Annotated in this window: 53 protein-coding genes (1 of these 53 only partly in view); 30 read left to right on the forward strand and 23 right to left on the reverse strand. The window is 61.9% G+C overall.

What is annotated here, in order from left to right; all coding sequences use genetic code 11:
* Window positions 1–16 precede the first annotated feature (16 nt).
* Window positions 17–1,078, reverse strand: a complete 1,062-nt coding sequence (locus tag J5J10_RS19360) for an Ldh family oxidoreductase (RefSeq protein WP_211931341.1) — start codon at window positions 1,076–1,078, stop codon at window positions 17–19.
* Between the two features lie 81 nt (window positions 1,079–1,159).
* On the opposite strand from J5J10_RS19360, the gene J5J10_RS19365 reads away from it, so the two are divergent.
* The 3 genes from J5J10_RS19365 to J5J10_RS19375 all read left to right on the forward strand — a co-directional run bounded on the left by J5J10_RS19365 (window position 1,160) and on the right by J5J10_RS19375 (window position 5,102).
* Entirely contained in the window at window positions 1,160–2,152 is a 993-nt protein-coding gene (locus tag J5J10_RS19365) for a GntR family transcriptional regulator (protein WP_211931342.1), read from the forward strand.
* A gap of 91 nt (window positions 2,153–2,243) precedes the next feature.
* Complete coding sequence (locus J5J10_RS19370; protein WP_211931343.1) at window positions 2,244–3,362, forward strand: mandelate racemase/muconate lactonizing enzyme family protein; 1,119 nt, start codon at window positions 2,244–2,246, stop codon at window positions 3,360–3,362.
* A 225-nt stretch (window positions 3,363–3,587) separates the two neighbouring features.
* Window positions 3,588–5,102 (forward strand): aldehyde dehydrogenase (NADP(+)), encoded by a 1,515-nt coding sequence (locus tag J5J10_RS19375; RefSeq protein ID WP_211931344.1) that lies wholly within the window; start codon window positions 3,588–3,590, stop codon window positions 5,100–5,102.
* A 53-nt stretch (window positions 5,103–5,155) separates the two neighbouring features.
* Here the strand turns inward: J5J10_RS19375 and J5J10_RS19380 are convergent, their stop codons facing one another.
* From J5J10_RS19380 to hutI, 5 genes are read right to left on the reverse strand one after another with little or no spacing between them, the layout of a single operon-like run.
* A complete protein-coding gene (locus tag J5J10_RS19380; RefSeq protein WP_211931345.1) occupies window positions 5,156–5,734 on the reverse strand; it encodes a HutD family protein in 579 nt (192 codons plus the stop codon).
* A gap of 8 nt (window positions 5,735–5,742) precedes the next feature.
* Window positions 5,743–7,428 carry a urocanate hydratase gene (hutU, locus tag J5J10_RS19385; RefSeq protein ID WP_211931346.1) on the reverse strand — a complete coding sequence of 562 codons (1,686 nt, stop codon included), beginning with the start codon at window positions 7,426–7,428 and terminating at the stop codon, window positions 5,743–5,745.
* A 1-nt stretch (window position 7,429) separates the two neighbouring features.
* On the reverse strand, window positions 7,430–8,239 hold the full coding sequence (gene hutG / locus J5J10_RS19390; RefSeq protein ID WP_211931347.1) for an N-formylglutamate deformylase: 810 nt from the start codon (window positions 8,237–8,239) through the stop codon (window positions 7,430–7,432).
* Window position 8,240: 1 nt separating this feature from the next.
* On the reverse strand, window positions 8,241–9,776 hold the full coding sequence (gene hutH / locus J5J10_RS19395) for a histidine ammonia-lyase (RefSeq protein ID WP_211931348.1): 1,536 nt from the start codon (window positions 9,774–9,776) through the stop codon (window positions 8,241–8,243).
* Window positions 9,773–11,035 (reverse strand): imidazolonepropionase, encoded by a 1,263-nt coding sequence (gene hutI, locus J5J10_RS19400; protein ID WP_211931349.1) that lies wholly within the window; start codon window positions 11,033–11,035, stop codon window positions 9,773–9,775. The genes hutH and hutI overlap by 4 nt, the downstream gene beginning before the upstream one ends.
* A gap of 121 nt (window positions 11,036–11,156) precedes the next feature.
* On the opposite strand from hutI, the gene J5J10_RS19405 reads away from it, so the two are divergent.
* On the forward strand, window positions 11,157–12,503 hold the full coding sequence (locus tag J5J10_RS19405) for a formimidoylglutamate deiminase (protein ID WP_211931350.1): 1,347 nt from the start codon (window positions 11,157–11,159) through the stop codon (window positions 12,501–12,503).
* Window positions 12,504–12,593: 90 nt separating this feature from the next.
* Complete coding sequence (hutC, locus tag J5J10_RS19410; protein ID WP_211931792.1) at window positions 12,594–13,313, forward strand: histidine utilization repressor; 720 nt, start codon at window positions 12,594–12,596, stop codon at window positions 13,311–13,313.
* A 6-nt stretch (window positions 13,314–13,319) separates the two neighbouring features.
* Here the strand turns inward: hutC (J5J10_RS19410) and J5J10_RS19415 are convergent, their stop codons facing one another.
* Window positions 13,320–14,432, reverse strand: a complete 1,113-nt coding sequence (locus tag J5J10_RS19415; RefSeq protein WP_211931351.1) for a histidinol-phosphate transaminase — start codon at window positions 14,430–14,432, stop codon at window positions 13,320–13,322.
* A gap of 132 nt (window positions 14,433–14,564) precedes the next feature.
* Between J5J10_RS19415 and J5J10_RS19420 the strand changes: the two genes are divergently transcribed.
* The 10 genes from J5J10_RS19420 (at window position 14,565) to J5J10_RS19465 (ending at window position 25,435) form a co-directional block, all read left to right on the forward strand.
* A complete protein-coding gene (locus J5J10_RS19420) occupies window positions 14,565–15,332 on the forward strand; it encodes a glucose 1-dehydrogenase (protein WP_211931352.1) in 768 nt (255 codons plus the stop codon).
* Between the two features lie 302 nt (window positions 15,333–15,634).
* Window positions 15,635–16,768, forward strand: a complete 1,134-nt coding sequence (locus tag J5J10_RS19425) for an ABC transporter ATP-binding protein (RefSeq protein WP_211931353.1) — start codon at window positions 15,635–15,637, stop codon at window positions 16,766–16,768.
* A 34-nt stretch (window positions 16,769–16,802) separates the two neighbouring features.
* Window positions 16,803–17,918 (forward strand): PotD/PotF family extracellular solute-binding protein, encoded by a 1,116-nt coding sequence (locus J5J10_RS19430; protein ID WP_208554209.1) that lies wholly within the window; start codon window positions 16,803–16,805, stop codon window positions 17,916–17,918.
* A 120-nt stretch (window positions 17,919–18,038) separates the two neighbouring features.
* The gene (locus J5J10_RS19435) at window positions 18,039–18,983 is read left to right on the forward strand and encodes an ABC transporter permease (RefSeq protein WP_208554208.1); all 945 of its coding nucleotides are present in this window, start codon (window positions 18,039–18,041) and stop codon (window positions 18,981–18,983) included.
* A complete protein-coding gene (locus J5J10_RS19440; protein WP_211931354.1) occupies window positions 18,980–19,780 on the forward strand; it encodes an ABC transporter permease in 801 nt (266 codons plus the stop codon). The genes J5J10_RS19435 and J5J10_RS19440 overlap by 4 nt, the downstream gene beginning before the upstream one ends.
* A gap of 39 nt (window positions 19,781–19,819) precedes the next feature.
* Window positions 19,820–21,148 (forward strand): histidinol dehydrogenase, encoded by a 1,329-nt coding sequence (gene hisD, locus J5J10_RS19445; RefSeq protein WP_211931355.1) that lies wholly within the window; start codon window positions 19,820–19,822, stop codon window positions 21,146–21,148.
* A 3-nt stretch (window positions 21,149–21,151) separates the two neighbouring features.
* Window positions 21,152–22,165 (forward strand): zinc-binding dehydrogenase, encoded by a 1,014-nt coding sequence (locus J5J10_RS19450; RefSeq protein ID WP_211931356.1) that lies wholly within the window; start codon window positions 21,152–21,154, stop codon window positions 22,163–22,165.
* Window positions 22,166–22,225: 60 nt separating this feature from the next.
* Window positions 22,226–22,957, forward strand: a complete 732-nt coding sequence (hutC, locus tag J5J10_RS19455; RefSeq protein ID WP_211931357.1) for a histidine utilization repressor — start codon at window positions 22,226–22,228, stop codon at window positions 22,955–22,957.
* Between the two features lie 38 nt (window positions 22,958–22,995).
* On the forward strand, window positions 22,996–24,288 hold the full coding sequence (locus J5J10_RS19460) for a hypothetical protein (RefSeq protein WP_249116964.1): 1,293 nt from the start codon (window positions 22,996–22,998) through the stop codon (window positions 24,286–24,288).
* Between the two features lies 1 nt (window position 24,289).
* Window positions 24,290–25,435 (forward strand): alpha-hydroxy acid oxidase, encoded by a 1,146-nt coding sequence (locus J5J10_RS19465; RefSeq protein WP_211931358.1) that lies wholly within the window; start codon window positions 24,290–24,292, stop codon window positions 25,433–25,435.
* A gap of 34 nt (window positions 25,436–25,469) precedes the next feature.
* Here J5J10_RS19465 and J5J10_RS19470 read toward each other — a convergent pair whose 3' ends face one another.
* On the reverse strand, window positions 25,470–26,453 hold the full coding sequence (locus J5J10_RS19470) for a LysR family transcriptional regulator (protein ID WP_211931359.1): 984 nt from the start codon (window positions 26,451–26,453) through the stop codon (window positions 25,470–25,472).
* 183 nt (window positions 26,454–26,636) lie between these two features.
* On the opposite strand from J5J10_RS19470, the gene J5J10_RS19475 reads away from it, so the two are divergent.
* From J5J10_RS19475 to J5J10_RS19485, 3 genes are read left to right on the forward strand one after another with little or no spacing between them, the layout of a single operon-like run.
* Window positions 26,637–27,593, forward strand: coding sequence for a VOC family protein (locus tag J5J10_RS19475; protein WP_211931360.1), 957 nt, complete (start codon window positions 26,637–26,639; stop codon window positions 27,591–27,593).
* Between the two features lie 13 nt (window positions 27,594–27,606).
* Window positions 27,607–28,269 (forward strand): phospholipase, encoded by a 663-nt coding sequence (locus J5J10_RS19480; protein ID WP_249116965.1) that lies wholly within the window; start codon window positions 27,607–27,609, stop codon window positions 28,267–28,269.
* 29 nt (window positions 28,270–28,298) lie between these two features.
* Window positions 28,299–29,573: an ABC transporter substrate-binding protein gene (locus tag J5J10_RS19485; RefSeq protein WP_211931361.1), complete on the forward strand. Its 1,275-nt coding sequence runs from the start codon at window positions 28,299–28,301 to the stop codon at window positions 29,571–29,573.
* Window positions 29,574–29,718: 145 nt separating this feature from the next.
* Here the strand turns inward: J5J10_RS19485 and J5J10_RS19490 are convergent, their stop codons facing one another.
* From J5J10_RS19490 to J5J10_RS19530, 9 genes are all read right to left on the reverse strand, one after another.
* Window positions 29,719–30,600, reverse strand: coding sequence for an intradiol ring-cleavage dioxygenase (locus tag J5J10_RS19490; RefSeq protein ID WP_211931362.1), 882 nt, complete (start codon window positions 30,598–30,600; stop codon window positions 29,719–29,721).
* 9 nt (window positions 30,601–30,609) lie between these two features.
* Complete coding sequence (locus J5J10_RS19495; RefSeq protein WP_211931363.1) at window positions 30,610–32,364, reverse strand: FAD-dependent monooxygenase; 1,755 nt, start codon at window positions 32,362–32,364, stop codon at window positions 30,610–30,612.
* Window positions 32,357–33,472 carry a branched-chain amino acid ABC transporter permease gene (locus J5J10_RS19500; protein ID WP_211931364.1) on the reverse strand — a complete coding sequence of 372 codons (1,116 nt, stop codon included), beginning with the start codon at window positions 33,470–33,472 and terminating at the stop codon, window positions 32,357–32,359. The genes J5J10_RS19495 and J5J10_RS19500 overlap by 8 nt, the downstream gene beginning before the upstream one ends.
* 7 nt (window positions 33,473–33,479) lie before the next feature.
* Window positions 33,480–34,343, reverse strand: coding sequence for a branched-chain amino acid ABC transporter permease (locus J5J10_RS19505; RefSeq protein ID WP_102018749.1), 864 nt, complete (start codon window positions 34,341–34,343; stop codon window positions 33,480–33,482).
* Complete coding sequence (locus J5J10_RS19510; RefSeq protein WP_211931365.1) at window positions 34,330–35,049, reverse strand: ABC transporter ATP-binding protein; 720 nt, start codon at window positions 35,047–35,049, stop codon at window positions 34,330–34,332. The genes J5J10_RS19505 and J5J10_RS19510 overlap by 14 nt, the downstream gene beginning before the upstream one ends.
* A 3-nt stretch (window positions 35,050–35,052) precedes the next feature.
* Window positions 35,053–35,772 carry an ABC transporter ATP-binding protein gene (locus J5J10_RS19515; RefSeq protein ID WP_211931366.1) on the reverse strand — a complete coding sequence of 240 codons (720 nt, stop codon included), beginning with the start codon at window positions 35,770–35,772 and terminating at the stop codon, window positions 35,053–35,055.
* 69 nt (window positions 35,773–35,841) lie between these two features.
* Window positions 35,842–37,122 (reverse strand): ABC transporter substrate-binding protein, encoded by a 1,281-nt coding sequence (locus tag J5J10_RS19520; RefSeq protein WP_211931367.1) that lies wholly within the window; start codon window positions 37,120–37,122, stop codon window positions 35,842–35,844.
* A 61-nt stretch (window positions 37,123–37,183) separates the two neighbouring features.
* Entirely contained in the window at window positions 37,184–38,239 is a 1,056-nt protein-coding gene (locus J5J10_RS19525) for a maleylacetate reductase (protein ID WP_211931368.1), read from the reverse strand.
* Entirely contained in the window at window positions 38,236–39,108 is an 873-nt protein-coding gene (locus tag J5J10_RS19530) for a dioxygenase (RefSeq protein WP_211931369.1), read from the reverse strand. The genes J5J10_RS19525 and J5J10_RS19530 overlap by 4 nt, the downstream gene beginning before the upstream one ends.
* Window positions 39,109–39,206: 98 nt before the next feature.
* Here J5J10_RS19530 and J5J10_RS19535 point away from each other — a divergent pair, with 98 nt between their 5' ends.
* Both J5J10_RS19535 and solA read left to right on the forward strand, forming a co-directional pair.
* A complete protein-coding gene (locus J5J10_RS19535) occupies window positions 39,207–40,157 on the forward strand; it encodes a LysR family transcriptional regulator (protein WP_211931370.1) in 951 nt (316 codons plus the stop codon).
* A gap of 99 nt (window positions 40,158–40,256) precedes the next feature.
* The gene (solA, locus tag J5J10_RS19540; RefSeq protein WP_211931371.1) at window positions 40,257–41,393 is read left to right on the forward strand and encodes an N-methyl-L-tryptophan oxidase; all 1,137 of its coding nucleotides are present in this window, start codon (window positions 40,257–40,259) and stop codon (window positions 41,391–41,393) included.
* A 61-nt stretch (window positions 41,394–41,454) separates the two neighbouring features.
* On the opposite strand, the gene J5J10_RS19545 is transcribed toward solA, so the two are convergent.
* The 5 genes from J5J10_RS19545 to J5J10_RS19565 all read right to left on the reverse strand — a co-directional run bounded on the left by J5J10_RS19545 (window position 41,455) and on the right by J5J10_RS19565 (window position 46,517).
* Window positions 41,455–42,393: a dihydrodipicolinate synthase family protein gene (locus J5J10_RS19545; protein WP_211931372.1), complete on the reverse strand. Its 939-nt coding sequence runs from the start codon at window positions 42,391–42,393 to the stop codon at window positions 41,455–41,457.
* Window positions 42,394–42,543: 150 nt separating this feature from the next.
* Window positions 42,544–43,239, reverse strand: a complete 696-nt coding sequence (locus tag J5J10_RS19550) for a GntR family transcriptional regulator (protein WP_211931373.1) — start codon at window positions 43,237–43,239, stop codon at window positions 42,544–42,546.
* Window positions 43,240–43,352: 113 nt separating this feature from the next.
* Window positions 43,353–44,591, reverse strand: coding sequence for a glycosyltransferase (locus tag J5J10_RS19555; protein WP_211931374.1), 1,239 nt, complete (start codon window positions 44,589–44,591; stop codon window positions 43,353–43,355).
* Window positions 44,588–45,664 carry a radical SAM protein gene (locus tag J5J10_RS19560; RefSeq protein ID WP_211931375.1) on the reverse strand — a complete coding sequence of 359 codons (1,077 nt, stop codon included), beginning with the start codon at window positions 45,662–45,664 and terminating at the stop codon, window positions 44,588–44,590. Before J5J10_RS19560 ends, J5J10_RS19555 begins: the two co-directional genes overlap by 4 nt.
* Window positions 45,636–46,517, reverse strand: coding sequence for an NAD(P)-dependent oxidoreductase (locus J5J10_RS19565; RefSeq protein WP_211931376.1), 882 nt, complete (start codon window positions 46,515–46,517; stop codon window positions 45,636–45,638). Before J5J10_RS19565 ends, J5J10_RS19560 begins: the two co-directional genes overlap by 29 nt.
* A 114-nt stretch (window positions 46,518–46,631) precedes the next feature.
* Here J5J10_RS19565 and J5J10_RS19570 point away from each other — a divergent pair, with 114 nt between their 5' ends.
* From J5J10_RS19570 to J5J10_RS19615, 10 genes are all read left to right on the forward strand, one after another.
* Complete coding sequence (locus J5J10_RS19570; protein ID WP_211931377.1) at window positions 46,632–47,867, forward strand: FkbM family methyltransferase; 1,236 nt, start codon at window positions 46,632–46,634, stop codon at window positions 47,865–47,867.
* On the forward strand, window positions 47,864–48,949 hold the full coding sequence (locus J5J10_RS22715; protein ID WP_211931378.1) for an FkbM family methyltransferase: 1,086 nt from the start codon (window positions 47,864–47,866) through the stop codon (window positions 48,947–48,949). The genes J5J10_RS19570 and J5J10_RS22715 overlap by 4 nt, the downstream gene beginning before the upstream one ends.
* Before the next feature lie 23 nt (window positions 48,950–48,972).
* Window positions 48,973–49,785 (forward strand): cephalosporin hydroxylase family protein, encoded by an 813-nt coding sequence (locus J5J10_RS19580; protein ID WP_211931379.1) that lies wholly within the window; start codon window positions 48,973–48,975, stop codon window positions 49,783–49,785.
* 36 nt (window positions 49,786–49,821) lie between these two features.
* Window positions 49,822–50,580 (forward strand): TylF/MycF/NovP-related O-methyltransferase, encoded by a 759-nt coding sequence (locus tag J5J10_RS19585; RefSeq protein WP_211931380.1) that lies wholly within the window; start codon window positions 49,822–49,824, stop codon window positions 50,578–50,580.
* A 95-nt stretch (window positions 50,581–50,675) separates the two neighbouring features.
* Window positions 50,676–51,449: a glucose-1-phosphate cytidylyltransferase gene (gene rfbF / locus J5J10_RS19590; protein ID WP_211931381.1), complete on the forward strand. Its 774-nt coding sequence runs from the start codon at window positions 50,676–50,678 to the stop codon at window positions 51,447–51,449.
* On the forward strand, window positions 51,440–52,501 hold the full coding sequence (rfbG, locus tag J5J10_RS19595) for a CDP-glucose 4,6-dehydratase (protein WP_211931795.1): 1,062 nt from the start codon (window positions 51,440–51,442) through the stop codon (window positions 52,499–52,501). Before rfbF ends, rfbG begins: the two co-directional genes overlap by 10 nt.
* Complete coding sequence (locus J5J10_RS19600) at window positions 52,498–53,733, forward strand: class I SAM-dependent methyltransferase (protein ID WP_211931382.1); 1,236 nt, start codon at window positions 52,498–52,500, stop codon at window positions 53,731–53,733. The genes rfbG and J5J10_RS19600 overlap by 4 nt, the downstream gene beginning before the upstream one ends.
* On the forward strand, window positions 53,730–54,269 hold the full coding sequence (gene rfbC / locus J5J10_RS19605; RefSeq protein ID WP_211931383.1) for a dTDP-4-dehydrorhamnose 3,5-epimerase: 540 nt from the start codon (window positions 53,730–53,732) through the stop codon (window positions 54,267–54,269). Before J5J10_RS19600 ends, rfbC begins: the two co-directional genes overlap by 4 nt.
* Window positions 54,266–55,510: a glycosyltransferase family 2 protein gene (locus tag J5J10_RS19610; protein ID WP_211931384.1), complete on the forward strand. Its 1,245-nt coding sequence runs from the start codon at window positions 54,266–54,268 to the stop codon at window positions 55,508–55,510. Before rfbC ends, J5J10_RS19610 begins: the two co-directional genes overlap by 4 nt.
* A 240-nt stretch (window positions 55,511–55,750) precedes the next feature.
* A complete protein-coding gene (locus J5J10_RS19615; protein ID WP_208554176.1) occupies window positions 55,751–56,950 on the forward strand; it encodes an aromatic ring-hydroxylating dioxygenase subunit alpha in 1,200 nt (399 codons plus the stop codon).
* Window positions 56,951–57,008: 58 nt separating this feature from the next.
* On the opposite strand, the gene J5J10_RS19620 is transcribed toward J5J10_RS19615, so the two are convergent.
* On the reverse strand, window positions 57,009–57,149 hold the final stretch of the coding sequence (locus J5J10_RS19620) for an aminotransferase (protein WP_249116995.1). It continues 1,248 nt past the right edge of the window; 141 of the gene's 1,389 nt are visible here — the last part of the coding sequence; its start codon lies beyond the right edge, outside the window; its stop codon occupies window positions 57,009–57,011.

Consider the following 57,149-nt stretch of genomic DNA (forward strand, 5'->3'; position numbering starts at 1 on the left):
AGGCTTCCCGTTGTCGTCATGGCATCGCAACCCGGTATTGGTTCGCCAGAACCGCGAAAGACTCCAGGGTCTGCGGGTCGAGTTCGACGCCTTCGGCATCACGTCTGGCCGCCTCCGTCCATTCCCTGTCCCCGGGAGCCATGACGTGGCCACCTTCTCGCGTTGGAGAGGAGCGCAGGGTTTCGAGGTATCGTTTCATTCCAGCGACGAACGTCTCCCGATCTAGAAAGGCTTCCGGTTTCACGGCCATTACGAATGCCCCCATGCCTCTTGGCTTGGAGAAATCCGGTCCCGGCATCGGGTCGATATCGAAACTGAGCTTCATGCCGGTAAGCACGGCGCTGAGGATTTCTGCGAGACCGGCAAGTGCCGCCCCCTTAAAGCCGAAATCGCCACCCAGGGGCGCCAGCATTTCGACAGACCGGGGATCCGGTGTGTCGATGCCCGCCTTATCGGATGCCACGGCTTCCGGCAGCGCCTGATCCAGGCTGCGGTAGAGAAGCACGCGGTTGTACGGGATTGCGCTGGTCGCCATGTCCAGCAGCCATGGATCGCCATTTTCCACGGGCACGCCGACGGCGATCGGGTTCGTCCCATGAAATCGCATTGCACCTTGATGCAGTCGCACGAAACTGTCCGAATTGCAGAAGGTCAGGCCTATGAAGCCCTGCCTTGCCGCGTGGATCGAATAAGCGCCGGCCGGGCCAAAATGGGAGGTATTGCGGATGGCGACCGCGCCGATGCCGTACCGGTCCGCCAGCCCTGTCGCCCGATCCATCGCGGTATAGGCGGCGAGCGCGCCATGGGCATTGTCGGCATCGAGCGTCTCCACCGCGCCGAAGGCCGAGACGGTTTGCGGGGCAGGCCTCTTGTTCAGGCGCCCGCCTTCCAAACCCCTCACGTAGTGGGGCAACAGCCGGACGCCATGGCTGTCGATCCCGTATCGGGTGCCGTGCATCATGCCCCGTGTCGCGGCGTCCACCGTTGCCGGATTCGCTCCGCACGCCGCGAGAATATCGCGGCAGAACCGGTCGATCGCGGCAAGTGCGATGCGGCTCCGTGGCTTTGCCTGCAACATGGAGATAGGTTCCTCCCGCTTTTCTGTATTGTGTGTACACTATACATGGCTTAGGGATCATGCAATCCCCGGAGCGTGGCGATGACGGACACAAATCACGACAACAGGGGCGCGCTGGCGCCGAAGCTTTACCAGAGGACCTTCGACGTCCTCGCGGCGGATATCGAACGGGGGGTGTTCGCCGACGGCGCCCGGTTGACGGAGACGGGTGTCGCCGAGCGGTTCGGTGTTAGCCGCGCGCCGGCGCGGCAGGCGCTGCTCGCGCTCGAACGCTCGGGGCTTGTCCGGAAGAACGGGGCGAAGGGATACGAAGTCCGCGCGCCCGACATCGTCCGATCCGGCCGAGACCCGGTGGGCTCGGAAGACAGCCGAATCCACTTTCTGCCAAGTTGGGAAATCCTCTATCCGGATATCGAGATCGAGATCGTGTCACGCACGTCGCTGGCGAACTGGCGAATCAACGAGGCCGTTCTGGCGAGGCACTACGGGGTCAGCCGCACGGTGGCACGCGACGTCATCGCCCGCCTTCAGCAACGCGGCGTCGTTCAGAAGGATGACAAAGGCCGGTGGTATGCGCCGGCGCTGACGGCGAAGCGAGTCGATGAGCTTTACGAGTTGCGCTGGGTGCTTGAGCCGCTGGCGTTGGAAAAGGCATTTGGCTCTCTTCCCGCCGCCCTGTTGCCGAGGCTGAAAGCCAATGTCGAGGCCGCGATCGCCTCGCCTGAGGATGTCGACGGCAGGATGCTGGATACGCTGGAGCAGGACCTGCATGTCGAGTTACTCGGCTATTGCGACAACGGATCCCTGATGCGGGCCATAAGGCTGCCGCAGGCGCTTCTGGTGGCGCATCATTTTCTCTACCGCTGGACCGAGGAGATGTTCGTGACGGAGCCGTTCCTGCCGGAGCATCTGGATATCATCGACAGTCTCATTGCCGGTGAGGTGACCAGGGCGCAGGGTTTCCTGGTCCATCATCTCAAGGTTTCGCGTGAGAGGGCAATCCACAGGATCGAAGCGGTGGCGAAGATCATCGCGCCGGCGGACATTTCCTATCTCGAAAGGCTCGATGACTGAATGCGTATCGGTGGCAGCGTGACCTGCCGACTTTTATGTCCAATGCCGTGTTCGCGTCGGACGACTGACGGAAACCGGGAGGAACAAACATATGAAAATAACCAAAGTCGAACCCTTTATTGTACATCTGCCGCTGACTTCCGATTCCATTTCCGACTCCACGCACAGTATCACCCACTGGGGCGTGGTCGGGGCGAAGATCACCACCTCGGATGGCCGCTCAGGCTATGGTTTTACCGGGACGCACGCCCATCTGGCGTCAGACCGTCTCATCACGGCCTGCATCCGCGACTGCTACGCGCCGTTGCTGATCGGCGAGGACGCCTCCGACCATTCCCGTCTCTGGCGAAAGCTGGCCCGCAATCCAGCGCTTCAGTGGGTCGGTCGTGCCGGTATAACGCATCTGGCCCTTGCCGCGATCGATGTGGCGCTCTGGGATATCAAGGCAAAGGCGGCGGACCAGCCTCTGTGGAGCTATCTGGGCGGTGCCCGCACGGATCGCGTGGAGGCCTACAATACCGATATCGGTTGGCTGTCTTTCGGCCTTGCGGACCTTCTGGCCGGAGCAGCCCGGGCGGTTGAGGAGGAGGGGTTCAGCCGGCTCAAGATCAAGGTCGGGCACGATGATTCCAATGTGGATATCGCCCGGCTTTCCGCCGTGCGCGAACGCGTCGGCTCGGGGGTGCGCATTGCCATCGATGGCAACGGCAAATGGGACTTGCCGACATGCATGCGGTTTTGCGCGTCCGCGCGCGACCTCGACATCTACTGGTTCGAGGAACCGCTCTGGTATGACGATGTCGAGGGGCATGCGGCTCTTGCCCGCGGCACATCCATCCCCATCGCGCTCGGTGAACAGCTCTATACGGTCGATGCGTTTCGCTCGTTCATAAGTGCGGGTGCTGTCTCCTATGTTCAACCGGACGTGACCCGTCTCGGCGGAATCACGGAGTATATACAGGTCGCGGATCTGGCACTCGCCCACCGTCTGCCGGTCGTTCCGCATGCGGGCGAGATGAGCCAGGTGCATGTCCACCTGAGCTACTGGCATCCCGCGTCCACCATCCTTGAGTACATTCCGTGGATCAAAGACCATTTCGAGGAGCCGATCGACGTCCGCGAGGGTGTCTATAGACGGCCGGAACACCCGGGTGCAGGCACGACGGTTCTGGAAAGCAGCTTCGAACGCTACGGCAAGGCGTTGGCGTGAGACGGTTATGAGGTCAACAAGGGGCTTGTTCCGCCTGCCAATCTGCTTACATAAAGCGTCATGAGCCAATCTTGGGGCCGTCATGTTTGGCCTGTATTCTCCGCGTCTGGAGAAAAATCAGAAAAAGTATGATAATTCGCGACAAGGGGCTGGACGCTCGATCCCTGGCGCGCCAGAAGGTCGGGCAAGAAACCAACCGACCACCGACCGGAAGAGGAATATTCGATGACTTTTACACCGCACGGCAAGAACCTGATCGCAGGAGAGTGGATCGGCTCAGACGTCCGTTTCAAATCCTCCCCGGCCCACGGACCGTCCCATGAGTTTTCGGGCGGCACGCCGGCACTCGTCGACCAAGCGGTGAAGGCGGCCGAAGAAGCGTTCTGGACCTACGGCTACACGACGCGTGAGGAGCGGGCCGCTTTCCTCGAGGCGATCGCCGACGAGATCGAGGCGCGCGGCGAAGCCATCACCGAGATCGGTAGCCAGGAAACCGGCCTGCCGGAAGCGCGCCTTCAGGGCGAGCGCGGCCGCACGACCGGCCAGTTGCGCCTCTTCGCAAGCCATATCCGCAAGGGTGACTATCTCGATCGTCGTCACGACGAGGCGCTGCCGGATCGCAAGCCGCTGCCTCGCCCGGACATCAAGTTGGTCCAGCGGCCAATCGGCCCGGTCGCGGTCTTCGGCGCGTCGAACTTCCCGCTGGCCTTCTCGACCGCGGGCGGCGATACCGCTGCCGCGCTCGCAGCCGGTTGCCCTGTTGTCGTGAAGGGACATTCGGCCCATCCAGGCACCGGCGAGATCGTCGCGGAGGCCATTCATGCCGCGATCAAGAAGTGCGGCATGCATCCCGGCGTGTTCTCGCTGGTCCAGGCCAATTCGCGTGACGTGGGCGAGGCGCTCGTCACGCATCCGCTGATCAAGGCGGTCGGTTTTACCGGATCGCTCGGTGGCGGACGTGCCCTGTTCGATCTTTGCGCCGCCCGTCCTGAGCCGATCCCGTTCTTCGGCGAACTGGGTTCGGTGAACCCGATGTTTATCCTGCCGGAAGCGATCAAGGCACGCGGAAGCCAGATTGCCCAGGGCTGGGCAGGGTCTCTGACCATGGGCGCCGGCCAGTTCTGCACCAATCCCGGTATCGCCGTTGTGGTCGACGGTCCGGATGCCGATGCCTTCATCGAAGCAGCAACCAAGGCGCTGGAGCCGGTCGGTGCTCAGACCATGCTGACGGATGGTATCGCGGCGGCTTACCGCGCCGGTCGTGACCGCATTGCCGGCACCAAGGGTGTCCAGGAACTGCTGACCAGCACCTGCGACCTGCGCAATGCAACGCCTTACCTTTTCGCGACCTCCGGCAAGGAATGGCTGGACAACGAAGTGCTGGGCGAGGAAGTGTTCGGTCCGCTCGGCCTGATCGTCAAGGTCAAGGACGAGGACGAGATGCTGAAGATGGCGCGGTCGCTGCACGGTCAACTGACCTGCACGCTGCACATGGACGCCGGCGACACCGGCGTGGCGAAGAAGCTGATGCCGATCCTGGAGCGCAAGGCTGGCCGTCTGCTCGCCAACGGCTTCCCGACTGGCGTGGAAGTGTCCGAAGCCATGGTTCACGGTGGACCTTACCCGGCATCGACGAACTTCGGCGCGACCTCGGTCGGCACCATGTCGATCCGTCGCTTCCTGCGGCCGGTCTCATACCAGAACATCCCGGATGATATTCTTCCGGGCGATCTTCGGTAAGGACAGTCATACAGAAGCAAAGGGCCGGATCATCGATCCGGCCCTTTGTCTTTTCAGCCGGCAATGTCTATGCCGATGAGGTAGGCTGTCGTCGGCGTGGCTGCCTTGATTGTCAGACTTTCATGGCGTCCGATGTCAAGTAGGACGTCGAACGCATCGACCTGTTCCGCATTGCCATTCGCCGTGATCGTAGCTCGGCTCGTGAACACGATCATGTTGAACTCGTGTTCGGTGGTTACCGCCAGTGACTGCGAGCAGACGAGGCGGCTCATCCGGTGCGTGGCGGAGCCGCGCAGCGTCATGATGTTGAGATCCGTGGTCTCGCCGCCCTCGGTGATCGCCTCGACCACCGCGTCTCCGGAAAAGCTGTACGGTTCCCCGAGAGCATCGAGCGTCGCGTCTTCCTTACCATCGACCATCAATCGTACGGGCTTGCCACTCAGCGCCGCGATGGTCCGGTCGATGCCGGAGAAGAGGGAAAACGGTCCGGAACCCCTGATCGTGGCGAGACTCAGGCGCCAGAGAAACGGCGCGTCCGGACGCGGAGAAGGCGCCAGCGCCACCTCGCGGGTGACGCCGAGGCCGTTCTTCCACGGCATGACCTTGTGTTCTTCCGAACGCTGGATGCGCATCCTGAGGCTCAGTTTCCGAGGACGCCCGGCAGGCGGAGACCCTTTTCCGTCGCGCAATCGAGCGCGATGTCGTAGCCGGCATCCGCATGGCGCATCACGCCGGTGGCCGGGTCGTTCCAGAGCACGCGTTCCAGGCGGCGGTCGGCATCTTCCGAGCCGTCGCAGCAGATGACCATGCCGGAATGCTGGGAGAAGCCCATGCCGACGCCGCCGCCGTGGTGCAGCGACACCCAGGTGGCGCCGGATGCGGTGTTGAGCAGGGCGTTGAGGAGCGGCCAGTCGGACACGGCGTCGGAGCCGTCCTTCATCGCTTCGGTCTCGCGGTTTGGCGAGGCGACAGATCCGGAATCGAGATGGTCGCGGCCGATGACGATCGGGGCGGAGAGTTCGCCGTTCCTGACCATCTCGTTGAAGGCGAGGCCGAGCTTGTGGCGGTCGCCCAGACCCACCCAGCAGATGCGTGCCGGCAGGCCCTGGAAGGAAATGCGCTCCCGCGCCATGTCCAGCCAGTTGTGCAGGTGCTTGTTGTCGGGCAGCAGTTCCTTCACCTTGGCGTCGGTCTTGTAGATGTCTTCCGGGTTGCCCGACAGCGCCGCCCAGCGAAACGGGCCGATGCCGCGGCAGAAGAGCGGGCGGATGTAGGCCGGCACGAAGCCGGGGAAGGCGAAGGCGTTTTCCAGCCCTTCATCTTTCGCGACCTGACGGATGTTGTTGCCGTAATCGAGCGTCGGGACGCCAGCATGCCAGAAGGCGACCATGGCTTCGACATGGCGTTTCATCGAGGCGCGGGCCGCAGCCTCCACGGCCTTCGGGTCGGTCTCGCGTTTCGCCTTGTGCTCGGCGACGGTCCAGCCGGCCGGCAGGTAGCCGTTCAGCGGGTCGTGCGCCGAGGTCTGGTCGGTGACGATGTCGGGGCGCGGGCCGCCGGCATTCATGCGGGCCACCAGTTCTGGGAAGACTTCGGCGGCATTGCCGAGCAGGCCGACGGATTTGGCTTCACCAGCCTTGGTCCACTCATCGATCATGGCCAGTGCTTCGTCGAGCGTCTTTGCCTTGGCATCGACGTAACGAGTGCGCAGGCGGAAGTCGATGCGGGTCTCGTCGCTTTCAACAGCCAGGCAGCAGGCGCCGGCCATGACGGCTGCGAGCGGCTGGGCGCCACCCATGCCGCCGAGACCACCTGTCAGGATCCACTTACCCTTGAGATTGCCGTTGTAATGCTGGCGGCCGGCTTCGACGAAGGTTTCGTAGGTGCCCTGCACGATGCCTTGCGTGCCGATGTAAATCCACGAGCCGGCGGTCATCTGGCCGTACATGGCCAGTCCCTTCTTATCCAGCTCGTTGAAATGATCCCAGGTCGCCCAGTGTGGGACGAGGTTGGAATTGGCGATCAGCACGCGCGGAGCGTCCTTGTGGGTGCGGAACACGCCCACCGGCTTGCCCGACTGCACGAGCAGCGTCTCTTCTTCCGTCAGCGTCTTCAATGTTTCGGCGATCTTGTCGAAATCGGCCCAGGTGCGGGCGGCGCGGCCGATGCCGCCATAGACCACCAACTCGTGCGGGTTTTCCGCAACGTCAGGGTCGAGGTTGTTCATCAGCATCCGCAAGGGTGCTTCCGTCATCCAGCTCTTCGCGTTGAGTTCGTTGCCGCGTGGTGCGCGGACTTCCCTGATGTTGTGGCGCGGGTTGGTCATGTCAGGTCCCCATGGCTTTCAGTTCGTAAGCGACGGCCTCGATCCGGCCGAGAATGGATTTCAGGTGAACGCGGAGCTTTTCCGCTTTTTCGGGATCGTAGTCGAAGGGTGGTTCCTCGGTCGCGAGGTGGGTCGACTGGGCGAGCTCCATCTGGAGAGCATGGACGCCATCGCCTGGGCGGCCGTAGTGCCGCGTCGTCCAGCCACCCTTGAACCGACCGTTGACGATACTGGTATAGCCGGGCGCATATCCCGCGACTTCGGCCGTGACTCGCTCGAATTCCAGAGCGCAGGAAGCTCCGGAATTGCTGCCTATATTGAAGTCCGGCAAGGTGCCCTCGAACAGGAAGGGTATATGCGAGCGGATCGAATGGCAGTCGTAGAGGAAGGCCAGGCCGTGGATTGCCTTTACCCGCTTGATCTCGGCCGACAGGGCCGCATGATAGGGCGCGTGGAAATCGCGCAGGCGTTCAGCGATGTCGTCTGGATCCGGTTCCTCGCCCTCGCGCCAGATCGGCTGTCCGTCGAAGTCCGTTTCCGGGACCAGTCCCGTGGTGTTCTGGCCGGGATAGAGGCTGACGCCTTCAGGATCGCGGTTGGCGTCGATCACGTAGCGATGGAAGGTGGCGCGGACCGTCGTCGCCTCGGGCAGGAGGCCTGCGTAGAGGTCGTGGATATGCCAGTCCGTATCGGCAAGGATTTTGCCGTTGTCGTTGAGACGCTTCCAGATCGCGTCGGGAACGTTCGTTCCGGTGTGCGGGAAGGCGAGGATGACGGGTGATGTGCCGGAGATGACTTCAACAACCGACATGTCAGGTCTCCAGAACCGGCAGCAAACCGGAAGAGATAGCGGCGGTGAGCGTGCCGGATGAGACGAGTTCGGACGCGGCAACCAGATCGGGCGCCATGTAGCGATCCTCTTCCAGCGACGGAATGGCGGAGCGGATCGTGGCGATGACCTTCACGAGTTCCGGGCTCGTCGCGAGCGGAGCACGGAACTCCACGCCTTGCGCGGCGGTAAGCGCCTCGATGCCGATGATGGCAAACAGGTTGTCGGTCATCTGCAGCAGGCGGCGGGCGCCGTGGCAGGCCATCGAGACATGGTCTTCCTGGTTGGCGGAGGTGGGCGTCGAATCGACTGATGCCGGGTGCGACATCTGCTTGTTCTCGCTCATCAGCGCTGCGGACGTGACCTCGGCGATCATCAGGCCGGAGTTCAGGCCCGGCTTCTTCGCGAGGAAGGCTGGCAGACCATAGGACAGAGCCGGGTCGACAAGGAGCGCAATGCGGCGCTGCGCGATGGCGCCGATCTCGCAGATCGCGAGCGCGGTCTGGTCGGCGGCAAAGGCGACGGGTTCGGCATGGAAGTTGCCGCCCGAGACCACCGAACCGTCGGAGAGAACCAGCGGATTGTCGGTGACTGCGTTGGCTTCGATTTCCAGCGTGCGGGCCACCGAACGCAGGAGGTCGAGGCAGGCACCGTCGACCTGTGGCTGGCAGCGGATGCAATAGGGATCCTGCACGCGTTCGTCGCCCTCGACGTGGCTGTTGCGGATTTCGGAGCCTTCAAGCAGTTGCCGCAACGCGGCGCCGGCATCGATCTGGCCCTTGTGGCCGCGCAGCGTGTGGATATCCGGATGGAAGGGAGCGGACGAGCCCATGGCGGCGTCGGTCGACAAGGCGCCGGTGATGAGCGCCGCCTGCGCTGCCCGGTGGGCACGGAACAGGCCGGCGAGTGCCAGAGCGGTCGAGGCTTGGGTGCCGTTGATCAGCGCCAGTCCCTCCTTGGCGGCGAGCACGACGGGCATCAGGCCGGCGCGGTTAAGCGCGGTGGCGCCATCGAGGCGTTCTCCGGCTAAGAAGGCCTCGCCATGGCCCATCATGACCGCGGCCATGTGGGCGAGCGGCGCGAGGTCGCCGGAAGCGCCGACGGAGCCCTTTTCCGGGATCACCGGGGTCACGCCCCGTTCCAGCATGCCTTCGATCAAGCGGACGAGCTCCAGGCGCACGCCGGATGCGCCACGGCCGAGGGAGACGAGCTTCAGCGCCATGATCAGGCGGACGACATTGTCCGGCATGGGTGCGCCGACGCCGCAGCAATGAGAAAGGATCAGGTTACGCTGGAGTGTCGCGGTGTCGGCGGCATCGATCTTGATCGAGGCAAGTTTGCCGAAGCCGGTATTGATGCCGTAAACGGGGGCGTTGCCGGCCGCGATCGCGGCAATGCGTTCGGCAGCCTTGACGATCCCGGCATCGAACGAACGGTCGAGGACGGCGTTCGTGCCATTCCAGTAGATATCGGAGAGTTCGGACAGGCTTACCTGACCAGGCTTGAGGGTGATCGTCATAGGCTTTTGCCTTCTCCCTTGAAGATGCGGCCGGCGAGCGGATTGAAGCCGATGCGGTAAACAAGCTCGGCCGGGCTATCGATGTTCCAGATGGCGAGATCCGCGGATTTGCCGACTTCCAGCGTGCCGGTTTCGCCAAGGAGGCCGAGGGCACGGGCAGCCTCGCGGGTCGTGCCGGCAAGGCATTCCTCGACGGTCAGGCCGAAGAGCGTCGCCGCCATGTTCATGGCGAGCAGCAGTGAGGTCAGCGGCGATGTGCCGGGATTGCAGTCGGTGGCGACAGCGATCCGGGTTCCGGCCTGACGCAGCGCGGCGACCGGCGGTTTGCGGGTTTCGCGGATGGCGTAGAAGGCGCCGGGCAGAAGGACGGCGACGGTTCCTGATGCGGCCATGGCGGCGCCGCCGTCGGCGTCCAGATATTCGAGATGATCGGCGGAGAGCGCGCCATAGCTCGCCGCGAGTTTCGCGCCGCCGAGATCGGAAAGTTGTTCGGCATGCAGCTTGACGCGCACGCCGAGTGCCCTGGCGTGATCGAAGACGCGGGCGATTTCTTCCGGCGAGAATGCAATGCCCTCGCAGAAGCCGTCGACGGCATCGACCAAGCCTTCCATGTGGGCCAGATCAAGGCCGGGGAGGACGACATCCGTGATATAGTCGCCGTTGCGGCCACGATACTCGACCGGTGTCGCGTGGGCGGCGAGCCATGAGGTGACGATGCGGACGGGGCGAAGCTCCTGCAGGCGGCGCGCGGCGCGCAGCATTCGGAGTTCGGCGTCGATGTTGAGGCCGTAACCTGACTTGATCTCGACCGTGGAGACGCCTTCGGCCAGCAGAGTGTCCAGACGTGGGAGGCTTTCGGAAACGAGTTCGTCGACGGACAGCGCGTTGGTGGCCTTCACGGACGAAACGATGCCGCCACCGGCGCGCGCGATTTCCTCGTAGGTGGCGCCGGCGAGGCGCATCTCGAATTCGCGGGCGCGGTTGCCGCCATGGACGATGTGGGTGTGGCAGTCGATCAGCGCGGGGGTGACCCAGCGGCCGCCAAGATCATTCAACACGGAGTCGGATTGCATGGTCTGCGTGACATCGGCCATCTCGCCGACCCATTCAATTCGTCCGCCACGGGCCAGGATCGCTCCGCTCTCGATGATCCCGAGGCCTACTTTCGACGGATCCAGCGTTGCGATGCGAGCATTGGACCAGAGCGTTTGTCGCTCCGGCCGCGCACCGTGTCCTATTGCAGATTCGTTCCCGGTCATTTGTCTTGACCCTTTCATTTCTTGAAAACATGTATATACATAACGGAAAACTTGGCAAGACGAAATTTGATGCCAGTGATGCGCGAGGCATAGTGGCGCTGGCGAAACGGAGAGGATGCCCGTGATCACGATCCATGCGAAGTCCGCACTTTTGACCGACGGCTGGGCCGGCAATGTCAGGATCGCCATCGATGGCGCGCGGATCGCGGCGATCGTGACGGATGTCGATGCCGAGCCGGGTGATGATCGCCGGGCGGTCGTCGTGCCAGCCCTGTCGAATCTCCACAGCCATGCGTTCCAGCGGGCGATGGCGGGTCTTGCCGAAACGCGGGGGCCGGCAGACGACAGCTTCTGGAGCTGGCGCACCACCATGTATCGTTTCGCCTTGAACATGACGCCCGATCATGTCGAGGCGGTGGCCGCCCAGCTTTATATGGAAATGCTGGAGGCCGGCTATTCGCGGGTCGGCGAGTTTCACTATCTGCACAATGACAGGGATGGCAGTCACTACGCGAACATTGCCGAGATGGCAGGCCGCATCGCGGCGGCCTCGGTCGAGTCCGGTATCGGCCTGACGTTGTTGCCCGTTTTCTACGCCCATTCCGGCTTTGGCGGGCAGCCGCCGATCGAGGGCCAGCGGCGCTTCGTTCACTCGCCGGAGAGTTACGGCCGGTTGGTGGAAAGATGCGCGGCGCTCCTTCGCCCGCTTGCCGGCGCCGTGCTCGGGATAGCTCCGCACAGCCTGAGAGCCGTGACCGCGGAGGAACTGGGCGCGGTGCTGCCGCTTGCCGGAACCGGCCCCGTGCACATCCACGTCGCCGAACAGGTGAAGGAGGTGGAGGACAGCCTTGCTTTTTCAGGTGCACGACCGGTGCAATGGCTGCTCGACAACATGCCTGTCGACGATCGCTGGTGCCTTATCCATGCGACCCATATGACGGATGACGAGACGCGGCGGATGGCACGAAGTGGCGCGGTTGCCGGGCTTTGCCCGATCACCGAAGCCAATCTGGGTGATGGTGTGTTCAATGCGCCGCTCTTCTTAAATGAAGGAGGGCGATATGGGGTTGGCTCCGATTCCAATATCCTGATTTCGCTGCCGGAGGAATTGCGGGTTCTGGAATATTCGCAGCGGCTGACACGGCGGGCGCGCAACGTGGTCGCCGATCCGGGCGGATCGACAGGGCGCAAGCTTTTCGACGGAGCCCGAATTGGCGGCAATGCGGCACTGCAATCCGCGACAGGCCTAGAGGTCGGCGGCGATGCCGACATCGTCGCGCTCGATGCGTCCGGGGCGCCGCATGTCGAGGGTGACCGGCTGCTAGATCACTGGATTTTTGCCGGCGGCATCGCGGTGGACGCCGTCTGGGCAGGCGGTCGCAAGCAGGTCGAGGGCGGACGGCATGTGAGGCGAGAAGAGATTGCCAACCAGTTCCGTGCCGCCATGGCCGACCTGGTCGCTGATTGACGGCCGCAGGTGACGTGAATATTTCCCTTCGGCCGAGGCTGCGCTACAGGAGCGTGAGGCTCAAAGCGAAAGCGGCGAAACGTGGTGGACATCATCAGCCGGGACCCGACCCTGCATCAGCGCATCCTGAACGATATCGAGGGCAAGATCGTGTCCGGCGACTGGCCGCCGGGGCATCGCTTGCCGTTTGAGGTCGATCTGGCCACGCAGTACGGCTGTTCCCGGATGACGGTGAACAAGGTGATGACGCAGCTCGCCAAGGCCGGGCTGATCGAGCGTCGCAAGAAACTCGGCAGTTTCGTGACGCAGCCGCAGGCACAGTCCGCCGTTCTTGAGATCAACGATATCGAGGCGGAGGTGAAGTCGCTGAACCTCCCGTATTCGTTCGTGTTGAAACGGAGCGGGATACGAAAAGCGGACGCCGCGGATGTGCGGCTTCTGGAGGTTTCGCCGGGTGCGCCGGTCCTGTCGTTGACCTGTATCCATTTCGCCGGAACGCGACAGTTCTGCATCGAGGAGCGGCTCATCAACCTCGCCAACGTGCCCGAGGCGGAAAGTGCCGATTTTACGGCTCATCCCCCCGGCCAATGGTTGGTCCGACAGGTGCCCTGGAGCACGGCCGAACACCGCATTCGTGCCGTTTCCGCCTCGACCGAGATCGCCGCGATGCTCGGCATAACCAAGGGAGCTGCCTGCCTTGTCGTCGAGCGTCGCACCTGGAGTGGGCTTGGGCCGATCACGCAGGTCCGTCTGACATATCCGGGCGACACGCATGCCCTCGTCGCCCGATTCACGCCCGCCTCGCGGTGACGAGCTTCAGGCCGGGTCGTCCAGCGCCGCCAAAGCTTGGAGGAACTGGTCGTTTTCCTTGCGCGAACCGATGCTGACCCGGATGAAGCTTTCGAAGCCCTGTTGCTTCCAGGGCTTGACGATGACGCCTTGCCTGAGCAGAGCCTCTGCCACCTGGGAAGCGTCCGCCCGCATGTCGATGAACAGGAAGTTGCATTTCGACGGTGCGATCCGATAACCCAATGACGTCACCGCAGTCCGGAGACGCGCTCGTTCCGTCAGCGCAAGCTCGAGTGAGTGTCGCAGATGTTCGTCATCGTCGAGCGCGGCAAGGGCGGATGCCTGTGCGATGGCATTTGTGTTGAAGGGTGTGCGGGCGCGGTTGAAGAAGTCGCAGAGGCTTGCGTCACTGACAATGCCGTAGCCAATGCGCAGGCCGGCCAGCCCGAAGGCCTTGGAGAAGGTTCGCAGCACCACCCAGTTGCGACCGCTATCCTTCAGCATGGCGACCGCGTCCGGATAGTCCTCGCCGGCGGCATACTCGGCATAGGCCTCGTCGACGACGATGAGCGTTTCCGGATCGAGGGCGGCGATGACCCTAGACAGTTCCGCGGGTGACAGCCAGCAGCCAACGGGGTTCATCGGATTCGAGAACATCAGCATCCGAGGCTTGCGGGAAACGGCATCCAGGAGCGCGTCCATGTCGATTGTCAGATCGTCCGTAACGGCAATTCGCTCGACCTTGCCGCCCATCAGGGTCGTGTAGTCCTCATGCAGGGGAAAGGAGGGGTAGAGCGTCGCCACGGTGTCGCCGGGCCGAACCACCGAGCGGCAGATGACGCCGATCAGATCTTCCGAGCCGTTGCCCAGGATGACCCGTCCGTCGTCCACTCTGAAATCGGCGGCGAGGCGCCGACACAGGGCCCGACCCTGTGGATCGGGATAGAGCCGGGCCAATTCGCCGATGTCGGGAAAGAGCTGACGCAGTTTCGGGGAGGGACCAAGGGGATTCTCGTTGGAGCCCAGTTTGGCGATGTCCGGTACATCGTATCTGGCTCGCACCTCATCAAGCGTCAATCCGGCGTTGTACGGGGCGATCGAGCGGATTTCCTGCCGGATTGGGCTTGAAGGGTTTGCCATTTTGCAGTCTCCATGAGGTGCGTTTGCGAGGTCGCAATCATAGGCCGGGATTGTCAGTCTGTATATATGTATAGACATGACATTTCGAAAATGCTGTGATTTCTGCCGGGGAACTCGAAACAAGGAGCCGTCATGTCCCGTCCCATCTTTGACCTTTCCGGCCGCCGTGCCCTCGTAACAGGCGCCAGTCGCGGTATCGGCCAGTCGATCGCGCGCGCCCTTGCCGAGGCCGGTGCCGATGTGGCGGTCACCGCGCGGACGGTTGAGGGATTGGCCGATACCCGTACGCTGATCGAAAAGGCCGGCAGGCGCGCCGTGACGCTTGCCCAGGACGTGCGCGACGTCGAGGCCTGCGCAAGCGTTACGAAGGCGGCGGCGGAGGCGCTGGGCGGCCTCGATATCCTGATCAACAATGCCGGCTTCGAGAATGTACGGCCATCCTTTGACGTGGACGAAGCGCTCTGGGAGCAGATCCTCTCGACCAATCTGAAGGGTGCGTTTTTCTGCGCTCAGGCAGCTGGTCGCATCATGGCTGACACGGGCGGGGGCGCGATCGTCAATCTCTGCTCGCTGACGTCCTATGTCGGCATTCCGACGGCGGTGCCTTATGGCGCCTCGAAGTCCGGATTGCTCGGCGTGACACGTGCGCTGGCGACCGAATGGGCGGCGCATGATATACGTGTCAACGCTATCGCGCCAGGGTATTTCCGAACGGCGATGACCGAAGTCTTCTACGAGAACGACGACTGGCAGTCCCGCATGCTGGAGAAAATCCCCCAGCGTCGTTTCGGCAAGGATAGCGACATAGGGGGCGTTGCCGTCTTCCTCTGCAGCGATGCGGCAGCTTACATCACCGGCCATTGCATTCCGGTCGATGGCGGTTATCTGGCGTCGATCTGATCAGGCGGCGTCTATCGCGCCCTACCGGCAGTTTATGCGGCATGGAACTCCCGCACAGCTTGCTTGCTTTTCACCTGTCAGCCGGCAAGACTGATTGGGAACAGTCTATCTTTTTCGCGACTGCACAAATATTAAACATCAAGGTTTGCGGCGCAAAAAATACGCAAGTTCGGTTGACGGTGCTTGTATGAATATGTATAGACAAGTTAACGCAAGGCCCTGGCGGATCAAGTGCCGCCGGGCAGATAAGGGGAGCTTCTCGGCGGCGTTGTCCGGCTGATGTAGCACGACAAGGGAATGCCATGGGCGCCGTTTCAGCCAGCCTTCGTCCGGTCCAGCCGGCCAGCCAGATTGCTGTTTCCGTTCAGAACGTCGGTATGGTCTTCGGTGACGTGCATGCTGTTCGCAGTGCATCGTTCGATCTGCCGAAGGGCAAGTTCCTGACGATCCTCGGCCCCTCCGGCTCAGGCAAGACGACGCTTCTGCGCATGATCGCCGGCTTCGACCGGCCGACCAGCGGCGAGATCTTCATCAATGGCCAGCCGGTGAGCGCCGTGCCGCCGCACAAGCGGGCGATCGGCATGGTGTTCCAGAAGCTGGCGCTCTTTCCGCACATGACCGCGGCGGAAAATGTTGCTTTCCCGCTCAAGATGCGCCGTCACGATGCGCGCACCATCCCGGCAAAAGTGGAGCGCTATCTCGATCTCGTGCGCCTCGGCGGCTATGGCGGCCGGCGGATTAACGAACTCTCCGGCGGCCAGCAGCAGCGCGTCGCGATCGCGCGCGCCCTCGTGTTCGAGCCGGACCTGCTGCTCCTTGACGAGCCGCTCGCGGCACTCGACCGCAAGCTGCGAGAGGAAATGCAGCTTGAGTTCCGCCGCATCCAGAAGGAGCTCGGCGTGACGACAATCAATGTGACCCACGACCAGCGCGAGGCGCTGGTGGTGTCGGACGAGATCATCGTCATGAGCGGCGGCGAAATCCAGCAGAAGGCGCGGCCGATCGACGCTTATCGCGCGCCAAGCAATGCCTTCGTCGCAAACTTCATCGGCGTGACCAATTTCATCGAAGGCAAGGTTGTCGATCTTGCAGAGCGTAATGTCTCACTCGAGGCGAACGGCATGCGTCTCTCGGGTGTCATCGCCGATGCCGCGCTCGTGGTCGGCGCCGTGTGTGCCGGAGCGGTGCGCGCCGAGCAAATCCGTATCGCACCGAAGGGCGGCCGTCTCGACGGTCTCGAGATCGTCGTCGACGGGCAGGTCGTCGACTGCATCTTCGAGGGTGAGCGCGTGGTTTACGAAATCCGGGTTCCGGGACTGGCTGACGCACTGATGCGCGTCTTCGACCATGATCCGGAATCGCATCTGCAGTTCGGTCCTGGCGACGAGGTTCGTCTCGGCTGGAATGCAAGGGATATGCATGTCTTTCAAAAATGACCCCGAGAAGGTCCAGCCAGAGGAGAATCTAGTCATGTCGCATGAAAAATTCCTGTCCGCGCAAATGCGTCGCCGCACGCTGCTGGCGTCGATGGCCGCAGCCGGTGCTTCGGCGGGCCTGTCGACCCTCGGTGTCAGCCGCGCGTTCGCGCAAGAGCCGGAAAAGCCGGCCGAAATCATCGTTCGCGCCTGGGGTGGCAGCTGGGTCGACGCGCTGAAGGCCGGCGTCTCCGACAGCTTCACCAAGGCGACGGGCATTGCCGTTCGTCACGACCTGACGGAAGACAATGAAATCCAGCCGAAGGTCTGGGCCGCGGTCGCCCAGGGTCGCGTTCCGCCAATCCATATCAACTGGGATACGACGACCAACGCCACCAAGTCGGCGCTGCGCGGTGTCACCGAGGACCTGTCGGACCTGCCAAACCTCAAGGATGCCACCGATCTCGCCAAGCCGGTCGGCCTTGACGGCTATCCGATCGTCAACACTTACGGTTATGTCTACGTGCTCGCCTATCGTCCGTCGGCGTTCCCGGACGGTCCGCCGAAGTCCTGGAAGGATTTGCTCGATCCGAAGCTCAAGGGCCGCATCGCGCTCTACAATGATGGCATCGGCTTCCACTTCCCGGCCCAGGTTGCCGGTGGTGGCAAACTGGAAGATATCCCGGACAACATGCAGCCTGCCTGGGACTTCATCGCGAAAATCAAGGAGCAGCAGCCTCTGCTCGGCGAGGATCCGGATTTCACGACCTGGTTCCAGAACGGCGAAATCGATGCCGCTTGCACCATCTCGACCAATGCCCGCGAAGCCAAGAAGAACGGCATCGACATCGCCTGGGTCGTGCCGGAGGAGGGCGCCAAGTTCGATACTGACGGTCTGTGGATTCCGAAGGGGTTGCCGGAAAACGAGCTGTACTGGGCCAAGCAATACATCAACCACGCTCTGACCAAGGAAGCGCAGCAGATCTGGCTTGATGGCCTTGGTCTGCCCGGCGTCATACCCGGCATCACTCCGCCGGCCGATCTCGTCGGCGACCCCTCCTATCCGACGACGGAAGAGGACTTCAAGCACCTGATCCGCATCTCCGCCAAGGTTCAGGTCGAGAACGAGAGCCAGTGGTTCGCCAAGTTCAAGGAAATCATGCAGGGCTGATGGTCCTGCCTGCCCGCCGCTTCCCCTCTGGCGGCGGGCACTTTGAGAGATGAATTGATATGCGGTCCGTAGCAAAGTCGCTTCGCGCTTTCGCTGGGACCCACCCCGAGGATCGGTAACATGCGCGCTCCCCGTGCCGCATATCCCCTGACGTGGCGCGTCATGGATGTGCTTGAACGCCTTGCGGCCATGATCTGGCCGTCGAGCTTTCAACGAGGCCTTCCATACCTGATGCTGCTGCCTGCCGTGGTGCTGGTGGGTCTGCTTGTGCTCGGTCTTTTCCAGATCGGCGACACCAGTTTGAGGACGCTCGATACAACGACCTTCCTGATGTCGGAGAACTATACGATCGCCAATTATCAGCGGGCGTTGACGGAGAGCTTTTTTGCGACCGTTGCCGGCCGCAGCCTGATGGGATCGGTGATCGTCACGGCAATCACGCTGCTGTTCGCCTTTCCCTATGCCTACCTGATGGTGCGCACGCCGTCCTCCGCGCTGCGCAAGTTTCTGCTCGTTGCACTGTTTCTTCCGTTCTTCATCGGCCAGGTGGTGCGCGCCTACGGCTGGCTGATCATTCTCGGCAACCAGGGCATGGTCAACGAAGCGCTTGGACTTGTCGGCGTGCCGCCGATGCGTCTCCTTTACAACTACCCAGCGGTGCTTTTCGGTCTCGTCCAGTACATGCTGCCATTCGCCGTGCTGATGCTGGCGCCGGCGCTGACGGCGATCCCCAGCGAGCTGGAATCGGCCGCCGCATCGCTTGGCGCCGGTTGGGTCCGCACCTTCCGCCATGTCGTACTTCCTCTTTCCCGGCCTGGACTGGTCGGTGCTGGTCTTGTTGTCGTGACGCTGTCGCTGACCGATTTTGCCATTCCCGCCATTCTCGGCGGCGGGACGCAAGATTTCATCGCCAACGCGATTTACGACCAGTTTTTCCGCACCTCCGACCAAGGACTGGGCGCCACGCTGTCGCTGCTGCTTGTGGCGGTCGGCTCCATCCTGGTCGGCGTGGTGTTCACCCTGTTCGGTGCCGGGACGCTCGCTCTAGGGGAGACGCGCAAATGACCGGCAGCCGCAGCAAAACCATTACGCTCTGGGCCTTTGTCGCTACAGCGCTCGTCATGCTCTCGGCGCCGACCATCGTCGTGCTCGGAGCATCGTTTACGGCCGGCAACATCATTACCTTCCCGCCGGATGGCCTGTCATTGCAATGGTACAGCAAGATCGCGCAGGCGGCCGATCTGCGACAGGCCTTCGTGCGATCCCTGATCGTCGCCACAATATGTACCGCAATCGCCATTCCCGTCGGCACGCTCGCCGGCATCGCGCTGGCGAAATACCGGGTACGGTTTGCGAATACGATCCAGGTTTACCTGCTCCTGCCGTTCACCATCCCGCTGATCGGCTCCGGTATCGGGATGATGCTCGTCTTCGGCGAGATGGGCGTTGTCGGTCAGCTCTGGCCGCTCGGTATCGCCTGTTGCGTCATCAACCTGCCCTTCATGATCTGGGCGGTGACGGCGAGCGCCAGCAACCTGTCGCCCGACCTTGAACTGGCGGCCGCAAATTGCGGGGCGCCGCCGCTGCAGCGCTTCCTCTACATCACCCTGCCGGCGGTCCTGCCGGGCGTGATCACCGGATCGCTGCTGATGTTCATCCTGGCGCTCAACGAGTTTCTGGTGAGCCTGCTTCTGGTGGATGCCCGCAGCGTCACGCTGCCGGTGCAGATCTACAATTCCATCCGCTCGATCATCACGCCGGATCTCGCCGCTATCTCGGTGGTCTTCATCGCCTGCGCCGGTCTGGCGATCGCGCTGCTCGACCGCCTCGTTGGTCTCGACATCTTCCTCAAATCGAAATGAGCCTTCGGCACTTGCCGGCCCCATACCAAGGACAAGACGATGACCCATGTGTCTTTCTACGAATACTCCAAGCTTAGTGCCGATGAGAAGGCCGCCCTGCTGCGCCGCTCGGAGACCGATATTTCGAGCTTCATCGAAAAGGTCGCGCCTATCCTGGAAGCCGTGCGCACCGAGGGCGACAAGGCGCTCGCCCGTTTCGGTCGCGAACTCGACAAGGCGGATGTGACCGAAGCCAATCTCAAGGTCACCGAGGCCGAGTTCGATGCCGCCTTCAAGCTGGTCGACAAGAGCGTCATTGAGTCGATCCAGTTCGGCATCGACAATATTCGACACTTCCATGAAGAGCAGAAACCCGAAGCGATGTGGCTGAAGGAAATCCGTCCCGGTGCCTTTGCCGGCGATCGGTTCACGCCGATCCAGTCGGTCGCGCTTTACGTTCCTCGCGGCAAGGGTTCGTTTCCCTCGGTAACCATGATGACTTCTGTCCCGGCCGTGGTCGCCGGCGTGCCCAATCTTTCCATCGTGACGCCGCCGGCGCCGGATGGTTCGGTCGATGCCGCGACGCTCGTCGCCGCTCGTCTCGCTGGTGTCGAGACCGTCTACAAGGTCGGTGGCGCGCAGGCCGTGGCCGCCGTCGCCTACGGTACCGAAACCGTAAAGCCGGCGTTGAAAATCGTCGGTCCGGGCAGTCCGTGGGTGGTTGCCGCCAAGCGCTCGTTGTCGGGTGTGATCGACACCGGTCTTCCGGCAGGTCCCTCCGAGGTGATGATCCTTGCCGACGATACGGTACATGGCGGTCTTGCGGCGCTCGACCTGCTGATCGAGGCGGAGCATGGACCTGACTCGTCAGCCTATCTCGTTACCCATAGCCGTCGGGTTGCCGAGGAGGCATTGGCGGCTCTGCCCGAGCATTGGGCGCGGATGACGGAACAACGCGTCGCCTTCTCTACCGCTGTCCTGACCGGCAAGACCGGTGGCATCGTTCTCACGTCGTCGATCGAGGAGAGCTACGCCTTCGTCAACGCCTACGCTCCCGAGCATCTGGAGCTTCTGTCTGAAGAGCCTTTCATCCATCTCGGTCACATAACCGAGGCGTCCGAAATCCTGATGGGTACCCATACGCCTGTCAGCATCGCCAACTTCTCGCTCGGTCCGAATGCCGTGCTGCCGACCAGCCGCTGGGCGCGGACCTTCGGGCCGCTGTCGGTCACGGATTTCGTCAAGCGCAGTTCGATCGGTTATGTCACGGCGCCTGCTTATCCGGAGTTCGCCCAACACTCGCATAATCTGGCGATCTACGAAGGTTTCTCGTCGCATGCGCTTGCAGTCTCGCCGGTGCGCGACGCCTATCTGAAGAAGGGTGGCTGAGCCATGAAGGCGGTACGGCTTTTCGATGCGAAGGATCTGAGGGTGGAGGAGGTGGCCGCGCCGGCTACTCCGCCGGCAGGCTTCGTCAATATCGAGGTCCGCGCCGCCGGCATCTGCGGCTCAGACCTGCACAACTATCGCACCGGCCAGTGGATCTCGCGACGCCCGTCTACCGCGGGGCATGAGTTCTGCGGTCGCGTGACAGCGGTCGGCGACGGTGTCAGCGATTTCTCTGTCGGTGACGTGGTTTCCGCCGATTCGCGCATTTGGTGCGGCACTTGTCCGGCCTGCACAAGCGGCCGAAGCAATGTCTGCGAGGCGCTCGGTTTCGTCGGCGAGGTTTGTGACGGCGGTTTCGCCGAGGCCGTGCAGTTGCCGGCGCGATTGCTCGTCCGACATGATGCGGAGCTTCCTGCGCATATCGCAGCCATGGCCGAACCGCTGGCAGTGGCATTGCATGCGGTCCGTCGCCTTGCTGTTCCGGCCGGCGAGCCTGTTCTCGTGATCGGCTGCGGCACGATCGGCGGGTTGAGCGCTCTGCTCTTGTCACGGCTCCATGATGGACCGTTGCTGCTTGCCGATCTGAATGCCGAGAAGGCTGATCTGGTCGCAAGCGTGACCGGCGGCTCGGTCGTCGGTCTCGACAAGGACGAGATTGAAACGGCGCTTTCCGGCGGGCGGCTTCGCCATGCGCTGGATGCGACCGGCAGCATTCAGGCGATTGCCCGGGCGCTCGATCTCCTGTCGGGCGGCGGAGCGCTGGCACTGGTCGGCATCAGTCATGGCAAGCTCGATTTCGACCCCAACGTCTTGGTCGAGCGCGAGATTTCGCTCGTCGGCTGCCATGCCTTCGCAGACGAATTGCCGGAAGCTGTGGGCCTGCTGGCCGATCTCGCACCCGCGCTGCAACGTTTCATCGAGGTGCTTCCGTCGCTCGACGACGTGCCTAAGGCTTATGAACGCCTGCTGCGCGGCGAGAGCAAGGCGCTCAAGACGATCATCGAGGTGGCGGGCTAGATCTGGTCCGTCACGTCATCCCGGAGACGGCCTTTCGGGGCGGCAGTGGAGACAGTGAACATGAATACGCTCTCGGATTCCGCCTCGCCGCTCTACGAGAAGGTGAAGGATTTCGTCCTCGGCAATATCGGCAGCGGCAAATGGAGCCGCAACAGCCGGCTGCCGTCGGAGAACGAACTCGTCTCCGCCCTCGGCGTTTCGCGTATGACCGTCAACCGGGCGCTCCGCGAGTTGACCTCCGAAGGCCATCTCCGGCGTATTCAGGGCGTTGGTACTTTCGTCGCGCCGCCGAAGCCGCAATCGACGCTCATCGAGATCAGCAACATCATCACCGAGATAAAGGCGCGCGGCAGCCGTCATCGGGCCGAGGTGGTCGTGCTGGAACGCATCGAACGGCCCGATCCGGAATTGCTGCTCGCTTTCGAATTCGAGACGGTAAAGCCTGTCGATCATTCGGTCGTCATCCATTTCGAGAACGACCTGCCGGTTCAGCTCGAGGAGCGCTACGTCAATCCCGACCTCGTTTCAGGCTATGTCGAGCAGGATTTTACGACCATCGCCACCTATGACTACCTACAAAACGCCACGCCGTTGACCGAAGTTGAGCATCTTATCAGCGCCCTGCCGGCCGGGGAGGATCAGGCACGGTTGCTGCACATCCGCCCCGCAGACTGCTGCCTTGTCCTCCATCGCAAGACCTGGACCGGGCCGGTCATCGCCACCGTCAACACGCTGACCTATGTCGGCAGCCGCTATTCGCTCGGCAGCCGCTACCTGCACGGTGGCAAGTGACATCGATCCCGGCGCCAGAAAGACCTATTGGAAAAATTATGAGACAGCCCACAAGTCGCACCGCAGAAATCAGGAAAATCGCCAAAGCCGGGGACGGCAGGGCGGAACGGCTGCTTGCCGACCTGCTGCGGGATCTGTTCCAGATCAACGCGGAAAACGTCACGATCAACCACGACCAGTACAGCCTGAACTCGCTCAACGGCTTCTTCGAGACTGCCGACGGCGCCTTCTTCTTCAAATTTCACCAGGAGGAGGGTGAGGAAGCGATGAACGGCGAGTATTACCGGGCCGATATTCTTGCCCGCGCCGGTCTTCCGGTCGATCAGCCGCTGCTGATGTCGGTGCTTCCGGGAGAACAGATCCTTGTTTACCGCCGGCGGACCGATCCCCGGTTCTCCGACGTCCTAAGGGCACTGGACCTAGAGGACGATCCCGTGGCAAGGCAAAGAGCCGTAGAGGCGGAACGCCGGCTGAGCGAGGCGGTCCTGAAGGTCTATCTCGACACGCTGCATCCGGTAACCGCCGAGCAGGTGACTGCCGAGCCGGTGCATCGCCTGTTCCACCAGCGGCTGATCGATCCACCGACGGGCGCTTATCCGGGCGGACGGATGGCAAGCTTCTATGTCGGAAAAAGCTTTGAGTTCCCCGGTTTGGCCGTCGACTGGGATACGCTGTCGCGTTGCCGGTTCGTCGTGAACGGCATTGAATATCGCGACAGCATCGGGGCGCTTTTCGACGCAGCGCATGACCAGCTGGCGCCTCAGCGTCTGGCGGATGCGGGCGGCGTGACGGCGCATGGCGACGCCCACAACGCCAATGTCTGGTACGAAGAGCAGGACGGCGAGGCAAAACTCTCCTTCTTCGACCCCGCCTTTGCCGGCGAGAACATTCCGACGCTACTCGCCGAGGTTAAGACGACGTTCCACAACGCTCTCGCCCACCCGTTGTGGCTCTATGACCCGGCCATGGCGGCGCAGCGGTACAAGGCGAGTGCTATACTCGACGGAGATCTCTTCCGCGTCACCACCGACTTCGAACCAAGTCCGGTGCGCAAAGCCCTTCTCGACCTGAAGGCCGAAGCCTTGTGGCGTCCGCTGCTTGCGAAACTGAAGGCGCGGGACATGCTTCCGGTGGATTGGCGGCGGGTCGTGCGGCTCGGGCTGTTCCTCTGCCCGACGCTGGTGATGAACCTGCGCGCCGGCGTTACCACCCATAACCCGGTGTCTTCGCTGCTTGGTCTTTCGATCGCGGTCATGGCCGGCAGCGAACCGGTGGCGGGCGAGGATGCCATGTCCCGGTTCTTCGACCTGATCGATCCCGACAGGGACTGACATGACGCCGGTCAACGTTCACGACTTCCGCGATCTCGCCCGCCGCCGTCTGCCGAAAATCTTCTTCGACTATATTGACGGCGGATCGTTCGACGAACTGACGATGCGCGCCAACCGGGCGGATTTCGCGGAGTTGGAGTTGCGCCAAAACGTCCTGGTCGAGCCGCGTCCGCAGGATCTCTCCACCGATTTTCTAGGTGCTCGTCATCCGCTTCCGTTCATGCTGGGCCCGGTCGGGTTTCTCGGGCTCTATGCCGGCAAGGGAGAAGAGAAGGCCGTGCGTGCGGCCCGCGCCGCCGGCATCCCGTTCTGCCTATCGACCTTTTCCATCGCCTCGCTTGCCGACCTCCGGGCGGTCACCGACGGGGTGCTGCATTTCCAGCTTTATGTGCTGGAGGATCGATCGCTTTGCGAGGAGTTCCTGCAATCGGCGGAACGCACCGGTGTGGATACGCTGTTCGTGACTGTCGACACGGCGATCACCGGTATCCGGGAACGGGACGTGCGCAACGGGTTTCGCTCGCTGACACGCCTCACGCCGGGTCTTACCGCGCGTCTGGCGATGAAGCCACGCTGGCTCGCCGATGTCGCGCTTTCCGGTATGCCCTCGGTTCGGGCCATCGAGCACCGGCCCGAATTCGGTCGAGGCGCGCTGGAGCAGGCAGCAAACCTCTCCCGTCGGATCGACAAGTCCCTGTCCTGGAAGGATATCGCCTGGCTCAGGGAGAGATGGACGGGCAAGCTTGTTATCAAGGGTGTTCTTGCCCCCGAGGATGCGGTGCGGGCGCGCGATATCGGCTGCGACGGCGTGGTGATTTCCAATCATGGCGGCAGGCAACTGGACGGGGCGTCGAGCACGATTCGGGCGCTTCCGGCCATCCGCGCTGCGGTAGGCCCGGACTTCTGCCTCATGCTGGATGGCGGCATTCGTCGCGGCAGCGATATCATCAAGGCGATCGGGCTCGGCGCGGACGGGGTGATGCTCGGCCGTGCCTATGCCTATGGACTTTCCGCCGCCGGTCAGCAGGGCGTGACCGACGTCATCGGGATTCTTGCGCGGGAGATCTTGATCAGCCTTGCGCTGATGGGTATTGCGTCGATTGACGAGTTGAAGGATCGCGGGGCGGAGGTCGTTCGCCCTCGGTAGAGTTAGGTTGACCAGACGGGAACTGAAAACTGCCTCAATCTGATCGTTCACGCTCCGGCAGGAATGGACCCTGTCCCCAGACTATCGACTTTTCGTGTCTCTCGATGACCTTCTTGAGGTCCGTGAATTCCCTGACGATATGATCCTGGAACTTTCGGCAAGCCGGGTTTGGATAGGTCTTGCGTTTGGTGATGATGCCGAGCGTACGCTCCGGCTGGGGAATGTCGACGGGAACGATCGATATCTTGTTTTCGCCCTTGAACGAAAAGACCACGGAGTGTGGAAGGATCGCCAGTGCGTCGGTCGATGCGATGTAGTTGACGACGGACAGGAGCGAGCCGCCCGAATAGCGAACCTGGAGTTCGCTGATGCCGAGCGTGATGAGGATATTGTGGAGGTCGAGCACAAGCGGCGATCCGGGTAGCGGCGCCACCCAAGGATAGGTGATGATGTCGTCTATGCTCAGCCGTCTTCTGCGCAGAAGCGGATGGCCGACAGCACAGGTCAAAACGTTTCGACCTGGAAGGATCGGCTGGAAATCGAAATCGGCCTTGAGATCGGTGCTGCCTATCGGTGTGATCGCGACGTCGATCTGGCTGGAGTCAAGCTCCGTCAGAAGGTCCGGCAAGTTGCCGTAGGACTGCTCGACCATGATGTCGCGTTCGCGCAGCTGGAAGGACGCGATCATCTGCGAGATAACCGCGTCCATGAAGAACGGAACGCCCCCAACCTTGATACGGCCTGCCGTGCCGGATTGGAAACTGCGAACGATCTCGGCCGCCTTGCGCGAGGCACTCAGGATGGAGCGGCCCTGTATTGCAAGCTGCTGCCCGAGCGGGGTCAGCTGAAGCGGACGTTTCCCTGGTGTAAACAGTGGTTCGCCAACCCGCCGCTCGAGCATCGACAATGTGCGCGACACCGCAGGCTGGGTCATTCCGAGCAGCGCTGCGCCTTCCGTGACGCCCCCGGTTTCCGCGACCGCCGCGAGCTGCACAAGATGGCGCTCATCAATCTTCATAGCAATTTGCTATACAGGACATAAGCAATTTTATCAACAGCTAGTCCCCGCATATATATAGTCGGATCATCGGGAAGGATCCGGTCGGACAGGAGGAGGACGGGTGCAGCAGCTACGCTGCGGGAGGGCCCGTTCGGTCCATATCGGCTCCAAACCCGCCCGCGCAGCGAGGAGGAGAAAAGCATGTCGCTCATATCGGGATACCACCATCTGACGCTGAGCACAGACGGCGCACAGGAGGATTACGATTTCTACACGAAGACGCTTGGCCTGCACTCGATCAAGCGAACCGTGCTTTTTGACGGAGTGATCCCCGTCTATCACCTGTACTACGGTGCTCGGAGTGGCGATCCCTCGACGATCGTCACCACATTCCCCTTCAGGAAACCGGGAATCTACGGCAAGCGCGGCACTAACCAGTCGAAGATCATCCAGCTTTCCATTCCGGCGGGCGCGGCCGACTTCTGGGTCGATCGCCTGAACCAGAGGGGCATTGCGGCAAAGAAGACCAGTCGTTTCGGCTTGACGCGTGTTGCGCTCGCCCATCCTTGCGGGATTGATCACGAACTGGTGGAAAGCCCGGCTGATACGCGCGAGCCGATCGCCAATGCCAGCGAGGGGATCGGCGCGGCCCATGGCATCCGCGGTATCTACGGCGCGGCGATCGCCGTCTTCGACCGCACCTCGATGGACGACTTCCTGACGGTCGGCCTTTCGATGAAAAAGGAGGCCGACAGCGACGAGGGCCTGATGTTCTCGGTTCCCAACAATGGTGGGCCGTCAAGCATGGTCGAAGTGTTGCACCAGCCGACCGGGCCACAGGGCACTTGGACGCTCTCGGGCGGCACCATCCATCATCTGGCGCTCAACACTGTCAACGAGGAGAACCAGTTGAAGCTTAAGGCTCACATCGAAGGGCTGGGTTTCACCGATGTTTCCGACCAGAAGGACCGCAACTATTTCAAGTCCTGCTATGTGCGCTCGCCAGGCGGCGCGCTGTTTGAGATCGCATGGTCGGTCGAGGGGGGCTGGGCAAAGGATGAGCCGGCGGATGCGATCGGCTCCACGCTCGTCTTCCCGCCGTGGTTCGAGGACCGCCGTGAGGAACTGATTGCCGGCCTCGAACCTGCCAACTTCTGACCGGGGGGCGATCATGGCCAATCATGGCGAGCCGCTGATCATGGGTCTGGCGCCAGAGGATGCGGATGTGCTTTGCGTATTCGTCCACGGGCGCACCCAATCGCCCGAGGACATGATTGAGCAGGTTATTGGACGGCTCTCCGTGCGCAGCGTGTCCTTCTGTCTCCCGCGCGCTGCGGAAAAATCCTGGTATGCGGCACGTGCCACGGATGCCCTGACAGAGGCAACGCGCAGCGAGTTGGGCACTTCACTTGACTATCTTCACGGGCTGGCGGGGGCCCTGCGACAGGCCGGAGGCCGGGACAAGCCGCTTCTCATCGGTGGCTTCAGCCAGGGCGCCTGCCTGTCGCTTGAATATGCGATGACCTATGGCCCCTGGAATGGGGCCATGGTCAATCTGACGGGCTGTCGGGTCGGCCAGTCTTCGGACACGCGCCCGGAGCGCGATCTCGACGGCATGCCCGTCTATCTCACAGGTTCGGATCAGGATCCCTGGATACCTGTCCACGCCTTTGCTGAAGCTTCCGAGGCGCTTGGGAGGGCGCGGGCGAGGCTGCGGTGTGAGCTCTTTCCGGGACGAACGCATCAGGCGTCCGAGATGGAGGTCGCGGCGCTTGATGCCATGCTTCAGGATCTTGCGGAGGGGAGCCGGCCATTTCGCCGCGTCGCGGCTTAGTTTCAAAGACACAACGGGAGGAGGACAGCATGATTACGCGCAGAAAACTGCTGAAGGCAGGGGCCGCCACTGGTCTCGCCTATGGCTTCGGAGGCCTCGCAGCACCAGCGATCGCTCAAGGGGCCAAGATCAGGCTCGGCTATGTCAGCCCGCAGACCGGGCCGCTGGCGAGCTTCGGGGAAAGCGACGCCTATAATATCGCCTCATTCCTCGCGACCGAGGCAGGCAAGAACTTCGAAATCATCGTCAAGGACAGCCAGTCGAATCCGAACCGTGCCGCTGACGTGGCGAAGGAACTGATCCTGTCGGACGAGATCAACCTCATGCTGGTCGCCTCGACCCCGGAGAACACCAATCCGGTTGCAACGACCTGTGAGGCCGAGGGCATGCCCTGCATTTCGACCAAGGCTCCATGGCAGCCCTGGTTCATAGGCCAGCAGGGCAATCCAGGCGATCCGGAGAGCTGGAAGCCGTTCGACTTTGCTTACCATTACTTCTGGGGGCTGGAGGACGTCATCGCCGTCTTCACGAACATGTGGAGTCAGCTCGATACCAACAGAAAGGTCGGCGGCCTCTTCCCCAATGATGCCGACGGCAATGCCTGGGGCGATCCGAATGTCGGCTTGAAGCCGGGACTGGCACAGGCCGGCTTCGGGCTTCTCGATCCGGGTCGCTACCAGAACCTGACGGACGACTTCACCGCCCAAGTCAACGCCTTCAGGCAGGGCCAATGTGACATCATCACCGGCGTCGTTATTCCGCCCGATTTCACGACTTTCTGGAACCAGGCCAAACAGCAGGGTTTCAATCCGAAGGCGGTCACGGTCGCCAAGGCAATCCTCTTCCCGCAATCGGTCGAAACGCTTGGGCCTGCGGGCCATAACCTATCATCGGAAGTCTGGTGGTCGGCGCAGCACCCTTTCAAATCGTCGTTGACGGGCCAGAGCGCGGGCGAACTCGCTGCCGATTTCACCGCGAAGACTGGCCGCCCCTGGACCCAGCCGATCGGCTTCATTCATTCGCTGTTCGAAATGGCGACCGATGTCATGGGCCGCGTGGATGACGTGACGGATGCGGAAGGTGTTGCAGCTGCTATTGCCGCTTCAAAAGTCGATACGATCGTCGGTCATGTCGAGTGGAACGGCCAGGGTGTACCGCCGTTCGCCGCCAAAAACGTCACCAAGACGCCGCTGGTCGGCGGCCAGTGGCGGCGTAAGGACGATGGCACCTTCGAGCTCGTCATCGTCGACAACAAGACCGCGCCGAATATTCCGGTGGCCGGTCAGATGGAAGCCCTGGCCTGAGGAGGCATCGAGGGCGCGGCTTGCGCCCTCGTATGTCACATTCCGGCTAAGATCTCATCCTCGGCCCGGTGGTCGAGGATTTTTTCGTGTCCGGTCGTCAGCGATCAGCGGATGCTCGGGATAGGGCGGTGCCGGACTGCGGATTTCAGTCCTTACGAACCAGCACGAAGTCGTGTTTCACTTCCCAAAACTCTTCGGTAAAGCCGTAGGCGGCGGCGCGCTGCGGGTCTTTTCGACGGTCGAATTTCGCCAGCAGGCTTTCCTTGACGCCGAAGACGGCATCCGAATGGATATACCGATCGTCCGGATCGAAGATGTGGGTGACCAGCGAATCGTATCCCTCTGCCTTGATGATGTAGTGCAGATGGGCTGGCCGGTAGGGGTGGCGACCCAGCTTGCCGAGCAACTGGCCGACCGGGCCGTCGTCAGGGATCGGGTAGAATTTCGGCTTCACTGCGCGGAACCAGTAATGCCCATCCGGCCCGGTGCGGAAGACGCCGCGAAGGTTGAAGTCGGGCTGGATACCCTTCTGCTGGACATCGTAGAAGCCCTCGTCATTGGCCTGCCACACATCGATCACGGCACCCGCGATCGGCTTGCCCTCTGTGTCGAGGATGCGGCCCTCGATCACCATGTCCTCGCCCTTGGAATCCAGGCAGATATTGGCGCCCATCGGCAATTCGGGGGCATCGGCCACATGGAAGGGGCCGAGCACCGTGCTTTCCGAAGCACCCGAGGGTTTACGATTGTTGACCGCGTCCACCAGCATGGAGACGCCAAGCACGTCTGACAGCAGGATGAATTCCTGCCGCCATTCATTGCACATCTGGCCGGTGCGGGTGAGGAAGAGGATCGCCTCCATCCACTCGTCCTGCGTCGGCTCCAGTTCCTTGACCGCCTCGTGCAGTTTGCGGGTGATGACTTCCATCACCTGCTTCAGCCGCTCGTCCTTGGCGTTGGCGTTGCGGCCAGTGACGACTTCAACGGAGGTCTCCTCGGTGAAATAGCCCTTTTCATGCGCTTCCATGATTGATCCTCACCGGTCGAGAATGGTTTTCAGGACGCGCCGCAGCTCGCCTTCGGGGTCCTTAACGGCGGCTGCCGCGCGCCAGGCGACGTGATGGTCCGGACGGACGAGTAGTGCACCGGAATCGCGGATCTCGCGGGCGCGGGCCCAGTCGCCGGAGAAGTCCTGCCAGGTCTGGCGGGGGCCGATCTTGTGGACCGTGATCGGCAGGCCGAACTCCTTCGACAGGGACTTGGCGGCCGCCACCCAGCCATCGCCGCCGATGCCGGTCAGAACGGTGAAGACCCCATGGCCGGTCAGGTCGAGGCTCGAAACCTTCTCGCCTTCAGGCCCGAAGAGCCAGACATGCGGCAGGCGGGCGCCGGGCCAGGTGGTCGGCTGGTAGTGCAGTTCGGCATCCTTCTCGAAGGCCGGTTCCGGCTGGCCATCGGTGACGACGGCGTCGGACTTGTAGCGCTGGTTCATCTCGACTCCATGGGCGTCGAATTCGTAGACCTTGTGGGCAATCGCCTGGCGGATCGCCTCACGCTGCTTCTCCGCATCTGATGTGTCGTTGCAGCGGGCATCCATGTTTTCCTGCATCTTCACCGGGTCGACGGAATCGAGCAGGCCGAGCGCCTTGAAGATCGGGCCGAATTCCTCGATCGACTTGTTGGCGCGGGTGACGATCTGCTTGGCGACCGGTGCGCGTTCGGCCTGGTAACTGTCGAGCAGGCCCATGCCGGCCTGGCCGCGGATGACGGCGGCGAGCTTCCAGGCAAGATTGAAGGCATCCTGGATCGAGGTGTTGGATCCGAGACCGTTCGAAGGCGGATGGCGGTGGGTGGCGTCACCCATGCAAAAGACGCGGCCGTTCGACATTGATGTTGCGTACATGTTGTTGACTGTCCAGGTGGAGACCGACTTGATCTTCGGCTGCAGGTCCTGGACACCGACGAGATCGCGCACGACCTTGGTGGCGAAGGTTTCGTCGACGGCGGGTGCCGGCTGGTTGATGTCGTAACCCCAGACGATCAACCACTCGTTCCACGGGCGGACCATGCGGACGAGGCCCATGCCGATGCCGCCGACATCAGCGCCCGGCTGCAGGACCCAGTAGAGCACCGAGGGACGGTGGGCGACGTAGCGAGAGAGGTCGCATTCGAACAGGATGTTCATCGAGCCGGCGACACCCATCTTGCCTTCGAAGGTGAGGCCGGCATGTTCGGCAACCTTGGAGTTGCCGCCATCGGCGCCGACCAGGAATTTCGAGCGCACGGTGAATTGCTTGCCGGTCAGGCGGTCAAGGCAAGTGGTGGTGACGCCGTCGGCATCCTGCACATGGCTCACATATTCCGTCGACATGCGTGACTGCGCGCCGCGCGAACAGGCCGTCTTGAAGAGCAGCGGCTCCATATAGGTCTGTGGCAGGTCGTTCATCCGGCCGGGCGAGGACAGGAGATGTTCGGCGCGCGAGAGCGGATGGTTACCCCAGCTTTGCATGCGGCCGATCTCTTCGCCGGCGACCGCCGTGCAGAAGACGTTCTGGCCCATCAGGTCCTGTTCGGTCGCGAACATATAGGCTTCGTCCTCGACGTCGCGGCCGAGATCGCGCAGAACCTCCATCGTGCGCTGGTTGGTGATGTGGGCGCGCGGGGTGTTGGCAAGCCAGCGGTAGCGGTTGATGACCATGGGCTCGAGGCCGTAGCTTGCGAGCAAGGCTGCCGTCGCGGAGCCGGCCGGCCCGGTGCCGATGATCAGGACGTCGGTGGTGATGTCAGCCATGTGGCCCTCCCTTTGTCGTTTGTTCAAGCGATCCGCCCCTCAAGGTGCGGCGGACCGGAAAGAGTTCGATGCCGGTGCGGTCGGTGATCAGGCCCCAGATCCCGCGTGGCGCAAACAGCATGGTGATGATGGCAATCGCCCCGAGCAGCAGCAGGTACCAGGACCCGTAGCTCGACAGCGCATTCTGCATCAGGAAGAAGATGATGACGCCGACGATCGGCCCTTCGATGGTGCCAATGCCGCCGATGATGACGATGAACAGCACATAGGCCGTCCAGTCGGTGAGCGAGAAGGCAGCGTCGGGTGAGATACGGGCCTTCTGCAGATAGATGATCGCGCCGACGATGCCGGTGATGAACGCGGTCGAGAGATAGATCACGAGCTTCAGTCGGAGGGCATCGACTCCGAGAGCACGGGCTGCCGTCTCGTTGTCGCGAACGGCGGCAAGGCCCAGACCCTGCTTGGAGCGCAGCAGGCGGTAGACGAACCAGATCGTCAGGACGAGCACGATCAGTGCCAGCCAGAAGGCGACGGCATCGGCGGCAGTTGCAGCCCGCATGCCGAACCAGTCTTCCAGCAGCGCCACGCCGAACATGTCGCGCGTTGCCTCGCGCGGGAGCGACGTACCAGTGCCGCCGCCAAGCGCCTTCCACTGGGCAAAGAGCAGCCGGCCCACTTCGGCGATGACCCAGGTGCCGATGGCGAAATACGGACCGTAGAGGCGGAAGGCGAAGAACGCCGTCGGTATCGAGACCAGCACTGCGAAGAGGCCGGCCAGCGGGATGGCCAGGATCGGGTCGAGGCCGAGAAGGATCACGAAGCCGAAGAGGGCATAGGCACCGCAGCCGACGAAGAGCTGCTGGCCGACGGAAATCAGCCCGGCATAACCGGCCAGCAGGTTCCAGCTCTGCGCGAGCGCCAGCATGGTGAGGATGAAGAAGAGATCCTGCACCACGCCGCGCGAGACGACGAAGGGGGCGGCTGCCAGGAGCAGCACGAAGAGGATGGCTGCGATTGAAAACAGCGATGACAGGCGGGTGCGGGTCTCCACCCGCCAGGATGGCGTCGGGCGCATGACGTTCGACAGGATTTCTCTGTTGGCGTTCATCGTCACCTCAATCGACTGCGCGGGGAAAAAGACCCCGCGGACGGAACAGCAGGACGAGCAGGAAGGCGATATGGCCCGATAGGATCTGCCATTCCGGGTTGATGGCGGCGCCGAGCGTTTGTGCGACACCCAGAATGATGCCGCCGGCAAGCGTGCCCCAGAGTGAGCCGAGGCCGCCGATGATGACCGCTTCGAAGGCGTAGATCAGGCGCGCCGGCCCGGCGGTCGGGTCGAAATTGGCACGGGTGCCAAGATAAAGCGCTGCGATGGTGACGATCACCATGGCAAGGCCGGTTGCGATGGCAAAGATCTGGTTCGGGCGGATGCCCATCAGACCTGCTGTAACAACATCGTCTGACGTTGCGCGGAATGCACGGCCAAGCGCTGTCTTGTAGATCAGCTGGTTCAGGCCGACGATGACCAGGATCGCGGAGGCGAAGGTGAGCAGTGGCATGACGCCGGCATTGATGCCGCCAAGCGAGAGCGATGCCTGTTCCAGCGCGCCTGCCGGGATGCGCTGGCTGTCGGCCGTAAAGGCTTCGAGAAGGCCATTCTGGATGACGATCGACAGCCCAAAGGTCACGAGCAGCGGCGGCAGGATGTCCTTGCCCAGTGTCCGGTTCAGCAGGTGATATTGCAGCAGGTAACCGATCCCGAACATCAGCGGACCGGCGATCAGGGCCGCCACGAAGGGATTGAGCCCCAGCGTGGAGACCAGCAGCAGGATCAGGAAGGCCGAGAAGACGATGAGGTCGCCATGGGCGAGATTGACGAGCCGCATGATGCCGAAGACGAGCGACAGACCCGCCGCGAAGAGAGCGTAAAGCCCGCCGAGCAGAATGCCCTGGAGAATGGTATCAAGCCAGTTCATGGGTTTCCGCTCCGAAATAGGCCGCGTGGATATCGGCGCGGTCGAGCTCTGCCGGACGCCCCTCAAGGGTGACCCGACCTTCCATCATGCAGTAGACACGGTCTGCGACCTGCAGCGCCTGGGCGATGTCCTGCTCGACGATGACGATGGCGGCACCCGTTTCCCGAATGCAGGGGAAGGCGGCGTAGATGTCCTTGATGACGACGGGGGCGAGGCCGAGGCTCAACTCGTCGCAGAGCAGCACTTCCGGATTAGACATTAGCGCGCGGCCGATTGCGACCATCTGCTGCTGCCCGCCGGAGAGTGCCGTCGAGGGATTGCGGCGCCGCTCTTTCAGGATTGGGAAAAGCTCGTAAACGGTTTCAAGCGACCAGGGACCGCTTACCTTTCGGCCGTGGCGACCGACGAGCAGGTTTTCCTCAACGGTCAGCGAGGGGAAAAGCCGGCGGCCTTCCGGGACCAGCGCAATGCCGCGGGCCATGACGTCGGGGGCGGCGAGCGCGCCGATCGGTTCGTTCTTATGGCGGATCGCATCCGGTTGGTTGCGCAACACGCCCGCAATGGATCGCATCAGTGTCGATTTGCCCGCACCATTGGCGCCGATCACGGCAATCGTCTCGCCGGGATGAAGGACGAGGTCGACGCCGAACAGGGCCTGGAAATCGCCATAGAAGGCGGTGAGGTTTTTCGTTTCGATGAGGCTCATGGTTCAGACCTCCATGCCCAGGTAGATTTCGCGCACTTCGCGCGAATTCATGATGGTCTGCGGGTCGCCATGGCCGATGACCCGTCCAAAGTTCAGGACGAGGATCTTCTCGGCGACGGCGTTCAAGGCATGCAACACGTGCTCGATCCAGATGATCGCCATGCCGCGCTGGTGGACCCGCTTGATCGTGGCGACCAGCTGCCGGCACTCACCTTCGGTCAGTCCGCCGGCGATTTCGTCGAGGAGCAGAAGCTTGGGCCTGGTTGCAAGGGCCCGGGCAAGTTCCAACCGTTTGCGCTCGAGCAGGGTAAGGCTGCCGGCCGGGCGGTTGGCCTTGGCGATCAGGCCCGTCTCGACCAGGATTTCGGCGCAGAACTCGGCGACGTCCGCTTCGCTGCTTTCGCTGCCGAAGGCGCCGGCGACGAGCAGGTTTTCGTAGACCGTCAGCCGTTCGAAAGGCTGGGGGATCTGGAAGGTGCGGCCCATCCCGGCGAAACAGCGCTGCATCGGCGGGACAGTGGTCACGTCGCGACCATCGAAATGAACAGTGCCCTTGGCAACGGAGAGGTTGCCGGTGATCAGGTTGAACAGCGTCGATTTGCCGGCACCGTTCGGTCCGATGACGCCAAGCGCTTCGCCGGGTTCGACGGAAAAGCCGATGTCCTCGGCGACCACGAGGGCTCCGAAGGATTTCGACACTCCATTCAATTCCAGGATCGGCATGGACACTCCTCCGTCAGGCTGGCGGCGACCCGGAACGATCGGGACGCCGCTGCCATGGGTTCACAGGGTTCAGCTGAGCGCTTCCATCTTGCCGCCGAGCGGGATGTTCGTTGCCTGGCCGTTCTCGACGACGACGAGGTCGTAGCCGCCGCCGGATTTCAGGCGCCACTGGCCGCCGACAAGCGGGGTCTTGGCGACGTTCTTCTGGGCGAAGGGCGGCAGGTTGGCGTTGTTCCAGGCGATCGGCCCGACCAGCGTGTCGAGCTTGGTTTCGCCGATGGCTTTGGCAACGGCATCGCCATCCGTCACGTCTTCCGCACGCTTCATGACGTCGACCGCCAGTTCAAAGAGCGCATGGGCAAAGCCGATCGGCTGTGTCCATGGGCGGCCGGTCGCCGTGGTGAAGGCTGTCGCAACATCGGCAGCTGTCTCGCCTGTCAGCGAAGACGTGAAGGGATGAGACGGCGTCCACCAGACTTCGGTCGAGAGGTTGTGGCCGGCATCACCCAGGGCTTCCACCGTCTGCGGGAAAAGCAGCGCCTTGCCGATCGAGGCGATCTTGGGTTTGAGCCCCTGCTGCTTCGCCTGGTTCCAGAACGTGGTGAGGTCAGGCGGGATCATCACGCCGGTGAGGATCTCGGTCTCGGCCTGCTTGAAGGCATTGATCTGGGCGGAGAAATCGTCCGTCAGGTTCTGGTAGCGGCCGGTATCGGTCAGGCCGTAGCCGAGCTTTTCGAGCACCGGCGGGAAGCCGACGACCTTGTCGCCCCAGGCATTGCCGTCGCCGTCGTTCGGGAAGAGACCGCCCACCTTTTTGTTGGTTTCGATCTGGCCCCACATGCCGGTGAAGACGGCGATGATGTCCTCAAGACCCCAGAAGAAGTGGTAGGCGTAGTTGAAGGGCTTCCAGCTGGCCGGGTCGCCGGGATTACCCTGCTGGCCTATGAACCAGGGCTGCCAGGGAGCGACCGTGGACAGGCAGGGGATCTGCTCGGCTTCGCAGGTGGTGGAGACCGGATTGGTGGTTTCCGGCGTCGAGGAGACGAGCATCAGGTTGATTTCGTCGTCGACGATCAGTTCCTTGGCGACTTCGGCGGCGCGGTTGGGGTTGGACTGGCTGTCCTTGACCACGACCTCGTAGTTCAGGCCCATCTTCTTCGTCGTCGCAAGGAAGCTGTCGATGACGAATTTGTCGGCTTCACCGAAGGCAGCAAGCGGCCCGGTCTGCGGGCTGACATAGCCGAGCTTCACGGCTGTAGACTGCGCTATCGCAGGGGCCGCAAGGCCCGAGGTCGCCAGCATGGCGCCGCCGGCTGCTGTGGTCTGCAAGAATTTGCGTCGCGTAATCATGTTTCCTCCCATCATCGTCTCTCCTCCCAAAGAGCGCGCAGCGCGCGAGATGTCTCATCGGTCAGTCGGGCCTGACGCCCTCCCAGGCCTGTTGCAGAAGTGTGCGGATCGACGTCCGATCAATCGGACGCGGGTTCCAATAGGGGTTCTCGACCGCTATATCGGCAGCGCGATCGAGATCGGCTTCAGTGAGCCCGAAATCCTTGAGCGACAGCGGCGCGCCAATCGATTTGGCGAAATCCCAGAGTCCGCCGCCTATCGAACCGCCAAACAGTTCGGCGGCTGCCCCGAGTTCTTCACTGGCGGCCTCGGCGTTGAAGGCGGCCGTGTGCGGCAGCATGACTGCATGGGTTTCGGCATGCGGCGTATCGAAGGAGCCGCCCAGCGTGTGGCAGATCTTGTGGTGCAGTGCCATGCCGACTGTGCCGAGCACGGTGCCGCAAAGCCAGGCGCCATAGAGCGCTTCCGCCCGCGCATCAGGATCACGAGGGTTCTTCAGCAGAACCGGAAGGCTATCCCTGAAGGCGCGTAAACCGTCGAGCGCCATCAGCGTCGAGACCGGGTTGCGATCCTGGGCATAGAGACCTTCGACCGCATGGGCCATGGCGTTGAGGCCGCTCGTGACGCTCATGCCGACGGGTAGGCCGAGCGTAAGATCCAGATCGTAGATGACGACTTCCGGCAGGATGCTCGCGTTTCGGACCGTGGTCTTTCGCCCGCCTTCGGTCTGGCCGAGGATCGGCGTAACTTCGGAGCCAGCATAGGTCGTGGGGATGACGACCTGCGGCAGATCGGTGCGGTAGGCAATCGCCTTGCCAAGCCCGGTGGTGGAGCCACCGCCGAGCGAGACGACGCAGTCGGCGTCCGTTTCCCTGACGACCTTCAGCGCTTTCTCCGTCAAATCGACGGGCGTGTGCATGACGGCACCGGAGAAGATGCCGACGGAGAGGCTACCAAGCCTATCGGAGAGGGCTTCCGCATCCGCCTTCTGATGGGGCGTCGACAGGACCAGCGCGCGGCGGCAGCCCAGCGCCTCAACGGCGCTGCTGACCTCGGCGCTGCGGCCGGAACCGAAGAGGATACGGGCCGGATTGCCGGCATAGGTGAAGCTCTTCATTTGCTCCTCCCAGGACGGGCACGGATCATGACGAACCGGATGTTGACGCGTGAGGCCGGCTTGCCGTCGATCAGGGTCTGCTCGAACGAATGCACCAGTTCCGGCCGAACGCCGAACAGCGCGTCTTCGCCGAGTCTCGGATCATCCGCGTCGTAGATGTGGGTGGTGATCGTCTCGAAACCCGGGGCGCGGACGACGAAATGAAGATGGGCCGGACGGTGCAGCGGATAGCCCGCCTGGGCGAACAGCCGGCCCACTGGCCCGTCACCGGGTACGCCGTAGCCGGCGGGCCGGACCGTGCGATAATGAAATTTGCCACCCTGATCCGGACGGAACAGACCCCGCAGATTGAATTCCGGCTGGAGATCCGGCTGCTGGTTCTCGTAGTAACCTTCGGCATTTGCCTGCCAGGTGATGATCTCGGCGGTCGTGATCGGCAGGCCGTCGAGATCTTCGACGCGGCCCTCGACAAGCAACGGTAAACCTGCGCCATCCAGCGAGATGGAGCTCCCCAAGGCCCGTTCCGGGGTGTCGGTCCGGAAGAAGGGACCGCGGATCGTGTTGGGGGTAGCACCCGAGGGACGGCGGGAATTGATCTCTTCGACAAGTGCAGAGGCGCCGACGAGATCGGAAAACAGCACCCATTCCTGGCGCCGTTCGTCCGATGCGTGGCCGACCTCGGTCAGGAAGTCGAGGACCTTGCGCCACTGCTCCTGGCTAGGGCGGAACTCCTTGATGAGTTCATGGACATGGCAGACCACGGCGGAGAGCAGGCGGGCGGTTGCGTCATCGGGCGTGCCGAAGCGGCTCGTGAAAGCCTCTGATGACGTCGCTTCATCGAAGGTGATGAGTTCGGCGGCCCGCGACATGCATCTCCTCCCAAATCCGCATTGCTGGTCGAGAGGAAGCTAGCAGGGCTTGCATGCAGGATTGATGATTTGTTTGGGTGACAATATAACAATCCGTTATGAAGTTCGACGAGCGACATCTGATCCAGCTGGCTGCCGTGGTCAAAACGGGCGGCGTGACCGAAGGTGCGGCCCTCCTGGGTCTCGCGCAGCCGGCGGTGTCGCGCACATTGTCGATGCTGGAAAAGAGGATTGGCGAACCGCTCTTCATCAAGGGTCGGCGCCCGCTGCAGCCGACGCCGCTCGGGATTGCGCTGGCAGAACACGGGCTTGCCATGCTGGCGGCGTCGCGCAAGGCCTCCGATCTCATGGAAAGCTTCCGGGTCGGGAAAAGCGGCTTGGTGCGTGTCGGCGGCAGTCCCTTCTTCATGGACTCACTGATCGCCGGCATGTGCGCCGAGTTCCAGGCGACCCATCCGGATGTGCGGATCGACCAGTCCTATGGCTATTTCCCGGACCTGCGCGCAGCGCTGAAGGCCGATCAGATCGATCTGGCTATCTGCCCCATCGATATTCTCGACGAAGGCTCGGGGCTTGCCTTCCAGCAGATCCTCCCTGGCCGCAATGTCATCGCATGCCGCGTGACCCATCCGCTCCTGTTGAAGCGCCGTGTGCAGCCGTCCCATCTTCTCGACTATTCCTGGGTGGCGCCGCCGCCGGGCAGCCCGCTTTTGGCCGACCTCAGAGCACTGCTCCTCTCCTTCGGAGCGACGGAAATCCGCATCCGCTATTCCGGCGGGTCGCTGGCGAGTGTCGTCAATTATCTGAAGGGTGCCGATGCGCTGACCGTCATGCCGCATAGCGTGGTCTTTGCGCAGCGCAAGGAAAAGACGATTACCGCCCTGCCGATCAACATTCCACATCCGGAGAGGGCGCTTGCCATCCTCAGGCGTGTTGATGCGCCACGGTCTCCGGCGGTCGAGCAGTTTTCATCCTTCGTGCGGTCGAGCTTCGAGAACCTCCGCCACCTGATCAAACGCCATGAAGAGGCGGTCGTCTGGGGTAGTTGATCCGGTGTACGGACATTCTGTGTCGTCGCGAGACCGTGTAAGAGTTCTACCGTGATGCAGGATGAAATTTTCACAAAACAATACGCCGGAGCTTGGTTGATGACGACGATATATGATGTTGCGGTGATTGGTCTCGGCGCTATGGGGAGCGCGGCGCTCGCCTATCTCGCCGGTCGCGGTGCCAAGGTCATCGGCATCGAGGCGAAATATCCGGCGCATGCGCTGGGTTCGTCGCATGGAGACAGCCGACTGATCCGGCTTGGCTACTTCGAAGACCCGTCGTATGTGCCACTGCTGCAACGCGCCTACGAGAACTGGCGGTCGCTGGAAACGCGGCTTGGTGCCGATATCCTAACGGTAACCGGCGTGCTGCAGATCGGGATGCCAGACAGCAAGATCGTCTCAGGCACGCTGAAATCCAGCGCACTGCACGGTCTTCCGCATCTCGTGCTCGACCAGAAATCAATGGCGGAACGGTTTCCAGCCTTCCGGCTGGATGAGGGCGAGATCGGCGTCTTCGATCCGCAGGGCGGCTATATCCGGCCGGAAGCTGCGATCATGGGCTATCTGAAGCTTGCGGCCGCCGATGGTGCCGTCATGCATTTCGGCGAGCGGGTCACGGCAGTGGAGCCGTCCGACGATGGGGTCACGATTCTTTCAAACGAAGGTCGTTATCGGGCGCGCAAGATCGTGATTGCAACCGGGGCTTGGATCGCGGAGCTGGTACCAGAGTTGCGTGGCATGGCGAACCCGATCCGCCAGGTGGTCGCCTGGTATCAGCCGAGTGACGGTTTCGTCGCGCAGCCCGAACGCATGCCGTGCTTCCTGCGCGACGAGGGTCCGGAAGGGTCTTATTTCGGATTTCCGGTGATCGGAACGGACGGCGTCAAGATCGGGCGGCATGCGCATTTCCGGGAGTCGATCGATCCCGACCTGGAGAATCCGCCGGTCAACGATGCCGACCGGGCGCTGCTCGACGGTTTCGCAAGGAAGCGGCTGCCGAGCGCGGCATCGGTGAGAATGAAATCGACCACGTGCCGTTACACCATGCTGCCGAGCGAGGATTTCCTTATCGACGCTATACCGCACCAGAAGAACGTTGTGATCTGCTCGGCCTGCTCCGGCCATGGCTTCAAGTTCACGAGCGTGGTGGGGGAAATTCTGGCCGACCTCGCGCTGGACGGCGGCACGTCGCTGCCGGTCGATGTCTTCAAGTTCGAGCGTCACGTCAGCTGAGGGTTACGCTTCAGAACGAAAAAAGGCCGCCCGTGAGCGACCTTCCGTGGTCCGGAGACAATCAGGCGGCCGGGTAGCGGGCGGCGTACCAGGTGCGGAAGAGAGTGTACTGGTTTTCCAGATGGCGGCGCTGCGACGGGCTCAGTTCGTCGGTCTCGTTGAAATGCAGCGTGTATTCGGCATCTCCGTTCAGTACCATCAGGTACTTGTAGTGAAGGACGAGGTCCGGGCCTTCGTCGTAGGTCGAGAGCACCATAAGAGCCTCCTCCAGTTCGCGCGCGTCGCGGCGGGCCTGCGGGTCACCTTTGGCGGCCTTCTCGCACAACGAGACGAGATGCAGCGCTTCCCTCGGAAGCGCATTGCCGATGCCGGTGATCGCGCCGCCGGCGCCGCAGTTGACGTAGCCATGGTAGACGCCGGTGTCGACGCCAACCATCAACGTGAGGGCGTTATCGCCAGAGGTGATGTTTTCAGCCGCATAGGTCATGTCCTCCTTGCCGCCGAATTCCTTGAAGCCAATCAGGTTCGGGAAGCTGGCGCGCAGGTCGAAGAAGAGGTCGGCGCGGGTTGCGAAGCCGTAATAGGGGCTGTTGTAGATGACCGCCGGCAGTCCGCTCGCTGCTTCGAGAATGGCGGAGAAATGAGCTTTCTGGGCACTGACCGAAGAGCCGCGCGACAGCACGCGCGGGATCACCATCAGGCCCTTTGCGCCGACCTTCGCGGCATGCGCGGCATGGCTGACGGCAGATTTCGTGTTCACCGCGCCGGTGCCGACGATAACCGGGACGCCGGCTTCCGCGAGACGGCGAACGCCTTCCTGGCGTTGTTCGTCGGTGAGCAGCGGCCAATCACCCATCGAACCGCAATAGACGACTGCGGACATGCCAAGGTCGATCAGTTCCTTGCCCTTGCGGACGAGCGCATCGAAATCCGGCGTGCGGTCGGCCTTGCACGGCGTCATGAGGGCGGGAATGCATCCCGTAAAGACTGAAGCTGTCATTTTCGCATCCTGCCACCGGCGCTGGTGTTGCCCGGCCTGTTTCAGTGGAACATGGCGCTTGGTAGCACTATGTCGAATTCTTGTCGACAAAAAAAATACAAGATTTGAGTTCGGGTCGAGTTACGCCTCTGATCCCGATCGGGGCAGCCTTCAGAGGTCGATGCGGTCTCTCGATTCTGCTGAGATGTAGGAGCGGATCTGTGTGACGATCTGGTCGGCGTGGGCAGAGGCCAGAGCGTCTGCCCTGTCGACATCATGATCGACAATCGCCGTGATGATCTCCTCATGCTCGGCGACATATTGCCGGGGCAGCATGTCGTTGAACGAAGAATAGTAGAGGCGCAGGATGCGACGGCCTTCATCCAGCAATCGAGTAAAAAGGTCGGTGTAATACCGGTTGTGACCGGCCTGCGCGATTGCCACGTGGAAATCGCGATTTGTCGCGATCATTGCGAGCACGTCCCGCTTGCCGACAGCCTGTTCAAAGGCCGCCTGTATATCGCGAAGTGCATCGATGTCGGACGGTAGGTGTCGCGCCGCGGCAAGCCGCGTTGTGACGCGGTACATGAGCGTGAGCGCGTCGAAGAATTCTGGCAGGGCGAGAAAATCGATGTTGGCAACGATCGTGGCGCGATTTGGCAGCGTTGTGATGAGCCCCTCGGCCGCGAGCCGCACCAGGGCTTCGCGTATCGGAGTGCGGGAGAGTGCGAAGCGGTCGGAAAGCTGCTGTTCGTCGAGCGGGCTGCCGGGTGCGAGCCTGAGTTCGATAATCTCGTTTCGAAGCGTCTCGTACACGGCGGAGACGCCGAAACCACGTCGATGGGTGATCTTGTCCGTTTCCGTCAATGGACGCTCCTTCTCGATCGTGCCCGCGTTGTTCTTCCTTAGCGGAATTGAGAAGGTGCGCCAAACAATAGAGCGTCGAGTGCAAACGGCGAGCGTCGGGCTACACGTCGAAATCAGCCCGAGGCGGCCGCCAGCTCCAGCAACGATTCGTCCTGCGGATAGCACGACAGAAAATGCGACAATGTTCCCTTCGATGCGCTGTCGCCGGGAGTGGGTGACACGGACTGGTCGTCGGCGAACGGGTTTCGCGTCCCCATAAACCAGTCAGCGGCGGTTGTTCCGAGAACGGCCCGGAACTCGACACGCCGCTTCTCCCGAACCAACAGTTCTCCATAGAGGCGGGCGAAGGCCGTGGCGCTATAGACGGGAAGACGTGTGGCGGCGACGTGTTCTGCGGCGTTGCGCCCGATCGCCTCTATCTCCGCCGGATTCTCACGCATCCAGCGCAGGCGTCTTGCCGCGTCGTCGGCATTTTCGGCGACGTAGCCTGTTTCACCATCGGTGACGATGGCCAGTTCCGGCGTATTGGGGAAAACCAGGGGCGCACAGCCACAGGACATCGCTTCAACGAGGGCGTTTTCGGCCGTACCGAAATGATCCTGTTTCAGCAAGTAGAGAAAGATCTGGGCTTCCTGCAGCACGGAAGCGGGGTCCGCCGCATGTCCCATAAAGCGCACGCGCTCCCGGCGTCGCATCGCGTTGGCGGCATGTATGACCTCGCCTTTGTCTTCGATGCTTCCCCATATGGCGACGGGCAACTTGCTGTCGCCAGCGTCATCGACCACCGAAAAGAAGTCCCGGCTCATTTTGCTGAAATTGACGGTGCCGAGATAGGCGACCGATCCGTCGCGTCGGGTGATGCCCTTGCGACGCTGCCTCGCGGTGAAGCCGAAGCCGCTGTTGACCACACCGATCCTGGCGCGGGACGCAGCCGGCAGGCTGGTTCTGTCCAACAGTGCGAGCGAGCATGGCGATGTGAACATGAAACGGTCCGCGATCGGCAGCAAAGCCGGCGGAATAAGCGGCGGCGTGAGGCCGGATATGTGGCACCAGATCAGCGTGCGCATGACCGGCCAGTCGTTTTCGCAGAGACAATGGTAGAGACGTGGATGGTTCCACCACTCGATCTGAACGATGTCAGCTTCTGCGGCCAGCTGCAGAATAGTCGCCTTGCTGGGGGTTATCGTCAGCGTGGCCCCGCTTTTGACGAGGCTTTCGGCGTAGCGGGTATCGCGCGGTTCCTCGAGCAGCACATAGTGGCGTCTGACGAACAGGGCGTCGGCACTGATCAGACTTGAATGCGCCTTGCCGACGCCGCCGCCGAGATGGGCGGTGATGTGGAGGATCTTCATTCTGCGGCGCTCAGGTCGGGAATCTTAAGTCCTCCGGGCGCCGGACCCACATGGCGTGCTCCGAGATGGCCCTTGAACCGGTCGAGCAGCAACGGCCGGTGGGCGTCGATGTTGTCTGGAAGGCAGTGGCTCAATTGTCCGCAATTGCCGCAAACGCTATTCTCGCGTCGGCGACCTTCGAGGTGCTGTAGGCGGAGCGCATTCATGCGGTCGGAGTTCCAAATATCTTTCATCGTCTCCTTGCGGACGTCGCCGATAACAAGCTTGCGGCCCCAGTCAAGGAAGCAGGAACTGACAAGGCCGTCGGCATTCACCGAGTAGCCATAGAAGATGTAAGGACAGGTGTCGGTGTCGCCGATCTCCTGCTGGTAGATTCCGCCCGTGATCTTCACGCCGGTATGCTTCTCGATGTCGAATTCCGGCCAGCAGGGGGCGAAATTCTCGATGAAGATGCGGTCGCAATAGTCACCGAAGGTGTCAAAGAATTCCTGCCGCTGGGCTTCGGTGATCAGTTCACCCGGAATCTTGATGGAGACCTCCATCGCGCCCTTGTTGTCGTAGAGCCACTTCACGTTCTCGACGAACGTGTCAAAGTCGAAATTGAAGCCGGTGAACTGCTGGTATTGCTCCCGCGTCATGCCGTCGACGGAGATGTTGAGCTTGTCCAAGCCGGCCTCGATGACCGGTCCCATGCGCTCGGGCGTGATGAATGTGCCGTTGGTCGTGGAATCGATGTAGTCGCAATGCCCGCTCTTCTTGGCGTAGGCGACCATGTCGGCGAAGCGTTTGTTGAGAAAAGGCTCGCCGTCCTTGTACATACGAAGGACCTTGATGGGCCTGTCGAATTCGCCGAGGTCATCGACGACCTTCTGGAACACCTCGTATTTCATCGCGCCCTGGTAGCGACCGGTTTCCGCGATCATGTCGCGATGGCCCGTCGGACAGAAGGTGCATTTGAAATTGCACGAACTTGCCGGATCGACAAAGACGATGAACGGCGTTTCCAGCGGAATCACCGTCTCCAGGGCAGTCCGGTCGTCGAGGTTAATTCTCGGCTTCAGCTGTGCTTTCATTCAGGCTCTCCAGCAGCATCGATGCACCTTCGAGATTGCAGACGCCGACGACAGCGCTCGGGTCCGAGGGGTGCGGTGCCATCGCGCCGAACTCCAGCAGGTCCCGTCTGCCGTAAGCATCCGCGATCCGTTCCGCGAAGGCGCGAATCGTGATTGGTTCACCTGAACAAATATTGATTGCGCCAGGCTGGCGCGTCTTCGCGACGCTTGCGATCATCGCGCCGGCTGTCCGCACGTCGAGGAAATCGCGAAGCTGGGTTCCGGCGGACAGGCGGGCGACCTCACCCGCCTCGATCCTGCCGCGGAGATAGGCGGCCAACCGACGAGGGTCCTCTCCTTCGCCGAAGAGATAAAAGATGCGGCACCACGAGAAGAGCGTGTCGCGCGGGGCGAACCACTCCCGCAGCATATGGTAGGTGGAAAGCTTGCAGGCGGAATAAAAGTTCGACGGCTCGACAGGCGAGGCGACGTCGAGACGATCGCCCGGCAACCGGTACTCCATGCAGGTGCCGATGCCGATGACATGGCCGACACCCGCGCGGGTGGCTCCCTCGGCCATGGCAAAAGTGCCTTCCACGCACTCCGCATTTTCCGGCGCGTCGAGATAGACGCCATGTTTAACGTACCAGGCGCTGTGGATAATAGTGTCCGCACCTCTGCACGCTTCGGCCCACCACTCCACACTTTCCCGGAAAAGATTGTCAGTCTCGACGATGTCCGACGATTGGGCGGCGAGGTGCATAGCGCTGCAGGATCTGACGACGGTTCTAACGTCGTGGCCCTGTCGAACGAGGTGACGGTGGATTTGTCGACCGACAAAGCCGGTGGCTCCGGTCAGGAGGACGGTGCTCACGGCAAGGCTCGCAAAAGGTCGTTGCTGATAAGAAACACAGGAGTTTTCATCGCGAATCCATGGATAATTCGGCCATCGTGACAGAGTCGGCAACAACCGCAAGGCGGAACTGAGATGGCGCTTGCCCAGCAGGTGCGCCCTGCAGACGACACTAGCGCTCGGACCGGGTTGTCCGGATATGGAAGCCGCGCCTTCGATAGCGTGCCCGATGCGAAAACGGCCGGGGAGCTTCTACGCGGTATTGATGCAGCACAGTGTCGGTTTTTTCCGGCGGCTGTCCAGCCACCTCTCGTCCTGTATGGGGGCGGCGACCTGGGCCGGCTGGCACGGGATTATTGCTGCGGCCTCGGTATCGAGGTCGCAGCGCTTGTCGATCGAAACGCCGAGCGATTGCGGCAGGACGCTTTTTGGCAAGGGCTTCCGGTTTTCGCACCCGATGAGGTCGCCAGAGACCTTAAAGCGACTGCTCAGCTGGCAGTATGTGTTGCAACAGCACCCTTCCTTACACTGGCAGAAACATTGGCGCGGGACGGCTGGGGAAACGTCGTTCCGTTCTATGACGTAGCCGAGAGCCTGAGAGCGGTTCACCCGCTTTCGAACGGCTGGTTCGTCGGCGCGTTTTCCCCGCAGGACATGGAGGAAACCGCGCGCGTCCTGTCCGGCTGGGAGGACGATGTTTCAAGGGCTCATCACCTGCAGTTCATCGCCTGGCGGCGATTGAGGGAGGAGTGGACCTTCGAGGACGCACCGGTCAGGGGAGGCGATCGCTTCTTCATCCCGGAGATTATGGCGCATATCGGCGGTGTCCGGATGTTTGTCGACGGCGGTTCCTATGACGGTCGGGTCACCGACCGCTTTCTGGCCAACACCGAAAGCAACGATGCCCATGTGGTCGCCATTGAGCCGGATTTGGAAAATGCCGCTGCTCATAGGCAGGGCCTTTCGGCCAAGCCTGATGACATGTCGGGACGGGTAACAATCCTCAACGAGGCGCTCGATGCCACCAAGCGGGAGCGGCTGTTCCATGATGGGCTCGGTTATGCCTCTCAGCTGTCCCAGACAGGTAATCGCCTTTTGCGGACCGCTACCATCGACGGGCTCAACCTTTCGCCCGATTTCCTCAAGCTTCATCTTGAAGGCGGAGAACTCGACGCTCTGAAGGGTGGGATGGAGACGATCAACCGGTGCCGGCCGATCATCGCCGCGACCATCTATCACAATGACGACGGCATCTGGCGGACGCCGTCTTGGCTGATGAGCGAACTAAGAGGCTACCGTTTCCTGATGCGGCTGCACAGCTGGTGCGGGACGGGGGCGGTTGTCTATGCCTTGCCGGAGGAGCTTCAGTGACTGCTGACGTTTCTATCGCGGCACTCGAGAGACAGCGTGACCAGGTGTTGAACGTGGCGCCGGCAGGCATGCTGACACATTCGCTGAAAGTTGGCATCTATGGCACCGGCTTTCTCGGTCGATGGACCGTGGAATTTTTGCGGAGCCTTGGAATAGAGCCGACCGGGTGTTTCGATGGAAACACAGCGCGGCATGGAGAGGTTTTTTGCGGCCTGCCGATTTCCTCTCCGAAAGACATAGGTTCGACGGATCTTGATCTTATCTTGATCACGGCCCGGCACTCCGTTCAGCAAGTTGCAGCTGTCATTAGCCCGTCTGGCATTCCCTGGTGTTCGATGGATGCCTGGTATGTTGCGCGGCATTTCGATGCCTTCATTGACGCCCACGCGCTGATGGCTGACGATCATTCTCGGTTGACCCTTCGCGCTGTCATGATGGCCATGCTGACTGGCGACCACGCTCCGCTTGAGGAAGTGTTGGAGCGCGACCAATATTTCTGTCTGCCTAGGTTTGCGGGTGCGGCGAAGGAAATTTATGTCGATGCCGGCGCCTATGTCGGTGACAGCGTCGAGCGCTTCATCTGGGCCAATGCCGGAGTCTTCCAGAAGATATACGCGTTCGAGCCGTCTCCGCGACAGTTCGATGCGCTGGAAGCACGCGGCCGCCGACTGCGCCAGGAATGGGCTCTTGATGAGGATGTCATCCAGCTCAATCGCGCGGGACTCGGGGATCAGGCCGCAATTATGGCCGGCGCGACCGCGAGCGGCCAATTGCAGAGCATGTCGCTCCATCCTTCATCCGAGGGTGACGTCGTTACCGTATCTCTCGACGAATACCTGGCCGGGGCGCCGGCGACCTTCATCAAAGCCGATGTCGAGGGCATGGAGATGGCTCTGCTTGCCGGGGCGGCCAAGACGATTGCAGTCTGCCGGCCGAAGCTCGCCATCTGTGTCTATCACTACCCCTCGGACTTGCCAGCGATCTCCGGATACATCCGGTCTCTCGTTCCCGACTACAAGTTCGCCCTTCGTCACCATTCGCCGCAGCTGATGGAGACCGTACTTTATTGCTGGGTTGATTGACCCGAACCGCTCAGGAAATGAACATGGATCCCGTAGAAGACTTTCGCCAACGTGTTGCCCGAAATATCCGAAGGATCGGCGAGGACCGCGATTTCATCGGCCTCACGAATATCTGGGTCCGCGAATCGATCCGCAAGGAATACGCCCAGAACTTCACCTGGCTCGGTCGGCCGGTCATCCAGGTGCCGCAGGACGTCTATGCGATCCAGGAGTTGATCTGGACCTGTCGGCCCGACCTGATCATCGAGACCGGGATCGCTCATGGCGGATCACTGGTGCTCAGCGCCTCCATGCTGGCCATGCTCGACTATTGCGATGCGATCGAGGCGGGCGCCGTTCTCGATCCGCGGGCAAGCCGCCGCAAGGTCGTCGGCGTCGACATCGATATCAGGGCGCACAATCGGGCCGCGATCGAGAGCCATCCGATGGCGCACAAGATGGTCACGATCCAAGGTTCGTCGATCGCGCCGGAGGTCGTGGAGCAAGTAAAGGCGCATGCTCACGGCTACGACCGCATCATGGTCTTTCTGGATTCCAACCATACGCACGAGCATGTGCTGGCCGAACTGGAGGCTTATGCACCGCTAACGTCGAAGGGTTCATACTGCGTCGTCTGGGATACCGGCGTCGAAGACCTGCCAGACGAAATGTGTGCCGATCGCCCCTGGGGCAGGGGCGACAATCCTAAGACGGCGGTGTGGGCGTATCAGCGCCTGTTGTCGGCTGAGGGGCGAAAGGCTGCGGACGGCGAGAGGCTCGCCTTCGAGACGGACAAGACGATCGAGCACAAGATCGCGATCACGGCGGCAGCCGACGGCTTCCTTCGCCGGATCTGAGACATCGCCGAACGGCATGAGCCAAGGAGAGAACCGATGGCATCCGATACCTTCTACTATCCGTCTGCCGGTGAAGATGCGTTCTTCCAGAAATTGAACAAGCTCATCGAAAAGTGGCCCCACGATGTGCGGCACTATCTCGACCTGTTTCCGGTCTATGCAAGCCGCCGTTCGTTCATTCGACAACTGGCGCATTATGAGCTCTTCAAGCTGACGATCGATCTTCCTGGCCACTATGCGGATTTCGGGGTCTATTTCGGCAAATCGTTCTTCAGCTGGCACAAGTTTCTCGAAACCTTCACGCCGACCGCCACCCACAAGAAGGTCATCGGCTTCGACAGCTTCGAAGGTTTTCCGGATCTCGCGGAACAGGACGGCGGGACCGATGGCAACATCCAAAAGGAAATCGGCGGACTGAGTTCCGGGAGCTTTCTTGATGAGTTCCAGGCATTGCTCGACCTTCACAATGCTGATTCCGTAATCCCAGCGAACCGCGGCAGCATCGTCAAGGGCGATATCTGCAAGACGCTGCCGGCATGGCTAAAAGAAAACCCGGAGACTCGCTTCTGTCTGCTCAATCTCGATGTCGATATTTACGAGCCGACGCGGGTGATACTTGAGGAGTGCTGGGACCGGCTGGTGCCTGGTGGCGTGCTGGTTCTCGACGAATATGCGACCAGCAAATGGCCAGGAGAGACGATCGCCTGGGACGATTTCGCACGGGCACGGAAGATCGAGAAGCCGCTCACGCGGTTTCCCTGGGCCAACGCACCCGGTGCCTGGCTGGTGAAGTGATATCAGGCACATCCGTCAAGGTTCACACAAAGTCTGGGAGCTAAGACGATCTCATGACGGTGCCTCGGCACCCATGCACCGGCCGGATTGATGGAATGAAAGTCGTAATTCTCGCCGGGGGCCTTGGCTCCCGCCTTGCCGAAGAGACGATTCTTCGTCCGAAGCCGCTCGTCGAGATCGGGGAAAAACCGATCCTCTGGCACATCATGAATATCTACTCCCATCATGGGCTGACGGATTTCATCATCTGTGCCGGCTACAAGAGCTACATGATCAAGGAATACTTCGTAAACCTGATCCTGCACCACAGCGACGTGACCATCGAACTCGGCACGCGGCAGATCGAATATCACCAACGTGAGGCGCCGCCCTGGCGGGTGACGGTTGTCGATACGGGCCTCAACTCGATGACGGGGGGCCGCATCCGCCGGGTGCGGGACTATCTCGATCCCAATGAACCTTTTTGCCTCACCTATGGCGACGGTGTCGGCGATGTCGACATTAGTGCCGAAATCGCCTTCCACCGGTCACATGGGCTTAAGGCCACCATGTGCGCGGTTTCGCCACCCGGTCGCTTCGGTGCCGCCGCGCTCGATGGTCATCTCGTGAGTAAATTCCTCGAGAAGCCGAAGGGGGACGGGCAACGCATCAACGGCGGCTTCTTTGTTCTCGATCCCTCGGTCATCGATCTCATCGAGGATGACATGACGGTCTGGGAAAACGAGCCGCTGAACGCGCTCGTCGACAACCGGCAACTGGCCGCCTATCGGCATGACGGGTTCTGGCAGCCGATGGACACGTTGCGCGAGCGGATGATGCTGGAGGATCTTTGGAACTCCGGGCGCGCGCCGTGGAAGGTCTGGGACTGATGTCGTTCTGGACGGGAAAGCGTGTTCTGGTGACGGGGCATACTGGGTTCAAGGGAAGCTGGCTGTGTCTCTGGCTCGAGCATTTGGGCGCGAACGTCAGCGGCATTGCGCTCCAGCCGGACCAGGCGCCGTCGATGTACGGATTGATGGGAGATTGGGGCGGGCAGGCGCACAGCATCTGCGACATCCGCGATGCGTCCGGCTTGACAGACCTGGTGAAGCGTGCGGAGCCGGAGATCGTCTTTCACCTCGCGGCGCAATCCCTTGTCCGGCGCTCCTATCGCGAGCCGGCCGCGACCTTTGCCGTCAATGTCGGCGGAACGGTCAATCTGCTCGATGCCGTCCTGTCGTGCGGCTCTGTCCGGACGGTAGTGGTGGCGACGACGGACAAGGTCTATGCCGAAAACGCAAACGGCGCGCCCTATCGCGAGAGCGATCCGCTCGGCGGCAAGGACCCCTACAGCGCGTCCAAGGCGGCCGCCGAGATCGTCTGCGCGTCCTATCGCGACAGCTTCATGGAGAAGGCTGGTATTCGTCTTGCGACCGCCCGGTCCGGCAACGTCATTGGCGGTGGCGACTGGTCGGAGGACCGGCTCGTTCCCGATGCGGTGCGTGCCTTTGGCGATGGCAGGCCGGTGGCGCTGCGCTATCCGGAGGCGACACGGCCCTGGCAACATGTGCTGGAGCCGCTGGGCGGCTACCTTGCCTATGCGCAGGCTCTGACGGGGGCTCGCCATGACGTCCCTCCGGCGATCAATTTCGGACCGGATCCGGGCAATGTCGCGACCGTCGCGCAGTTGGCCGATGAACTGGCTTCAGTATGGGGTATGCAGACTGGCTGGATACCAGTCGAAGGGTCTCACCCGCCCGAAGCGCGCCAGTTGACCCTCGATTCGACCCTCGCAGACCGCTCGCTCGGCTGGCGGCCACGGCTGGATCGCGCACAAACCATCGAATGGACCTGTGGCTGGTACAAGGCCATGCTATCCCGGGCCGACATGCGGGCCTTTACGCTCCGTCAGATCGCAGACTATGAAAGGCTGGCTGCATGACCTCACACGCCTGCCGCTTCTGTTCGGCCCCGCTGACACAGCTCTTCGCCGATCTCGGGGTGACGCCACTTGCCAACTCCTATGTAAAGCCCGAACTGGCCGACCGTCCCGATCCGGTTTATCCGCTGCGGGTCTTCGTCTGTGCCGAATGTCTGCTGGTCCAGGCTGACGCGTTTGCGTCGCCGGAGGATATCTTCAGCGACTATGCCTATTTCTCGTCCTTCAGCGACAGCTGGGTCGAACATGCTCGCCGGTTTGCTATCGGTGCGATCGAGCGTTTCGGACTGACAACCGCATCCCAGGTGATTGAGGTCGCGAGCAATGACGGCTATCTCCTCCGGCATTTCGTCGAACGGGAAATCCCGGTTCTCGGCATAGAGCCCGCCCGCAACGTGGCGGACGTGGCGCGTGCGGCGGGAGTGCCAACCGAATGCCGCTTCTTCGGACGAGAGGCGGCCGCCGACCTTAGGGCGAGGGGGTATGCGGCCGATCTGCTGATCGGCAACAACGTGCTTGCCCATGTCCCCGATATCAATGATTTCGTTGCCGGCTTGGCGATGCTCCTGAAGCCGGAAGGCGCGATCAGCCTCGAGTTTCCGCATCTGCTGCAATTGATCAGGAACGTTCAGTTCGACACGATCTATCACGAGCACTTCTATTACCTGTCACTCCTGGCGGTGGAGAAAGTGTTCTCGCGTCACGGCCTGATCGTCTTCGACGTCGAGGAGCTTCCGACCCATGGCGGCAGTCTCAGAATCTCCGCCTGTATTGATGAGGGTAGCTCGACACGCCGCATTAGTGAGCGTGTTGCCAAGGTGCGCAATGACGAGGCGAATGCCAAGCTGACGGATGTCGACAGCTATGCTGCATTCCAGAGCGCCGTCCTGCCAGTGCGGGACGGTTTGCTGGCATTTCTTCGTCAGGCCAAGCTGGAGGGCAAAACGGTTGCTGCTTACGGCGCTGCTGCAAAGGGCAATACGCTTCTCAACTTCTGCGGCATCGGAACCCATCTGATCGAATACGTGGTTGACCGCAGTCCGCATAAGCAGGGGCATCTGCTTCCCGGCAGTCGTCTGCCGATCTTTTCGCCGGACAAACTTGCCGAGACGCGTCCGGATTACGTGCTGATCCTACCATGGAACATCGCGTCGGAGATTGTGTCGTCCATCGACGCCGCCTCCTGGGGCGGTCGCTTCGTGGTGGCGATCCCGCATTTGCAGGTGATCGGATGAAGTTTACCGAGAGCCGAATTTCGGGCGCTTTCCTTATCGATCCGGAACCGCATCAGGACGAGCGCGGACTTTTTGCGCGCACATTCTGTCGCGAGACTTTTGCAGCGCGCGGGCTGGCCCGCGAATTTCTCCAGTGCAACACGTCACTCAATCCCAAGAAAGGGACCTTGCGCGGACTGCATTATCAGGCGGAGCCGTACGGCGAGGCAAAGCTGGTGCGCGCTACGCGCGGCCGGGTTTTTGACGTAGCCGTGGATCTTCGACCGGGCTCGCCGAGCTATCTCCTATGGGATGCTGTGGAGCTCGACTGGAGGAGGCGCAACGCTTTCTACATTCCGGCGGGCTGCGCGCACGGTTTCCTGACGCTCGACGACGACTGCGAGGTCTTCTACCAGATGTCGACGGTTTACGTGCCGGCGGCAGCCCGTGGCGCGCGGTGGGACGACCCCGCCTTCGGTATTCAGTGGCCGGCAGAACCCTCGCTGATCGGCGACAGGGATGCGGCCTTTGCCGCTTACGTAAAGGAACGGTCATGACCGACATCAAGCTCAGCATCTGCATCCCGACCTTCAACCGGGCGCGCTTTCTGGAGCATTTGCTCGGAACGCTTGCGGACAAGGCTGGGACGGATCTCAGCCACGAGATCGTCATTTCCGACAATGCTTCGACGGACGATACAACGGCAGTGGTCGAGCGCTTTATCGCCGAGGGATTGCCGATCCGATATCTGAGGCGGAACACAAATGGTGGCGGATGGCCAAACCTCGCCAATGCCTTCGGCCATGCGCGGGGAGAGTATGCGCTCTACCTTGCCGATGACGACCTGCTGATCTGGGACAACCTCAAAGCCGTCATCGACCATCTCGATGAAAATCCCGATATGGTCGTGTGCCATGCGCCTTGGTCGCTCTATGACGCAATCGCTGACAAGGACGGAAGGCTTTTCTACCACGTGGAGACACCGCGCCGCTTCCCACGCTGGAATTTCCTCGCCCTCTTCTCCTTCATCACGGAGAGGCACATCTTTCCTGAAATCTGCGTCTATCGAACCGAAGCGCTTCGTACAATCTACGTGGAGCGACACTTCTGTTTCTGGGCCTTCGCCTTCCTGGCGCATGCGATCGATATCGGTGCCGTGGGATTCCTCGACAAGCCATTCTACCGATCCGTCACGCGTACCGCGATTGCTCGCGGCGTGCAGGCGGGCAACGAGGAAGCGATGCATGCCTGGGATCGTTACAAGGGAGGATTGGAGTACCTGCTCTATCTCGGCTCCCTCAGAAAGCAGATCGATCTTGGTCCCGAAAACAAGGCCCGGTTCGACAGGGCGTGCACCACGCTGACACTGGAGCGCATGACGGTCGCCTTGCGGATGTGGTTTTCCAAGAAGGACTTTCCGAAGGCCTACGAAGTCTACGCTCGCCTCTGCTACAACGGCTTCGGGCACATCCCGGAGGTGAAGGACATTGGCGAGAAGCTGCCCTTGATGTGCGCGGTGCAGTCGCTTGCCCATAAGGTCAATGCCGCGCCGGACATCCGGCTGCTGGCTCTTGACGGTGTGACCGACATACAATCGCTGGCGGGTTTGTTGTTCGAGCTGGGGCTCGATCCACGGATCTCGGTGATCGCTCCGCCGACGGAGCAGGTGGCCGCATTCGTCAGTCACACCGCCGTCTTCACAGCGGACTCGTCGCGACGGACACACTTTGAGCAGCAGGGCTTCCTGCCCGGCCTGGTCTTTTCCGAGGCCGACATCATCGGCGCCTTCCCCATCTAAGCGCGTGCCGGCCGACCGTTGTTTCATGGTCGGCTATCGATATCTACCCCTTCTCCATCCGCACCAATTCTGGCGGAATCGCGTTCGTGCGCGATGAATAGCACGCGGTCGGTTCCCGCCCGCTGAATGCCTCTCGCCTACGCATTCCGGATTTGCTGACAAAAGAAGAAGTCTAACAGCTTTCCTGCCAGGGGCTTCTGTGCTTATATTGAATGAACGTTCAGCAAGAAGGAGCTCGCCATGAATACACATGTGCGCGACATCTCGGTGCCAAAGAGCTGGGATCGCAGAGGGCTGCCCGGCTGGTGTTACCATTCCGAGGCGCTGTTGGAGCTGGAGAAAGAACATGTCTTCCGGCGACACTGGCAGATCGCCTGCCACGTTTCAGACATTCCCGAGGCCGGACAGTACATCACGCTCGACATCGTCGGCGAACGGGTGCTCGTGCTGCGGGACAAGGACGGGGAAGTTCGGGCCTTTCACAACATCTGCCGGCATCGCGGCTCGCGGCTGGTGGCGGATGACAAGGGCCGTTGCCGCGGAGCGCTGGTCTGTCCGTTCCATGGCTGGGTCTACAATCTCGACGGCACGCTGCGCGGCGCAGCACGGCCCGACAGTTTTCCGCCTCTCGACAAGGACGAGTTCGCGCTGGCGAGCATTGAGACAGAGGTCTGGATGGGATTCGTGTTCATTCGCATGAAGCCCGGGCCGCAGCCGTCCGTCGCCGAACTCGCCAAACCCTTCGAAGCGGAGCTTGCCCATTATCGCAGTACCGACATGGTTCCGACGGCGGGTCTGTGGACGCAGGGGTCGGCCGTAAACTGGAAGTCGGTGCGCGATGTCGATAACGAGGGTTATCACGTCGCGATGGCGCATCCGGCACTTCAGGATCTCTATGGTTCGACCTACTACGACGAACCGTTCGTCGATGGGCTCTGTCGCTCGTTCGCAACCTACAATCCGCATGCCGGACGGCGTTGGAGCGTGCGTATGTACAGGAACGTCGCCCCTGAGGGCATGCATCTTCCGCAAGAGTTGCGGACCGCCTGGATCTACTACGGCTTCTTTCCCAACACCGTTATCGCGGTGACGCCGGAGACGGTGCAGTTCTATCAGGAGTTTCCGGTTGCCGTCGGGAAGACGATGTTGAGAGGCGGCGTATACCGGTACAAAGACGAGAGCCGGGCACAGAGACTGGCTCGTTATCTTGCCATGCGCATCGACCGGGACACCCAGGCCGAAGACGTGCAACTGACGGTCTGGTCGAACGAGGCGATGACCTCGAAGGCATTCGCGGGCTTTTATCTGTCCGACCTCGAATATGGTGTCCGCACGCATCACGATCATCTGCGCGCGGTCCTGCCGGTCATGACGCTCGACGAGGCGCCGGATGAGCGGGACATGGCGGAGATCAACGGCAGGATGTCGAGCCACCCGTGACGGCGAGGCTGCAGCAGTATTTGGGGCGAGCGACGGCTCGCCCCTTTTCATTCGCTCGTCAGCCGCGCCACAGTCCTTCGCGCACGAGTTCATCCATCGTGAGCTTGATACCCTGTCGCAGGATCGAGACGAGATCGTCGATCTGCGGTCTGGTGATCGTCAGGGGTGGCGACATCACGCACATATGGATCAACGGGCG

The sequence above is a fragment of the Ciceribacter sp. L1K23 genome (genome assembly GCF_018122705.1).
GTDB lineage: Bacteria > Pseudomonadota > Alphaproteobacteria > Rhizobiales > Rhizobiaceae > Allorhizobium.

Coding starts and splice junctions, on each gene's coding strand:
- J5J10_RS19360 (WP_211931341.1), bottom strand. CDS start 1,078: ATGTTGCAGGCAAAGCCACGGAGCCGCATCGCACTTGCCGCGATCGAC.
- J5J10_RS19380 (WP_211931345.1), bottom strand. CDS start 5,734: ATGCGCATCCAGCGTTCGGAAGAACACAAGGTCATGCCGTGGAAGAAC.
- J5J10_RS19525 (WP_211931368.1), bottom strand. CDS start 38,239: ATGAAGAGCTTCACCTATGCCGGCAATCCGGCCCGTATCCTCTTCGGT.
- J5J10_RS19485 (WP_211931361.1), top strand. CDS start 28,299: ATGATTACGCGCAGAAAACTGCTGAAGGCAGGGGCCGCCACTGGTCTC.
- rfbC (WP_211931383.1), top strand. CDS start 53,730: ATGAAGTTTACCGAGAGCCGAATTTCGGGCGCTTTCCTTATCGATCCG.
- J5J10_RS19555 (WP_211931374.1), bottom strand. CDS start 44,591: ATGAAGATCCTCCACATCACCGCCCATCTCGGCGGCGGCGTCGGCAAG.
- J5J10_RS19440 (WP_211931354.1), top strand. CDS start 18,980: ATGACCGGCAGCCGCAGCAAAACCATTACGCTCTGGGCCTTTGTCGCT.
- J5J10_RS19375 (WP_211931344.1), top strand. CDS start 3,588: ATGACTTTTACACCGCACGGCAAGAACCTGATCGCAGGAGAGTGGATC.
- rfbF (WP_211931381.1), top strand. CDS start 50,676: ATGAAAGTCGTAATTCTCGCCGGGGGCCTTGGCTCCCGCCTTGCCGAA.
- J5J10_RS19480 (WP_249116965.1), top strand. CDS start 27,607: ATGGCCAATCATGGCGAGCCGCTGATCATGGGTCTGGCGCCAGAGGAT.
- J5J10_RS19515 (WP_211931366.1), bottom strand. CDS start 35,772: ATGCCGATCCTGGAATTGAATGGAGTGTCGAAATCCTTCGGAGCCCTC.
- J5J10_RS19610 (WP_211931384.1), top strand. CDS start 54,266: ATGACCGACATCAAGCTCAGCATCTGCATCCCGACCTTCAACCGGGCG.
- hutI (WP_211931349.1), bottom strand. CDS start 11,035: ATGACCGGGAACGAATCTGCAATAGGACACGGTGCGCGGCCGGAGCGA.
- J5J10_RS19370 (WP_211931343.1), top strand. CDS start 2,244: ATGAAAATAACCAAAGTCGAACCCTTTATTGTACATCTGCCGCTGACT.
- J5J10_RS19500 (WP_211931364.1), bottom strand. CDS start 33,472: ATGAACGCCAACAGAGAAATCCTGTCGAACGTCATGCGCCCGACGCCA.
- J5J10_RS19450 (WP_211931356.1), top strand. CDS start 21,152: ATGAAGGCGGTACGGCTTTTCGATGCGAAGGATCTGAGGGTGGAGGAG.
- J5J10_RS19530 (WP_211931369.1), bottom strand. CDS start 39,108: ATGTCGCGGGCCGCCGAACTCATCACCTTCGATGAAGCGACGTCATCA.
- J5J10_RS19505 (WP_102018749.1), bottom strand. CDS start 34,343: ATGAACTGGCTTGATACCATTCTCCAGGGCATTCTGCTCGGCGGGCTT.
- J5J10_RS19560 (WP_211931375.1), bottom strand. CDS start 45,664: ATGAAAGCACAGCTGAAGCCGAGAATTAACCTCGACGACCGGACTGCC.
- hutG (WP_211931347.1), bottom strand. CDS start 8,239: ATGTCGGTTGTTGAAGTCATCTCCGGCACATCACCCGTCATCCTCGCC.
- J5J10_RS19580 (WP_211931379.1), top strand. CDS start 48,973: ATGGATCCCGTAGAAGACTTTCGCCAACGTGTTGCCCGAAATATCCGA.
- J5J10_RS19615 (WP_208554176.1), top strand. CDS start 55,751: ATGAATACACATGTGCGCGACATCTCGGTGCCAAAGAGCTGGGATCGC.
- J5J10_RS19535 (WP_211931370.1), top strand. CDS start 39,207: ATGAAGTTCGACGAGCGACATCTGATCCAGCTGGCTGCCGTGGTCAAA.
- J5J10_RS19470 (WP_211931359.1), bottom strand. CDS start 26,453: ATGAAGATTGATGAGCGCCATCTTGTGCAGCTCGCGGCGGTCGCGGAA.
- J5J10_RS19435 (WP_208554208.1), top strand. CDS start 18,039: ATGCGCGCTCCCCGTGCCGCATATCCCCTGACGTGGCGCGTCATGGAT.
- hutC (WP_211931357.1), top strand. CDS start 22,226: ATGAATACGCTCTCGGATTCCGCCTCGCCGCTCTACGAGAAGGTGAAG.
- J5J10_RS19425 (WP_211931353.1), top strand. CDS start 15,635: ATGGGCGCCGTTTCAGCCAGCCTTCGTCCGGTCCAGCCGGCCAGCCAG.
- J5J10_RS19460 (WP_249116964.1), top strand. CDS start 22,996: ATGAGACAGCCCACAAGTCGCACCGCAGAAATCAGGAAAATCGCCAAA.
- J5J10_RS19475 (WP_211931360.1), top strand. CDS start 26,637: ATGTCGCTCATATCGGGATACCACCATCTGACGCTGAGCACAGACGGC.
- J5J10_RS19585 (WP_211931380.1), top strand. CDS start 49,822: ATGGCATCCGATACCTTCTACTATCCGTCTGCCGGTGAAGATGCGTTC.
- J5J10_RS19495 (WP_211931363.1), bottom strand. CDS start 32,364: ATGGCTGACATCACCACCGACGTCCTGATCATCGGCACCGGGCCGGCC.
- J5J10_RS19420 (WP_211931352.1), top strand. CDS start 14,565: ATGTCCCGTCCCATCTTTGACCTTTCCGGCCGCCGTGCCCTCGTAACA.
- hisD (WP_211931355.1), top strand. CDS start 19,820: ATGACCCATGTGTCTTTCTACGAATACTCCAAGCTTAGTGCCGATGAG.
- J5J10_RS19365 (WP_211931342.1), top strand. CDS start 1,160: ATGACGGACACAAATCACGACAACAGGGGCGCGCTGGCGCCGAAGCTT.
- J5J10_RS19510 (WP_211931365.1), bottom strand. CDS start 35,049: ATGAGCCTCATCGAAACGAAAAACCTCACCGCCTTCTATGGCGATTTC.
- J5J10_RS19545 (WP_211931372.1), bottom strand. CDS start 42,393: ATGACAGCTTCAGTCTTTACGGGATGCATTCCCGCCCTCATGACGCCG.
- J5J10_RS19490 (WP_211931362.1), bottom strand. CDS start 30,600: ATGGAAGCGCATGAAAAGGGCTATTTCACCGAGGAGACCTCCGTTGAA.
- J5J10_RS19465 (WP_211931358.1), top strand. CDS start 24,290: ATGACGCCGGTCAACGTTCACGACTTCCGCGATCTCGCCCGCCGCCGT.
- J5J10_RS19415 (WP_211931351.1), bottom strand. CDS start 14,432: ATGGCAAACCCTTCAAGCCCAATCCGGCAGGAAATCCGCTCGATCGCC.
- J5J10_RS19570 (WP_211931377.1), top strand. CDS start 46,632: ATGGCGCTTGCCCAGCAGGTGCGCCCTGCAGACGACACTAGCGCTCGG.
- J5J10_RS19600 (WP_211931382.1), top strand. CDS start 52,498: ATGACCTCACACGCCTGCCGCTTCTGTTCGGCCCCGCTGACACAGCTC.
- solA (WP_211931371.1), top strand. CDS start 40,257: ATGACGACGATATATGATGTTGCGGTGATTGGTCTCGGCGCTATGGGG.
- hutH (WP_211931348.1), bottom strand. CDS start 9,776: ATGACGATCACCCTCAAGCCTGGTCAGGTAAGCCTGTCCGAACTCTCC.
- hutU (WP_211931346.1), bottom strand. CDS start 7,428: ATGACCAACCCGCGCCACAACATCAGGGAAGTCCGCGCACCACGCGGC.
- J5J10_RS19430 (WP_208554209.1), top strand. CDS start 16,803: ATGTCGCATGAAAAATTCCTGTCCGCGCAAATGCGTCGCCGCACGCTG.
- J5J10_RS19520 (WP_211931367.1), bottom strand. CDS start 37,122: ATGATTACGCGACGCAAATTCTTGCAGACCACAGCAGCCGGCGGCGCC.